Raw genomic sequence first — 57,671 nt, 5'->3', positions numbered from 1 at the left:
CGGCCATGTGGTCAATATATATGGTAGTGAACTTGATTCTCTGGACAGAGTAGCCAGTGATCCTATCGCACAATCCACATTTTCAGAGTACCTTGACCTGATACAATCTGTCCCTACAGAACACAGACTTTTCTTATTTAATCTATTAAAAATAAAACCTGAGCTTAAGAATGATATCATCTACAACGATGTTACGAATGGTAAAATATTAAAATGGCTTCCTTTTATGTTTTTCGGTGGCGAAGGCTCTGTAACGAGAAATCATATTGATATTGACATGTCTCATGTTTTTATCACTCAATTTCAAGGAATCAAAAGAGTATGGCTCTTCCCTTGGGAGCAGTCTGATTTCATGTACAAACTGCCTTACAACTTCCATAGTCTGACTCAAATAAAAAATCCAGATTACAGGAAATATCCGGCGCTACTCTATTTAAATGGTTATGAAGCCATTATTCATCCCGGAGAAACGCTTTATATTCCTTCCGGATGGTGGCATTATATTCAATATGATACGGAAGGATACTCTATATCAGTAAGGGCACTTCCATCGAGTGCTCTTGAAAAATGGCGTGGCTTCAAAAACTTAGTCATTACACGGCATTTTGATAATCTCATGCGGAGAATATTCAAAGAAAAATGGTTTAGCTATAAAGTAAAAATAGCCCGGAAAAGAGGCGCCAGAGCAGCGAGAAAACAAAGAAGCTTTCAAATATAAAACAAAATAAAACGAGCTATATGCCCGTTTTATTTAAGTTATTTTAATAATTATTAAAATTTATTTCTTAATAATTTTTTGTGTGTATTCAGACTTATCTGTTTTTATTCTGACAATATAATTCCCTGAATTCAAATCAGAAATATTTAAATTCCTCCCTGGTTCAGCAATATTTCTTACAAGGCTTCCCTTTGCATCAAAAATTGAAACCAAACTGATCTTTTCATCACTTTCAATATTCAGTTGATCAGCAACTGGGTTGGGTGATATTTTCAACGCTTTTTCTTTAGGCGTTTCATTTACAGCTAAAGTTTCTCCTAACTTTGTAATTTTCATATTATCAATGTAAAAACCTCTGGGGAAAGGAGCATAACTGAAGTTAATTTTATGAACAGTGCCAATAACTGCATTAGCATTGCTTGTTAAAACAAAAGGCGATGAATATTTGAGCTCACCATCAACATAACAATTTAATGAATTTTCAGAGTTTTTTAGAACAAATCTGATGTTGTGCCACATATTAGGCTGAAGAACAGACCCCACTAAAGTTCCGCCAGTATATGGTTTTATCCAATTCATATTTTTGGTATTATTGGTTAATACGAAACCACCAAGTCCTAAGGCACCCGGTGTATTGCTAGAAATATTGAATCTGAAATTATCCGTAGGATAAGATACAAAATCAAATACATAATAAAAATCAAATGAGATTTCACTATCGCTGCTTCCAATCATAGCAGAAATATCTTTTCTAATTTCGACAGAATATCCATTACCTCCCTCTAAAGCCAATGAGCTAATACCATCAGTTGCTTTATCATTAGTTATTTTCAGAGAATTTAAATCCAAGGTTGGATTATTCGCATTCCATAATTCCCACCCATTCTGTCCTACAATTGTTCCCTGATTATACCCTTCAGAAGATTCAAACGAGATTGTCTGAGTCTGGGCATTTAACATTAATCCAACAGGAAATAAAGCTAATAAATAAAGAACTCTCTTTTTCATGGTTTAGTTTATAATATTATAATTTGTAATTTAATATTTTACAAATTTAATATTCTTTTCTTGAATAGTAATAATATAAGCTCCAGGAACCAATTCTGAAATTCCGATTGCTTTACCTGGCAGATAAGTTCCTTTTCCTACCAGTTTACCATCTATAGCATGAATACTATAATCTGCTGCTCTGTTAAGACCTTTAAGGTTAATTTCATTTTTGGCAGGATTTGGATATAAACCAAAACCTTCTTTCTCAACAGAAGAAACACTTAAAGTATTATCCTGAGTTACGGTAGAGTTTTTCTCAAGAATCTGATATTCGTAATTAAACTGAATGCTTGCAATAGGAAACGTTACCGATTGAAGGAAATATTGATTATTTGAAGTATTGTTTAAAACCAAATAAGCAGTCTGGCCTGCAGTTCCGGTTACTTTAATAGGCAAAGGCATTTCAAAGAAACTCACCATAGAGCTGCTCTGTGTTTGAGAAACTTTGAATACAGCCTGATTACCGCTTTGCATCCATTTTATATTGTAAGTAGGATATCCTTCTCCATACACCCAGTCATTAAAAAATTCTGTAAAATCTGTGCCTGTAGATTGAAGCAGAGAAGCATTAAAATCAGCTGTACGCGCATAGCTGTATGCTAAATTCGGTCTTGCATGATAATCTTTAAGTGCCTGATAAAAAACAGTATCACCTAAAGCCCATTTCAACATTCTAAGGATATAACCTCCCTTAGAATAAGAAAGCCTGCTGTCAAATATTCTGCCGATGCTGTTAAGTCCACTGTCCGGTACATAAACGCTCCCTCCTACACTTCCAGTAATATAGTTGGACTGACCTTGTAAGTAATTCAAAAATTCAGTATTGGTCATCAGTAGTTTTTCATTGGCAACATGCTCTCCGAAAGTAGCAAAACCTTCATTCAGCCAGATATCATTCCAGGCACCACAAGTTACCTTATCGCCAAACCACTGGTGGGTAAGTTCATGAGCAATAAGCTGTTTGCTCCACCCTCCCATAGAAGACATAGTCTGATGCTCCATTCCTCCTCCATACATAAATTCCATATGACCATATTTTTCATTACGGAAAGGATAAGAACCAAAATAGGTCTCAAAAGTATCCATTACCTGCTTTGTCCAGTTAATATTCGCTATACTGGTGGCATTTGAATTAGTGGAAGGATAAATATAGTTTACAAAAGGAAAAGGTGGATTTCCAATAGTATCGGTAAGTTTTACAAAATTAGTAATTGAAAGAGCGATCAGATAAGCCGGTGTAGGATACATGGTTCTCCAAAAGGTAAGCTTTGTGGATCCTGTAGGAAAAGTTTCAGACATCAATTTTCCATTGGCAGCCACACTGTAATTGGATGGAGTTGTAATTTTAAAATCAAATCTTTCAATTTTATCATTCAAACTCTGTTTTGTTGGAAACCAGTCCTGTGCACCATAAGGTTCATTCAAAGTAGAAAGCACCGGAGTTCCGCTCTGAAGCGCTGTTTTGAAAGCATCATTACTTGTAGAAGGTGCTCCCGCATAATAAATAGTAAGTGAATCTAATGTATTGGCAGGAATAGAAGCTGGAAAATCAATTTTCAATTCTTTTGAAGGAAGTTGCTGAAAACTTGTAATGTTAGTTCCGTGATATTTCACCTGGGAAACGGTCAAAGAATTAGAAAGATCAAAATAAATACTTCCCATACTTTGGTTAGGTTTGAAATGTGAAGTTACTGAACCTGAGATATTATATACTGCAGGATCCAGACTGACATCCATTCTCTGATACTGCAAGTCATAATTCAGTGTATTGGGATTCGTATTCCCAATGTTCATTTTCTGAGTAAAGGATTGTTTCTCTTTTTCGATCAATCCTTTCATATCTATGTTTTGCTCATGCTTCTGGCCATAGAACTGCTGGGATAATATAAATCCCAACACCAAAAGGTACAATTTTGTCATGTTTAGAAAAATTTAATCAAATATAAAAAAAACCTTTTAATCAATGATTAAAAGGCTGTTATAATATATAAAATAAAAGATTTTTAAAGATCCAGTGCGGGTTCAAGAATTTTCTCCATTCTCTTTTTCACCATATCTACAGATCCGGAATAGTTATTCACCATTAAAGAGAACACCAATGTTTTCCCGGAATTTGTTTTCAGATAACCTGCTAATGTTTTTACTTTATTTAAAGTTCCCGTTTTAGCAAAAACCTGTCCATTACCTCCTCCAATAAACATTCTTTTTAAAGTTCCGGATTGTCCTCCGATGGGAAGAGAGGTTAGATAAGATCTGTAATATTTCTGATCCATCAAAGAGGTAAGAAATTTCGCTTGGGAAATAGGAGTTACATTATTGCTTCTTGAAAGACCACTTCCATCCATATAATTAAGACCATTCATATCAAAACCTGCCTCTCTTAAGTGATTGGTCACCACGACTCTTCCAGATTCTGAAGTCTGGTCACCCATTTTCTGATAACCTACTGTTCTTAATAAAGCTTCTGCTAATGAATTATCACTATGCTGATTAGTATAATAAATAATATCACCTAAAGTTGGAGATTTATAAGCTGAAAGCATTTTTCTGCCTTCCGGAGCTGAATCTGTCATTTTCGGAGTTACTTTTCCGGTAACAGGGATTCCGCTTTTCACCAGTGTAGTTCTGAATGAGTTGGCAAGAAATGCCGGAGCGTCAGGAACTTTGGTTGTTAAAGCTCCGTTTCCTTCATATTTATCAGCATATACCATCTGATGATTGTAAGGAGAAACATAGAAAAACTTCTTATCTGTAGAGAAACTTCCTTTTTTAACAATCAGTTTTTCGTTGGCCGGGTTGATATCGCGGGTACTTCCTGCAGGCAGATAGTAATTATTGTTTTCCAACCATACAACATTTTCCGGAAGCACTGAAATATTGCCTTTGAAAAGCGCTGTCTGAATGATAATATCACCATTTACCTTTTTGATTCCCTCTCTTGAAACTCCGCCTACGAAATCTGAAATGATATCTCTGTAAGATGAAGCACCAGCTTTATTGGTTCCCAAAGACGGGTCACCGCTTCCTATTACATAAAGATTTCCATTTAAGACTCCATTTTCATCTATAGTCCCTGAATACTCAAGCTGCGTCATCCAACGGTAGTTTTCACCCAAAAGGTTTAATGCTGTTTCCGTTGTAAGGAGCTTTGTAGTAGAAGCAGGTACTAAAGGAGTGTTTTCATTGTACGAAGAGATTACCTTCTTCGTTTTCGGATCGTACACTACGAATCCCCAGCTTGCATTTTTCAGCACAGGATCCGCCATCATTGTGTTTACGTTAATATCTACCAGTTCTTTTGCTGACAAAACAGTTTTCTCCACCATCGTGCTAACGGGTGAAGGCAGGTTTAAACTGCTTTTCTGACTGTCATAATTCTGAGAATAAAGAACGGTAGAAACGGTAGACTGAGCCAGGAAAAGACCAGAAGCCAACACCGCCGCACTTGAAAAATATTTTCTGAAATTTACCATCTATCTTCTTTTAGTTCTATAGTTTTGACTCTATAAAAAATGAGAGGTTAAATCATTCAATTAAAAAGCCAAACACTTAATCAACGTCCAAAAGTAGAAATTATTGTTATACAACGAGCTATCAGCGTCTTATAAAAGAGTGTAAAGTTTGTTAAAAATTGTTAAAAATCCACAAAAACATCTTTTTTAATGCTTTGATAAGCAGTAATTTCATCAAATTCTTTCAAACTTATCAAAACCATATTTTTGAATTTCTCATAGTTTTTCCCACGGGGAAGCTTCAGCATAATCTGGAATTGATACAGGTTATTCAGCCTTGCAATCTGAGCTCTTTCAGGGCCTAAAACACAATCTTCCGGAAGATATTTTCTAAGGATGGAGCCCAGAAACTGAGAAGCACGGTCTACTTTATCTTCCTTTCTGTGCTTCATTTCAATCATAATCAGCTTGGTAAAGGGCGGATAATGAAATTTCTGACGCTCTGTAAGAATATATTTATAGATCTTCGCTGGATTATTCATCTTGATCAGCTGAAATACAGAATGCTCTGGATTATAAGTCTGAATCAGGATTCTCCCTTTTCCGGAAACCCTTCCCGCTCTACCTGACACCTGCGTGATCAATTGATAAGCTCTTTCTTCTGCCCGAAAATCCTGTACATATAATAAGGAGTCTGCTTTGGGAATCGTAACCAGCTCGATATGATCAAAATCAAGCCCCTTAGAAATCATCTGTGTTCCTACGATAATGTCTGTTTCTCCATCCTCAATCTTTTCATATAGTTTTTCGTAGGCAAATTTCTTACGCATAGAATCTACGTCCATTCTGTCCACCTCATTTTCAGGGAACAGTTTAGAAACTTCCTCATGAATCTGCTCTACCCCAACTCCTCTTTCATTCAGCTTTTCGGAATTACATTTCGGACAGGTTCTTGGTTTTGAAGCTCTTTGTCCACAATAGTGGCACTTCATTTCATTGGCAGCCTTATGATAGGTCATCACGACATCACAATTGGAACAGTAATTCACATAACCACAGCTCTCACACTCTATGACGTTGGAATAACCACGACGATTGTGCAGAACGATCGCCTGATTTTTTTCATCTACTGTTTTCTTGATCTCTTCAACAAGCTTCAAAGAGAAATTTCCGGAAACCTTTTTAGATTCCTGGGCTTCTTTGAAATTGATCAGTTCATATTCCGGCAGATTGACATTCCCAAATCTTTCATTCAGGAAAACATATCTCATTTTATCTTTTCGGGCCCTGTAGTAGCTTTCCACGGAAGGAGTTGCTGATCCTAAAATCACACCCGCGTTATAAAATCCACCTAAAACCAATGATGCATCTTTAGCATTAAAATAAGGAGAAACTTCTCTTGGCCTGTACGCTGAATCATGCTCCTCATCTATCACAATAAGTCCGAGATTCTGATAAGGTAAAAACAAAGCGTTACGTGTTCCGATCAGGATACGGATATCATTCTGTTTAATTCTTCTCCATACTTCTACCCTTTCAAAATCTGTCAGTTTCTGATGATAAAAACCGAGCTGCCTGCCGTATTTTTTTTCTAATCTTTGGGTGATCTGTTTCGTCAGAGAAATTTCAGGAAGTAAAAACAGAACATTTTTTCCTTCTTTGATACATTCATCAATTTTCTCTAAATAAATATGGGTTTTTCCTGATGAAGTAACCCCGTGAAGCAGCACATTCTTCCCTTCTTCAAAAGCTTCATCAATTTCAGATTTTGCTATTTTCTGCTGTTCGGAAAGTTCTTCAAGCTCCTCAATTTCTCCTTCATAGCTTTCAATTCTGTCTTTCTGCATGTAATATTCCTCTACAAGACCTTTATCTGCCAAAGGTTTGAAGTGAGAACTTCCGAAATAACCATCTTCAAACAGTTCAGATTTTTTAATAGGAATATCAGGGTTTTCTGTCTGTTTTTCTAAAATAAGAAGGAACAGGTCTTTCTGTTTTTGAGCTCTGTTCAGTTTTAAAAGTACATCTGTAAGATTCTGATTGACCAAAACCTCATCATTGATTCTTACATATGCTACTTCTTTCGCTTTATATTTCTCAGCAATTTTTTCATCAATTTCAATATACTGAAGATCAATCAATGAATTGATGGTTTTAATAATATCCTTTTTAGGAATAAAAGCCTCGATATCCGTCAGATTGATCAGCTGTCGTACTTCCAACGCCTGAATCAGGTACATTTCGTTGACATCCAGATTTTCAAAATCAACAACTACACCCAGTTTTAATTTTAAATAGGTTTCACTTTCCAGCTTTAACGAAGAAGGAAATGAAAACCGGTAAATTTCACCAAGGCTGCACAGATAATATTCCGAAAGCCAGTTCCAGAAATTAATCTGTTCCTCAGGCATAATCGGTTGATCATCCAGCATGCTGATCACTTCCTTGGCGATAAAATTTTCCGGTGCATTATCGTGAAGCTCAAAGACAATTCCTGTATAGATTTTCTTTCCGCCAAACGGTACCAGGACACGCATTCCAGGCTGGATTTCAGACATCATTTCTTCGGGAACTTTATAGGTAAAAGATCCTTTTAGGTTTAGGGGTAAAACAATTTGAGCGTATTGCAAGGGAAATATTTAAAGTGTAAAATTAGATTTTTCCTGAGAGAACTGCAACTTTGCAGAAGTTCTTTCGTAATGTTTAACAAAGCCTGGAAACCAAAAACTGTATTGTATTCTCTACTTTTTTTTCTTTTGTCCATTCCGTAGGAATCTAAACAATCAGATATTTTTTAATGTCCAGAATTTTATTGATAAAAACAATGGTATGAGAGGCTGGATTCCTACGGAATGACAAGGCGTGTGAATAAAAGAACAGCACAAATTCGAAAGTATCGAAGAAAGAATTTATGGATAACTAAAAAAAGTATTCTGTCATCTCATACCAGAATGCAGAAGTAAAAAATCCGACAATAATACTGACTCCGATGATCAGGTTGGTCAGTTTTGTATTCAGCCTGAATTGTTCTGCAATGATACTTGAGGTAACGAGTGTAGGCATTGCGGCTTCAAAAACTGTAATTTTTGCCACATCTCCTTTTATTCCGAACAGCAAAGCCATTCCCAGAACAATTGCCGGTGCCAGAATCAATTTATACAACATCGACATGGACATCTGAGGGATCAGTTTTTTCCATCCGTTAAATTTCAACTGTAATCCGACTGAAAATAAAGCTAATGGACTTACTGTGGCAGCTAATTTATCAAAGAACGGTTCTGCAGCAGTGAAATCAATAAACTGCGACAATACTAAAGCCGAAATACACCCAATTAACGGAGGAAATGTAACAAGTCTTTTTAAAATAAATAGTGCACTTACCTTTCCTGACCTGCTTCCACCTTTCACTGCAGCAATAATTCCGAGGGTAGAAAGGAAAAAAAACATAGTCTGGTCACAGATAATCGCAATACTCAGAAGTCCTTCACCATAAAAGGCGCTGATTAAAGGAAATCCAATAAATGAAGTATTACTATAGCCACTTGCCAATTCTAAAGTACTTCTGGATCGCCTTGAATACCCTTTGCTCTTACTGTATAACATCATAAAGAAGAAACAGAACACTGAAATTAAGAACGTAGCCGCAATCGGGAACAGCATTTCAGTTGTCCATTTTACTTTAGGCAGATATTTAAACGAAACTGCCGGAAGAGCAAGATAAAGAATCCAGGTGTTGATACCTTTATGGGCATCGGGGTGGATAGATTTTGTTGCTTTGAATATCATTCCTGCAATGATACACACTGCAATCAGAACAAAATTTACCATAACTATAAAGAAATATAGTGCAAATTTACGGCTGATTTTTGAGTTGGAGGGGTAAAATTTATATTTTTTTGGCAAAATTTCCATTAACCATGTCAAGGTTTTGAACCTTGACATGGTTGACTAATTGGAAAAGTTTTCAAAATAGATCTTACTCCTTCATCACATCCCAGAGACTCATCACTTCAATTTTTTCTATAGGTTTTGAGAACGTAATCCTTTTTGAAGCTCCCGGTAACAGATCAAAGAAATTATCACTGAAGTGAGTATCTCCGATCAGATAAATATCTTTTGCCAAGATATCCGTTGATATTTCAATTTCAGTGGGTGATATTTTTTTGATTGTAATCTCCGGTTTTGAGAGTTTTAAATCTTTAGGTTTATTAAAGAAGAACAGCTTTTCAAATTTTGTTTCTTTTTCAGCACTTATTTTTAAAACTGCTCCGGACAAATCAAATTGAGCCAGTTCTGACTTACTGATATTTCGAATTTTCTTACTTACATCAGCTCTAATATCATCTGATTGATTCGCTTTCCAAAGTGTTTTTCCTTTAAAATCAATTAATTCAAACTTTGTATCTGTTTTAAATTCCTTCAATAAATCACTGATCAGATAAACGTCATAACTTTTATCGGTCTCTGCTACTGATATCAACACAGGTTCAAAGCTTCTTTTTGCCTGATAATGGAAAGCTTTCCAGTTTCCAAGATAATCGATGGACGACCATGATACCACCGGCCAGCAATCGTTGAGCTGCCAGTAGAGTGTTCCCATGTTATAAGGTTTTGCGCGGCGGTGAGCTTCAATGGCAATCTGCATTCCTCTTGCCTGTGACAGCTGTGAAACGTAATTGTATTGTACAAAATCGGTCGGAATTTTATAATCCCGTTTCAGATATTCATTAATGATGTCCCAGCCACGGGCATGCTTTTCGTGAGCTTTAATCGTTGGGTTCTGAAGACTTAATTCCGGAGTTCCAGAGAACATTGATTTTGTGGTTTCAAGAGTGGGTGTGCCCTGAAAGCCATATTCAGACATAAAACGGCCTACTTTTTCGTTGTAAATTTCAAAGGGTTGCTCACCCCACCAGACTCCCCAATAATGAGAATCTCCTTCTGTTAAACTTTCTTTATGCCCCCAGCCAATGGATGGAGAGCTTGGCCAGTATATATTTTTATCAGACTTCAGATTTTCTGCCAATGCATTGGGAATGACATCATGGAAAAGCTTTTTATAATCTTTCCAAACCTGTAATGAGTCGTTTTTTGAATAGTTGAACTGCTTCTGATATCCCCAGTTGACAATGGCTTCATCAATTTCATTATTTCCGCACCACAAAGCAATAGACGGATGATTCTGAAGCCTGTTGACCTGATCTTTTACTTCTTCTTTTACATTGTTCAAAAATGCTTCATCTGCCGGATAAAAACTTCCCGCAAACATAAAATCCTGCCACACGAGAATTCCGTTTTCGTCGCAGGCTTTGTAAAATTCATCATCTTCATAAATACCTCCGCCCCAGATACGGATCATATTCATATTGGCGTCTTTGGTATCTTTGATGAGCTTCCGGTATTTTTCTTTGGTCATTCTGGGCGAAAAGCTATCTCCCGGAATCCAGTTGGTTCCTTTGATATACAATGGCTGTCCATTCACTTTAAAATAGAATGATTTTCCTTTTTCGTCTTTTTCCTGAACCAATTCAACTGTTCTTAACCCTATCCTGATATTTTTACTATCAATCTTTTTCTGATCTTTTGAAAGCTTTACTTCAAAATCATAGAGGTTAGCTTCACCGCGTCCGTTAGGCTGCCAAAGCTTCATCCCGGTTGTTTCATAAGGAATCGATATTATATTTATTCCTTTTTTTAAAGATATTTTTTGGTGGGTTTTATTCAGATCTAAGGTATAATTTCCGGCATTTTGTGCATCAATCTCTACATCAAAATGCAAATCATTAGAACCATCAGCAGCTCTTTTCTGAATATCTTTAACGGTAATAATTTTGGCATTATTCCAGAATTCTAACTGAACGTCTTTCCATATTCCTGCCGTAACCAATCTTGGCCCCCAATCCCATCCAAACTGGTATTGTGCTTTTCTTACAAAACTTCTTGGTGATTCCGGCATAGTGAACGGAACTTTTTTGGCTAATTCCTTTCCTGTATTCACTGCAGATTTGAAGTTAATCTGAATTGTATTCTTTCCTGTTTTCAGATATTGTTTCACCGGAATTTCCCATTTCCGGAACATATTATCGGTTTTCTTTAACAGTTTTCCGTTAAGATAGATTTCTGAAAATGTATCTAATCCGTTAAAAACAAGATCAATATTGTCATTCTTTAATTCCTGAGAAGAAATCGTAAATGCAGTCTGATAGTCCCAATCTTCATTTTCTATCCATTGTACTTTCTTTTCATTTTCATCTTTGTAAGGATCAGGTATAACTTTATTATCCATTAAATCCAGATGCACTGTTCCCGGAACTTTCGCAGGAAGCCAGTTTTGGTCTTTTGAATTTCTGAACTGCCAGTTCTCTGAAGACAGATTCCTTTGTGAAAACTGTGCGGAAAGGATATTCTGTGTGAAAAGGAAAGCAAAAAGGATCGTTCTATTCATCAATAATTTTGTTTACAATTCTGTGGATTCCATATTTAATAAGTTCATTATTAAAATTAATAAGCAATCCCAATTTTATATTAGTCTGTTTCAGATATGTCAATACTTGTGAGTGAAAAATAGGATGCAACTCTAATACAGATTTCACTTCTACAATAACTTTATCTTCTACAATCAAATCAATTCTGAATGCATTTTCTATATATACTTCTTTATACTTTAAAGGTAAAGATAGTTGTTGCTTAATATTTAGTCCCAACATCTTTAATTCATAAGCTAAAGCGGTTTCATATGCATTTTCTAAAAGGCCAACTCCTAAGTTCTTATGCACTTCTATAGCTGCTCCTATTATTTTGTAGGATATTTCGTTTTCTGTCATTCATTTGTGTGCTTTATTTTTATTGTGTAGTTTTTAAACGCAAAGTTTCAAATTTGGCTACATAATATTTTAAGGAAGCAAAGATGGAATCGATTTTCACTCGATTGGATGAAGCAGACTGTTTCTATCCTTACGCTTAATTAGCGACATAGTCGCATCACTTTGCTTACTCAAAATATAATACAGTTTGTTTTTTAAACTTTGCGTTTAAATATTACTCATTCTATTTACTTTTCAACGCAACCACTTCATCAGGGTTGGCAAAAGCCCCACCATCAGTAATCGCTGAAGAATGGAAATAATTAGCATTGGTAACAGCTCTTATTCCTTCAATATTGGATGAACGAAGTCCGCCTCCAACAAGGATTCCGATTCTTCCATTAGAAAGTTCAACCAGTTTTTTCAGATTCTCTTTTCCTTCAGATACATTAGGTTTCTGGCCTGAAGTAAGGATGGTTGTAAAGCCGCATTCAATTACTTTTTCTAAAGAATCTTCCAGACTTGCAGCACGGTCAAAAGCACGGTGAAAAGTACATGGAAGCGGTGCTGCCAGTTCTACTAAAGCTTTATTTTGCTTCATATTAACCTCATCATTTTCATCTAAAATCCCGAATACAAAACCATCTGCCTTTAAAGTTTTTAAATGAACTAAATCATTTTTCATCTGTTCAAATTCTGAATCTGAATAAGAGAAGTCTCCACCTCTGGGACGGATCATCACAAAAATTGGGATGGTAATTTTCTCACGAAGTTTTTTCATTGTTTCAAAGTCCGGAGTGGTACCGCCTTCACTGAGCCCATCACATAATTCTATTCTGTCTGCTCCGTTTTCAAAAGCAATTATCGCTGATTCAGGGTTAAAACAAGCTATTTCTATTTTTGACATTCTATGATCTATTTAATTTTACTTTGGCTCATCCTGCAAAACATCTGCAATCAAAAAGGAACCGTTTTCTTTTATTACTTTTATGACAGAGGGATAGTGAGCTTTATAACCATCATCTCTCAACACAACATTGAAGATATATCCATCTTTTGTAGAGGATTTTAAATCACAGCTTTCTACTTCAATATTGATCCAATCCTGCGCAGGAATGAGAAATCCTATACCAATACCTGCTTTACTGGTATCAAACTTCGACTTCCATTTATTCTGAAATTCTTTTTCTGTAAGGCTTCCGTCTACATCCAGATCAACATTGGTGGCATCCGTTTTATAATCAAAATAGTCTTTAGTAGTGATCTTCTGCAGATTCTTTTCTCCAATTCCGATATCTGCTTTAAAATAGTCGACAATACTTCTTTCCAACCACTTTTTTGCATCTTCTGCTTCATTGGATTGATTATCCTGAAGTGCTTTTTCTGCTGTCTGCTGTGGCTCTGTTACTGTTTTAATCTCCTTCTTTTCTTCCTTACATCCGATAATCAGAAATAAGGAAGCGATGATTGTTCTTTTCATATTGTATGTTTTGGCTAAAGCCAATAGGTGTCATTGATTTGTTTAAATGGGCTAAAGCCCATCTTTATTGAATTTTTAATTTTTGTTGGAATAACGCAAAAGCGCAAAGATTTTATCTTCAATAAAATTTATACGTAGCTCCTTACGATATTATTTCCATCATGCAATTATTTTAAAGCAAATTCCGGTTTTTCAAGGCGGTTTCCTTTTTGGTCATATACGGCGAAGTTGAAGCCGTCCTGAATACAATAAGAACCATATTCTCCTTGTTTGTTGATGGCGATAAAACCTACCTGAATATCTTTTAGATTTTTGTTTCTTCTCTGAGTAATTTTTACGATTCTTTCTACCGCTTCTTTACATGCTTCCTGTGGATTTCTGCCTTGTCTCATCAGTTCCACTACGAGATGCGTTCCCACCGTTCTTATCACTTCTTCACCATGACCTGTTGCTGTAGCCGCTCCTACTTCATTATCTACAAACAGACCTGCTCCGATAATTGGGGAATCTCCTACTCTACCATGCATTTTGAAAGCCATTCCGCTCGTTGTACAGGCACCTGAAAGATTTCCCTGTGCATCCAAAGCAATCATTCCTATGGTATCGTGGTTTTCAATATTAGCGATAGGTTTATACTGGCTGGTCTTTAACCATTCTTTCCATTCTTTTTCTGATTCGGGAGTGAGAAGATTTTCTTTTTTAAATCCCTGTGAAAGGGCAAACTGTAATGCTCCATCTCCTACCAACATAACGTGGGGTGTTTTTTCCATAACAGCTCTGGCAACAGAAATTGGGTTTTTAACGTGTTCCAGACAGGCAACAGAACCAATATTATAATTTTCATCCATGATACAGGCATCCAGCGTTACTCTTCCATCTCTGTCCGGACGGCCTCCGTACCCTACACTTCTTTCTTTTGGATCCAATTCTACGAGACGTACTCCTTTTTCTACGGCATCTAAAGCTTTTCCTCCTTTTCCAAGGATTGTCCATGCTTCTTCGTTGGCTTTTAAACCAAAATTCCAGGTTGAAAGGACAATTGGTTTGTTGACAGTTTTTACAGTAGGTTCAGGTAATTCGGCAGCCATTAAATCCAGCGGGTTTACAGCAAGTGCTGCTGTTGCAATTCCCAGTTTTTTAATAAAACTTCTTCGGTTATTGTTCATGGTATCTCAAATTGTATAATACCCACAAATCTAAAAAAAACTTCCATGAAATCCTCATGACGGCTCAACGAATATCCGTGTATTATTTTTATTTATCTTTACTGCTGTAATGGACTCTTTTAAAACTTTCAGAAATATACCTTTCTTTCAGGAACTCACTGATGAGGAAATTACTATTCTGGTCAATATCAGTACCCCCAGACTGCTTCAAAAAAAAGAAAAACTGGCAGAACCCGGTAAACCTTTCAACCATTTATTCATTCTTTCCAATGGATTATTAAGGTTTTTCTTTGATGATGAAAACGGGGTGGAAAGCAATCTTTTTTTACCTTCCGAAAAGGAATCTGCCATCATGGAAAGCCCGGAATCCTATTCTAATGACAATGAAAGAAAATACACCATAGAAGCGGTAATAGAAAGCCAGATCTTTTTGTTTAATAAAAGTGAATTTGAGGAAATAGCCTTTCAGCACAGAGGTATTTATAATGTATACCTCAAATCTTTAAAGCTCATCATCAACATAGCCAAAACACGTATAGAACAGTTTTGTTCTACTTCTCCACACTCGCGGTATGAAGAGTTTCTGGAAAAAAGACCTTTCACTTCCCAGAATGCCAACAGAAAGTATATTGCTAATTTTCTGGGTATTACTCCCAACTCTCTTTCGAGGATGACAGCCCGTATTCATAAAAAAAGGAACGAAAGAAAAAAATAACTTAGGAATACTTTTTCTCATTTTATTCATTCTATTTTTGCTTACTCAAAACACGATTATATCAAAATTTAAAAAGCAAAATGAGAAAAATATCACCTGAAAAAACAACTTATTATTGAATTGTCTTTAATCTCAATTAAGATTTAATGTAACCTAACGTATAAGTACTGACGGCCGGGTTACCACCTTGTTTACACTTCATTATTACCTTATACAATTATTTTATGCAAAGAATATCATTACTTCTTTGCCTGTTATTATCATGCAATTTTGTTCAGGCATCAACAGGCAGTTTAGAAGATACTACAGCAAATTCTGCTTCCTGGTTCATTTTACTTGTTTTACCTATAGCAGGAATTTATCTTTTCTGGAAAGTTCACATTTATCCGGAAAAGGTAGCTGAGAAAAAGAACCATCCTCAGCTGAAAGCCATAAAAAGTATGTGCCTCCTTTCCCTTGTTTTTGGAGGCCTTTTATGGCCGATTGCCCTGATCTGGGCCAACTATGACTATGGGAATCAAAGTCCTCCCGAAAAAGAAACAGAGAACACAGATTTTACTGAAGAAGAATTTAAAACAATCGAAAATTAAAAAAAATGCTGGAATTACTAGTTGCAATATATGCCGGAATATGCTGGCTTCTTATCAAAAAACTCAAACTCATTCCCTGGACATTTACCACTCAGGTAGTAGTATATTCACTTCCTATTTTTGGGTCTATTGCTTTAATATTAAGCTTAAATTTTTACTGCCCTATTACCTCTGATGTAAAAGTGGGAAACAGAAGTGTGGATATTACCACTCAGGTTCTGGGAAGGGTAAAAAAAGTATATGTGAGCACCAATCAGGAAGTAAAGAAAGGAGATACGCTGTTTGTGCTGGACAGAGAGCCTTATTTACAAGAGATCAAATCTCTGGAAGCTAAGCTCAGCAATATGAAAGCTACTGTAAGCTCTTATAATACGGACATCTCAGCATCCAGAAAAAATATTGCAGGTTTACAGTCACAGCTGGATCTTGCTAATAAAAGAGCTGCACAGTACAAGGAACTGGTGGAAGCCGGAGCAGCCAATAAATTTGATCTGGAACAGGCTATTACCAATGTGCGTGATCTTCAGTCCAGAATCAGTGCGGCACAATCACAGCAACAGTCTTTGGAAACAAAATCCAATGCTTCTTATGATGGAGAAAATTCGTCTGTATCTGAAATTCAAGCTAAGCTGGATCAGGCAAAATGGAATCTTTCACAAACCGTTGTTGTAGCTCCTACAGATGGTGTAATTCCCAACGTCCAGCTGAATGAAGGAGCAATCATGGCACCTTTCAAGTCTGCATTTGTTCTGATTCAAAAGCAGCAGTCGGTGATTGGATTTTTTGCCCAGAATGAGCTTGAAGCCGTAAAAAACGGCGACGAAGTAGAGCTTGCTCTTAAAACAGCACCGGGAAAAGTAGTAAAAGCGAAACTGGAATACGTCATTGATGCTACCAGCCAGGGAATTATGAATAATGCAGGCGGTATGCTTGGAGGAAACGGTTCTACAGCCGGACTTCCCGATACCGCCAGACAATTACCTGAAACGGACGGAAAGCTTATTGCCAAGTTTGTCTTGGAAGACCATCAAAAACAGCTTACCGTAGGGGCAAGAGGAACAGCGGTTATTTATTCTGATCATATCAAACCTCTCCATCTCATCCGAAAAGTAATGGTGCGTATTAACAGTAAAATCAATTATCTGGTTCTTAAACTTCATTAATATGTACAAAAATTTAATTTTACTGGGTATACTTTCCGTAAGTTTAAGCTCATGTATCGGATATAAAGAGCCTACGAAGGAAAATATAAATCAGCTTAAAGAAAAGAGTGAAATTGTTTCTCATATAGAAATTCCGGACGAATGGATCTTTGACAGAAAAGCGAATTCAAGATCAATTTCCTACGATTGGGTAAATGATCTTAAAACGCCTCAACTGGAAACCCTCATTAATGAAGGAATGTTGTACAATGCTGATCTCATCATTGCCAGAGAAAAACTTACTCAGATTGAGCTGGCCATGGAAATTGCAGGAAGTGATCTTTATCCTAGTGTAAATGCGGTTGCCAATACGTCCAATAATCTGGTAAGTAACACCCACATTCAGCGTCTTGCTTTAAAAGCTAATTGGGAAATTGATCTTTGGGGTAAGAATAAATCTTCACAGATGGCAAGTACCAGCAGTTATTTTTCTGCGAAACATCAGAATACATTGCTGCACCAATCTATTGCAGGAATGATTACTAAAGCCTATTTTCTGAATATTGCAGGAAATATTCAGGAAGATAAGATTGAAAGCTATATTCAAAAGTCTAAAGATCTGGAAAAGCTCTATGCTATTCAAAAGAAAGTGGGTACGGCAAATGCCTTAGATATTTCGAATATTTCAGCAGAGATTATTTCTTTGCAGGGGTATCTGGAAAAGGTGAAAAATGCCAATACACAATCCAAACGATCATTGGAACTGCTTTCCGGAAAGTATCCGGAAGGAAAACTGGCTACCCAGAACTTTTTCAATCCTGCAGGCAATCGTATTCCTGAATCTTTTCCTCTTGAACTTCTGGAGAACAGATCAGATATACAGGCCAGTCATTTTCAGATTGAAAAGGCTTTCTACGAAGTACAACAGGCTAATGCGGCAAGGCTTCCTTCATTGAGTATAAGCTCTTCGCTGGGTAGTGCAGGAAGTAATGTGGAATCTATTAATTCTTTATTTTCAAATCCTTTATTAAAAGTGGGTGGCGGATTGGTTTCTCCATTGTTCAACAGTGGAAAGCTTAAAAAGAATGTTGAGATAAAAAACTCTCAGCATAAGCAGATAGTTGAAGAATATTCAAAGGCGGTTCTGAATGCGTTAAACGAAGTGGAATCTTCTTTAGCCAATCTCCATTCCATTGAAAAGCAGATGACTTATACCACTCAAGCTGTCAATGAACTGAAAAACAATATTAATCTTACAGAAAAACAAATAAAGGTAGGTATCAACAACAGTTTTGTACTGATCCGTAAACAAAGGGATCTTCTGAAAAATGAAATGAACCTCATCAATCTGGAACTTCAGTACAGAATAGAGCGTATTAATCTTTATATGGCTTTAGGAGCTGAGAACTTCATTTATTCATAATTTTATACTTAAAAAGACTGCAAATAATATTCTGCAGTCTTTTTTTATAAGTTAATGAGGCAGTTTATCTCTGAAATATCCATATACCCATGTTCCTGCAATAGCGCTCAAAAGTGTGACTGATACTGCTAAGACTCCGGTTCCGATCTGCGCAAACAGAGGTCCGGGACAGGCTCCTGTAATTGCCCATCCAAAACCAAATATCAATCCTCCGTAGATCTGACCTTTATTAAACTTTTTTGGAGTCAGCGTAATAGGTTCACCGTGGATTGTTTTTATATTGAATTTCTTGATCAGCCATACTGAAATCATTCCCACCAATACAGCACTTCCTATAATTCCGTACATATGGAAAGACTGCAGGCGGAACATTTCCTGTATTCTGAACCAGCTGATCACTTCTGCTTTCACAAAAATAATCCCGAATATAACTCCTGCAGCGAGGTATTTCAAATTGTAATACCATGGATGAGTAAGGGTACTTTCGTTCACGCAAAGAGCATCCTGATGGCGGATTTTCTGTTCTTTTTCTTTTATCATGATATAAACTTTTCTTTTAAAATTATAGGGAAAGAATGATTGGTAGAATAATATTCGCCATTAAGAAACCACCGATCATAAAACAAACTGTTGCTACCAAAGAAGGCCATTGCAGATTGGAAAGTCCCATAATCGCGTGTCCGCTGGTGCATCCTCCCGCATATCTCGTTCCGAAACCTACTAAAAATCCGCCTACTACCATTGTGATCAATCCTCTCAGGGTTAAAAGACTTTCAAAATTCATCAGTTGTACAGGAACCAGATTACTGTAATCTGTAATTCCGTAGCCTGCCAGCTCTGCTTTCAGATTGGGGTTGACTGTTATTTCATTGGGGTTCACCAAAAAATGGGAAGCAATCATTCCTCCGAAGAATATTCCCAGTACAAAAAATAGATTCCAGACTTCTTTTTTCCAGTCGTATTTGAAAAAATTCACATTGGCAGGGATACAGGCTGCACAAATATGCCTCAATGAGGAACTGATTCCAAAGGATTTATTTCCCATAATCAATAAAGCAGGAACGGTAAGACCAATCAACGGACCGGCAATATACCATGGCCACGGTTCTTTTATAATTTCCAACATTTTTTATTTTTAATCTAATTTATTTAAAATTTTAGTCTGACACACAAAATCGCTTTTAGGAATACCTGTAGATACAATCGTTTTAAAACCACCTTCAATTTCCGAAAAATTTCTGTACCCTCTTGCCTGAAGGATGCTCGCTGCCATTGTGCTTCTGTAGCCGCTTCCACAGTGCATATAGAAATGTTCCCTCGGATTTATCTGATGAATCCATTCATTGATATAGGCTAAAGGTTTGCTGTAGGCTTCATGAATATGTTCTGCATGGTATTCACTTTCTTTTCTTATATCAATGATTTTTGCTTCTTTTTCTTTGATTTCGATTTCAAACTGCTGTGCAGAGATACGATTGACAAAATCTGTTTCTTTTCCACTCTTTTTCCAGGCTTCAAAACTCCCTTCCAAAAATCCTAAAATATGGTCAAATCCTACTCTGCTCAAACGCGTCACCGCTTCTTCTTCATTTCCATTTTCCGTTACCAATAGAATAGGCTGGTTTACATCTGCAATTAAAACGCCTACCCAAGGAGCAAAATCACCATCCAGACCTATATTGATAGACTGTGGAATAAATCCTCTGACAAATTCACTACTGGTTCTTACATCTAAAATCAAAGCTCCTGAAGCTTCAGCAATTTCTTCAAACTGTTCGGGAGAAAGAGCATGCAATCCTTGGGAAAGGACTTCTTCAAAACTACTATACCCCTTTTTATTCATCATGACATTCATCCCGAAATATGCTGGTGGAGGTAAAAGCCCGTCAGTCACTTCATTGATGAAACTCTTTTTATCCTTTTGATTCAAGGCATAATTGGTTCTCTTCTGATTTCCCAGTGTGTCTGACGTTTCTTTCTGCATATTTTTACCGCAGGCAGAACCAGCTCCGTGCGCTGGATAGACAGTAATATCATCATGTAAAGGCATTATCTTATTATACAAACTATCATATAAGAGTCCGGCAAGTTCTTCCTGTGTCATATTTGCTCCTTTTTGGGCAAGATCCGGGCGGCCTACATCTCCAAGGAATAAAGTATCACCACTGAAAAGTACTTTTTCAATTCCATTTTCATCAATTAACAGGTAACATGAACTTTCAAGGGTGTGTCCTGGTGTATGAAGAACTTTGATTTTAATATTTCCTATTTCGAATATCTGCTCATCTTCTGCAATGATGGCTTCAAATTCAGGATGGGCTGTAGGACCGTAAACAATTGGAGCTCCGGTTTTATGGCTTAAATCAAGGTGACCACTGACGAAATCTGCATGAAAATGGGTTTCAAAAATATATTTTAATTGTACTCCATCTTCTTTCAATCTGTTGATATAAGGTTGTGTTTCTCTTAAAGGATCAATAATTGCAGCTTCTCCGGCAGAGGTGATATAATAAGCGCCCTGTGCAAGACATCCTGTATAAATCTGTTCTATTTTCATTGTATTTTATTTTTGATTCTGTTATCTGATACAAATCTCCTGCTTTCCTTTTTCCTGTACAGTCACTTTTGTTACATAAGGAAATTAAAGGAAGATTTCTTTGGCAATGATATAAATACCCATGATCAGAATAAACCATCCAAATGTGGGTTTCAATTTTTTACCATCAATCTTTTTTGATACTTGTGAGCCTATTATAATTCCTGCAACGGCAATGGCTGTAATAGAAAGTAATAGTTTCCATTCTATTTGCACATGATTTACGGAAGAAAGAAAACCAATCAGAGAATTGATAGAAATGATGACTAATGAAGTTCCTATGGCAACCTTCATTGGAATTTTTAAAAGATTGACTAATGCCGGAATGATCATGAAACCACCTCCTGCTCCCACCAATCCGGTTAAAACACCCACTATTAAGCCCTGTCCTGCGGCCAGAAAAGCACTATTCTGATCTGTCTGATGTTCTAAAGGCTTTTCTGAAATACTTTTTATTATCATTTTATAAGAAGCAAAAATCATTAAGACCGCAAAAATCAGGAGTAAAAAAATATTTTTGGTTATGGTAAAGTTCTGTATTTTTAGTACTTCCTCAGGAATTAAGGGAAGAAGATATAGTCTGGTCAGAAAGATGGAAATAATGGAAGGAATTCCGAATATCATCGCTATCTTAAAATTGATTAATCCTTTTTTAAAATACGATACTGATCCTACCAGACTACTTATCCCTATTACAAAAAGAGAATATTCCGTTGCCATAAAAGCATCCATTCCAAAGAGATAAACGAGTACGGGAACAGTGAGAATACTTCCTCCACCTCCGATTAAGCCCAGAGAAACTCCTATTAAAACGGCTGCTGCATATCCTATAATTTCCATTTTGCTATTCAATAATTATGATGCAAAAATGGGAATGTAAGAAGAAAGCTACAGCTACTTTTGTTACATAAGGAGATTTTTTAACACAAATGAACACGAATAGGTTCACAAAGAACACAAATAAGTTTTTTTGGGAGGCTATATTTTGAGATTGCTTCACCTACGGTTCTCAATGACTTTTACCACCCCGTCAAAAATTTTTTGAATTTTTGCCACCACTCCGAAAGTGGGTAATATGAGTGCCTTTGATTGAAGTGAAGTGGAGTTTACGAGTTCAGGGGTTTCAGTAGAGTGATTTTGTTTCTGCCCAGCTTAAGTTTTCCATCTTCTTCTAACTGTTTCAGAAGTCTTGATACTACTACTCTTGCGGTTCCCAGTTCATTGGCCAGCTGTTCGTGGGTTGTATGAATGGTTTCAGAGCCGGTAAGCTCGGATTTTTTCTGTAGAAGATTTAAAAGCCTTTCATCTACTTTTTTGAAAGCGATAGCATTAATAATATCTAATAACTCTTCAAATCTTTTATGATACAGTCTGAAGATATAATCCAGCCACTCCGGATGTTCTTTGATGAATAAAGACACTTTGTCTACTGGTAGAAAAAGGATTTCTGCATCTTCTTCAATCTCTGCTTTTACGATACTTTTTTCATTATGCATTCCACCCAGAAATGACATGATACAGCTTTCACCAGCTTTGATATAGTATAATAAAATTTCGCGTCCGTCTTCTTCAGTTCTGATGACTTTCAGCATTCCTTTCATCACAATAGGAATGGAACGGATGGAAGCATTTTCATCTAAAATAATATCTCCTTCCTGATAATTTTTTGCTGTACCATAATGATACAGCTTTTCTACCAGCTCCGGGGATGATGAGAATTCGGAAGAAAGTACGGTGTCGTCCTGCATTTTTTATTCTAATTTACGCCAATTTCATCAACAAACAACCACGCTTTTGAATCTGCTCCGGGATTTCCTGCCGGAATAATACCTGCATTTTCGATATTTACTTTCAGGTATTTTGCATTATGCGTTCCTACATTTACTTTCATTTTCCCGTGGGCACCTTGAATTTCTGCAGTTCCGATTTCTTTAATCAGTTTAAAGTCTTTGTTATTATCGGAAACAAAAATCTTTGCAGATTTAGCCAGATGAATCCAGCTTCCTTTATTTTCAAGGGTATTAAAATAAACTTCAGAGAAGACTGTCTTCTGACCCAAATCTATTGTTGCCACCACATCTTTCCCCTGGAAGCCAAGCCATGTTTTACCTAATTGCTTTACATTTCCAATGATACCGTCTACCAAGGTGAAAGCACCTCCAAAAGAGTAATTCTCACTGGGCTGCTGCTCAAGGGTTATCTTTTTCCCTGTTGTTTTTGAAACAGTAAATTCCTGTGTAGATACCGCACTCTTCAACTGACCTTCTTCGAAATAAGCCGATTTAATGGTTAAAGAATTAGGAATCTGAACTGCATTCTGATAGGTTTTAGAATTGATAGAAGGATTGGTTCCGTCCAGCGTATATCTGATACCGTTTGAGTTTTGTGAGGTTGAAAGTTCGTAGGCAATTCCACCATTAGAAGGAATTACTTTTCCGGTGATGTTATAAATACTTTTTGCATAATTAACATTCATTTTATCCAGAACTTTAAACTGATTGATCACTCTGTTTTCAAATTCTTTATATTTTTTAGGGTCCGATGTTCCCCATCCCACTTCAGAAAGCGCCATTAATCTTGGAAAAATCATGTACTGTACCTGTTTAAAATCTAAAATATATTCTGTCCACAGATTCGCCTGAACTCCCATGATGTATTTAGATTGCTCTACATTCAATTCAGAAGGAATAGGATCGTAAGAGTATACTTTTTCTAAAGGTGTAAAACCACCGAAAGCATTAGGTTCAGACTGCGGATCTCCTTGATAATGATCAAAATAACAATATGCACCTGGGGTCATTACAGCAAAATGTTTTGATTTTGCTGCTTCAATACCGCCGTTCACACCTGTCCAGCTCATTACGGCTGCATTCGGGGCTAATCCGCCTTCTAAAATTTCGTCCCAGCCAATAATTTTTCGGCCTTTGCTGTTGACATATTTTTCAATTCTATGAATAAAATAGCTTTGTAAGCCATGTTCATCTTTTAAATTATTTTTCTTAATCAATTCCTGGCAGTGTGCACATTCTTTCCATCTTGTTTTCGGACACTCATCACCGCCAATATGAATGTATTTGGATGGGAATAATTGGATCACTTCATCCAGAACGTTTTCCAGAAAGGTAAATGTTTCATCTTTCGGGCAGAAAACATCATCAAAAACGCCCCATTTTGTAGCAGCTTCAAAAGGTCCTTTTGTACATGCCAGTTCAGGATAAGCTGACAGTGCGGCCAAAGCATGACCCGGCATTTCTATTTCCGGAACGACTGTGATATGCCTTTCCTGAGCATATTTCACCACATTTTTGATGTCTTCCTGAGTATAAAAATAAGGTCCGTAAGGTTTGCCGTCAAAGGTATTGTCAACATAAGCCCCAATCATGGACTCTTTACGTTTTGAGCCGATTTGAGTAAGTTTCGGATACTTTTTTATTTCAATTCTCCATCCCTGATCATCCGTCAAATGCCAATGGAACGTGTTCAGCTTGTACATTGCTAGATAATCTATGTATTGTTTCACCTCATCCACTGTGAAAAAGTGACGACAGACATCCAGATGCATTCCTCTCCATGCAAATTTTGGCTGATCTTCGATCTTCATTAAAGGAATTTTCTTCACCTCTTTATACTGTTCAATAATCTGAATTAAGGTTTGAAGTGCCAGAAAATATCCTTGCTTGGTATAAGACTTAATATGAATCTGTTTTGGAGAAATTTCTATTGAATAATATTCTTTCTTCAGTCCTGCATCTTCTGCCAAAGCCGGAGGGATCATAGAGTTTGACAAATGAATTCCACCACCCTTCTGAGCATATTGAAATTCTAATTGAGAGCCTATTCTTTTTTTGAAATATTCTGTCTCTTCTTTCGGCAGATCACCACTTAATATGAATGTTTCAGGGATTACAAATTCTCCCTGCGAAAATTCAACTTTTTGAGGGTAAGGAATTAGATTCAATGTATTTTGAGCAAAAATCATGTTTGAAATCAATACAAAAAACACTAAAAAAGTACGTATCATTGGAAATGGTTAAGGTTTGAGCTAAGATAATTATTTTTCAAAACTCTTGTAGTCTTTTTAAAAACAAAATTAAAACATCTTAAGTCATTTAAGTTCCTGCGAAATAATTTACAGTTGTCAAATCATATGCTTAGAAATTGTTCTATAACATCCTCTATATTATGGTTTGCTTTTTGATCAATTTAGCTGACTTAAAAAAATTAAAAGGTTTAAATTTGTAAAAAAATAAGATGAAAAAAAGCATTTTTCTTGCAGCTGGATTATTATTCTCAATGTCAGCACAGGCACAATTTTTAGATATCATAAAATCTACTGTTAAGAGCAAAACAGGTGTAGACCTTAATGTTCCCGTAAAAAATAGCGGTACTGCAACAACACCTGCCACTACTACGACGACAACTTCTGGCAAAACCAATAATTCACCTGTCAACCTTGGAAGTCTTACTTCTACTCAGATTTCCTCAGGATTAAAAGAGGCTTTAAGTATGGGTGTAACAGATGGAGTAAAAAAACTTGCTGTAACGGACGGTTTCTTCAAAAATGAAGCCGTAAAGATTTTAATGCCTGAAAAATTAAGAAAAATTGATACCACTTTACGTTCCATCGGAATGGGAAGTCTTGCTGATGAAGGGGTAAAACTATTAAACAGAGCTGCTGAAGATGCCGTAACAGAAGCTGCTCCTATTTTCGCGAATGCTATTACTTCCATGACAATTACAGATGCCAAAAACATCTTATTAGGTAGTAATAATGCTGCAACAAGCTATTTGCAAGGAAAAACCCAGACTCAGCTTTTCAGTGCTTTTCAGCCTAAAGTAAAAGCTTCGTTAGGAAAAGTAGGTGCTGATACACTTTGGAAAAATTTGATTTCAAAATACAATACATTTACAGGGCAAGCTGTAACTACTGATCTTAACGAATATGTTACTACAGAAACCATCAATGGGGTATTCAAAATGGTAGCAGATAAAGAAAGCGGGATCAGAAATACTCCAGCCATGAGAACGACAAGTATTTTGCAGAAGGTATTTGGGGCTCAGGATGGGAAATAAAATAAGAAGCTAGATATTAGAGGTTAGATTGACATACTAATCGTTTAGATATAAAAGCTGTTTCATGATGAAACAGCTTTTTTTGGTTTTAATTTCTTTTGTCTTGAAATCGAAGATTCGACGTAGTCAAACAAAAGAAACAAAAGTTCAAGACCGGGAGCTCTCCGCTAAAAATAATTCCTGTTCTCTAAAAATTCTAAACTTGCGCGATTTCTATATTGCTTCATCGGTTCTGAATTCGTCTCGCGCTTCGGACAGGAGAATTTTCTTAATGTTCACAGGAGTTATTTTTTTGACGCTGCGAGCTCCTATATCGCTTTATTTCTGACTTCTTATAAAAAGTTTCGGCCTCACTTTGTGAGGCCGAAACTTGTATATTTTTTATCAGATTAGAACTGCATTTCAGGAATTTCTCCTTCAATAATCAGATCTGCTTCTGTAGCTTTGATAATATCTTCTACTGAAACGCCCGGAGCTCTTTCTACAAGCTTGAATCCTTCCGGAGTAACGTCCAGAACAGCTAGTTCAGTAACCACTTTTTTCACACAGTTTACACCTGTTAAAGGAAGTGTACATTTTTTTAGGATTTTACTTTCTCCTGCTTTGTTTACGTGCATCATAGCTACGATAATATTTTCAGCAGAAGCCACAAGATCCATCGCTCCTCCCATTCCTTTCACCATTTTTCCGGGAATTTTCCAGTTGGCAATATCTCCATTTTCGGAAACTTCCATGGCTCCAAGAATCGTAAGGTCTACTTTCTGACCACGAATCATCCCGAAACTAAAGGCAGAATCAAAGAATGAACCTCCTTCCAGAATAGTAATAGTCTGTTTTCCGGCATTGATGATATCAGCATCTTCTTCTCCTTCGAAAGGGAAAGGTCCCATCCCCAAAACTCCGTTCTCACTCTGGAATTCTACGGAAATACCTTCCGGAACATAGTTGGCAACCAAAGTAGGAATTCCAATTCCCAGGTTTACATAATAACGATCTTTCAGTTCTTTTGAAATTCTTTTGGCAATTTGTTCTTTTGTAAGCATAATAAAAACTTAGACTGCAATTTAATTATTTTCACTTGAATACAAAAGGGCTTTGTTGTATTCAATAATTAACACTGTTAGTTAAAATAATATCTGTAATTTTGCCCCATTATTTTAACAGAATGAAAATACTTTTTAAATATCTTAAACCTTATCAGTGGCTGATTCTCATTTCTTTATTTTTGGCTACTATCAATCAGGTTTTTTCTTTATTTGCCCCGGCTATCACAGGAAATATCCTTGATCAGCTGGTTACTCACCCTAATTTTTTTGATAAAGAAAAGTTATTGCCCAGAAACCTGAATGAATATTTATACGGAAGTTCGGTATATCACGGTGCTTTTTATTTTCTGGGGTTGCTTATCGGAACTGCAATGGTGAGCAGAATTGCCAAAGCTTTTCAGGATTATGTGGTAAGTGTAATTACCCAAAAGTTTGGAGCCAAAATATTTACAGACGGCTTAAAGCACTCTATGGCCTTGCCTTATCAGGAGTTTGAAGACCAGAGAAGCGGTGAAACCCTTTCTATTTTAACGAAAGTAAGAGAAGATACAGTAAAATTCATCACTAATTTCATCAATATTTTCTTCGGGATTCTGGTGAGTATTATTTTCGTTTCGGTCTATGCTATTCGTCTACACTGGTCTATTATGCCTGTTTATATCTGTGGAATTTTCTTTATTGCTATTGTTACCAATTTATTGAGCAAGAGAATCAAAGTGATTCAGAAAAATATTGTGACTGAAACAACTGCTTTAGCCGGAAGTACTACAGAAAGTCTTCGAAATATAGAGATTGTTAAAAGTTTAGGGTTAACCAATCAGGAAGTGATCCGTCTAAATAATAATACCTATAAGATTCTTGGTCTTGAATTGAGAAAGGTAAAAAGCATCCGTTCTTTGAGTTTTATTCAGGGAACTATGGTTAATTTTCTTCAGCAGCTAATTACACTGACTTTATTGTATTTAATTTTTAAAAACATTGTTACTCCAGGTCAGTATCTGTCTCTGATGTTTTATGGTTTCTTTATTTTTGGGCCAATGCAGGAAATAGGGAATATTATCATTTCTTATCGTGAAGCAGAAGCTTCTCTTCAAAACTTTGACCGTTTGATGAAGAAAGAAGTAGAAGAAAAACCTCTTCATCCAAAGAAAATCGGTGCGATTGAAGAACTGGAATTTAAACACGTTTCTTTCAAACATCAGTCCGCTCAGTATAAAGCTTTAAATAATATCTCTTTTGATCTTAAAAATGGTGAGACCATTGCTTTTGTAGGACCGAGTGGTTCAGGAAAAAGTACATTGGTAAAGCTGTTGGTGGGATTGTACAGACCTCAGGAAGGTAATATTTTCTATAATGGAATTAATGGAAAAGAATTTGATTTTGATGAACTGAGAAATCAGATTGGTTTCGTAACACAAGATACCCAGTTATTTGCAGGAACTATTAAAGAAAACCTTCTTTTCGTTAATCCTTCCGCTACTGAAGAAGAGCTGGCAGTTGCTTTACAAAAATCAAGCTGTACGGCATTGCTGGAAAGAGCGGAAAAAGGAATAGAAACAGTTATTGGAGAAGGCGGTCTGAAGCTGAGTGGTGGTGAAAAGCAAAGAATTGCCATTGCAAGAGCTCTTCTTAGAAAACCTCATCTGTTGATTTTTGACGAAGCAACTTCTGCATTGGACAGTATTACCGAAGAAGAAATTACTACTACCATCAAAGACATTTCGAAGGAAAGAGAACAGATTACCGTGCTTATTGCACACCGTTTAAGTACCATTATGCATGCTGATAAAATCTATGTTCTTGAACGCGGGCAGGTGGTAGAAACAGGTTCCCATGCCAACCTTATTGACGAAAAAGGACTTTACTACGCTATGTGGAGACAACAGATCGGAGAAAGAAAAACACTTACTCCTCAATGATAAAAAAAGCGCTGAATGTATGTTCAGCGCTTTTTATTTTATCGTTTGAGCTTATTCTTTAGTTCTCACTGTTCTCTGCTCAATTCTTTTTTCAAATTTTTCTCCCTGGAAAATTCTCTGAATCATGATTCCCGGAATATGAATTTCATTTGGATCCAATTGTCCCGGTTCTACCAGCTCTTCTACTTCAGCAATGGTAATTTTTGCTGCACCCGCCATCGGATGGTTGAAATTTCTTGCAGATCCTTTGAAAATAAGATTTCCTGCATGATCACCTTTCCATGCTTTTACGATAGAATAATCTGCATCGTAAGCATGCTCCAGGATGTGAGGCTTCCCTTTGAAATCTTTCACTTCTTTTCCTTCTGCAACTTCAGTTCCGTAGCCTGCAGGAGTATAAAAAGCGGGAATTCCCGCCTGAGCGGCTCTGCACTTTTCTGCTAAAGTTCCTTGTGGAGTAAGCTCTACATCCAGTTCACCTGAAAGCATCTGTCTTTCAAATTCAGCATTTTCTCCTACATAAGAAGAGATCATCTTCTTAATCTGTCTTTTGTGAAGCAATAATCCTAACCCGAAATCATCTACTCCTGCATTGTTTGAAATACAAGTCAGATCTTTCACATCGCTTTCTACCAAAGCATTAATTGAGTTTTCCGGGATTCCGCAAAGTCCGAATCCGCCAAGCATCAGGGTCATTCCATCTTTAATTCCTTCGATGGCCTCCTTCGCATTTTTTACTCTTTTATCTATCATGAAATATTAGATTTTTCTGTTGGCTAAATTTAATAAATTTTCCGGTATATCTGATGAACGGAAACAGTACTGAATCTCATACTTTTTAAAAATAACATTTAAGAATATCATAATCAGAACATTACACCTAAAACCGAACAAGTCTGTTCATTTTTTATTTTATTTCTCGTCAAATTGATTTATATTTGAACCCTCAAAGCCGAAAATACAGTATATTTTATTGTTATCGGATGTAATTTAAACACAATTTTAATGTAAAAATTATTCTTTAGTAAATTATTACTACCTCTTTTCGCATAATTTAATCTTCTACAGATACACCATCACCATAATTATATACAAAATCAAACCTTAAATAAAAACATGAAAAAATTATTTACCTCAGCATTACTTGCCCTGGTATTGAGCATTAATGTATATGCTCAGGAAAAAACGTATTTCGATGAAAACTGGGAGAAAACCACTCAGGATAAAATGGAATATTACCGTGAAATGACTCCTAAAGGAAAACTGACCCTTATTAAAGATTTCTACAAGGATGGAAAACTTCAAATGGAAGGACTGGCTTCTGACACTACCCCTAACAGTGAGGTTTTCGACGGAAAAGTAACCTGGTATACTCCGGAAGGAAAAGTAATGACTGTAACCACATTTTCCAAGGGCAAGCAGCTGGGAGCCTCTCAATCTTATGATGAAAAAGGAAGACTTACGGAAGATGTCAATTATAAATCCGATGGCACTTTCGATGGAAAGACATTCCTTTATAAAGATATAGAAAGTGAATATTTTTATAACAGCATAACCACTTATGAGAATTCTATCCCTGCAAAGACCATCGTTTATGATGAAGATATAAAAGGAGTTAGATACGAAAACTATGCTACAAAAGACGGCGGTACTGAAACCAAATATTATGACGAAAAAGGAAAGCTTATTGGTACTGCACCTTCAGGCTCCGGAGAAACTTTACTGGTAGATTATTATCCAAATCCGATGAGAGTTTCTAAAATTGAAAAATATAAAAGCGATGGCAGTGTGAAGGAAGGTGTTATCTATGGCAAAAATGGGAAACTGCTGCAAGAGCAAAAAAACAGTAAAAAAGATGGCTATAAAACCACTTACGATGAATCCGGAAAGAAAATAGGACATCTTGTTTATCAGTTTGACAAAGAAAATGATACCTTCAAACCTATGGATGGTGAAGATTACCAGTTTAATTATGATTCTACCCAGATTTCGGCTATTGATTTTTATAAAAACGGATCTATCGTATTAAGTAAATCTTTTGATGAAGCCGGAAAATTATCCTCAGAGAAAACATTTAAAGATGGTGAGACACAGGAGATCAAATATTACAGCCCGGAAGGAAGTCTGAAATCTACACTGACTTATAAAGATGAGATGCCTTATAACGGTACATCCTATGAAGGACTTACCGAAACACAATATAAGGAAGGCGTTATAGTGAATATCAAAATGTATAATGAAGAGAAAAAGCTAAAATCTGAGAAAAAATTAAATTCTAAGCAAACAGCTTATGACGCCAATATCTATGATAATAAAGGTACTCTTTTATACACTTACAACCAGCCTTTAAATGAAGACGAAGATAATTACTTTTTTACGGCACAAATTATACAGTATGTAAAAGGAAAACCTGCCAACAAAGCTTCTGTAAAAAAAGGTATCCTTCAAACCGGAAAAATAAAATTAGCCACCTTAAACGGGTCTAAAGAACTTGAACGCAGTGGAAAGTGGGTACTGTTAAAACTATATGGTACGGATGGAAAACTTATTCAAGAAACTAAAACATTGGCCGATATCCCTGAAGAGTATGCTTCTACTGAAAATCCGGCAGCAATGAGCGAGGATGATCTGTACTATTTTGACTAATCACCACCTATATATTTAAGGCAGTTTCAATTTTTTGGAACTGCTTTTTATTTGCCCACAGATGACACAGATTTTCACAAATGATTATGCTTATTTTTGACTCTGGTAGAATTCCTTATATAATGCAGATTTTGCTGACTCAACTGATATTTGTATGAACTTCATATATGATATTGTCCACAGATTGCGCAGATCTTCACGGATGATTATGGGTATACTTTGTGAAAAATTAAATAAAAAAGAGGCTGCCATTGCTGGCAGCCTCTAAAATTATCATTGTATTTAGCTTATTTTACTGAATAATCAGCTTTAAAGTAAATAGTTTTCTTCCGTGTACTTTTACAAAATAAACACCAGCCGGAAGGTTTTCATTCACCAAAGAGAAACGCTGGTTATTGATATTTTTCGATACATAAAGTAGTTCTCCTGAAGCTGAAACTAATTCAATTTTTTCAATTGGATAATCACTTTTAATAAAAGTAGGTTGTCCCGGTTTCGTTGGATTTGGATACAACACTACATTTTTCTCTGTGCTTCTTGTTTCTTCTGTTCCTAAAGTAGGAGAAGCCACCTGAAACTGTACTCTGTTGGAAACTTCCGTATAAGAGTCATTGGTAAACATGACCATATAATAATTTCCTGGAGTGGCAGGTACCGCTGTTCCCTGAATTGTCTTTGTTCCCTGAGTTACACCGTCAAAATACGTATAAGAAACAAAGTTATCATCCGGTGTCTGAATACTTTGAGGATAAATTCCCAGCCAGTCTTTGATGATTCCAGGAGAATCCGTCCATGAAGCCGTAATATTTTCTCCTAAAGTATAGACCGGTTTGTTGATCCACAGGTCAGTGACAATGTCTCCCACTTTAAAGAATACCTTCTCCCCGATTCCGTTGTATCCGTCTTCCAATAAGTACTGAGCGTAATAATATCCTTTTGGAAGTCCTGTGAAATTAAGGGTTCCAGAAGCAGCTGTCACATAGCTCCATTTGATAGAAGCAGTAGTTCCCGGAGTCTGTCCCATTTTATAAATTCCGATCCAGTCTTTCTGCAGGCTTGGTCCGTCTGTAAAATTGATGACAACCGTTCCTCCTACCGGATACGTGTCTGCTGTAGCCTGAAGCTGCACTTTCGGTCCTACATAGAAATTTTTTCTTGCCGTAATTTCCGTATAACCGCCATTCGCAAAAAATCCTGCAAAATACTGACCTTTAGCAGCCAAACCATTCGGGAAAGTAGCTGTTCCGGCAGTCTGTCCGTTCGTATAAACAAACCCTTGTGAAGTGGTTGAAGCCGGAGTTTGTCCTTTCTTATAAATTCCTACCCAATCTTGCTGATTTCCTGGACCTCCTGTATAAGTAGCCGTGATCGCTTCGTTTTGAGCATATTCTGTTTTATTTAAAGTAAATGTAGGATTTGACACTACACTTCCTGTAATTTCGAACTGCTTTACATCACTCCATTCACTCCATTCAAGGTTTCTGTCTCTGTAACGTGTTTTCACATAATAGATACCATTTGGAATAGAATTCGAAGCCAGCGTTACTTTTGTAATATCTACTCCATCATTCAGGTTTTTGGTTTTATCCGGAGTTCCGTTTCCATCTTTTCCGAACCAGTTTTCAAAATCTCTGTAGAATTCTTTTTCAATGACAGAAAAATTAGAAGTTTTACTCAACAGGAATTGTGTTGTATTTAAAAGCTCTCCGTTTGAAGAGGAAAATGCACTTCCATTCAATGTCAGTGGCAAAGTAATAGTACCTGTGAAATTGTTTGTGATGGATGGTTTTGCCGGTTTAGGCTGGTTTTTATATCTGTGGAAAGAATCTACCAGGACATTATTTTTCTTGTTGTACACTCCACCAATCGAATAACATTCGATATCTACTTTTCCTGTCGGAATATCTACTTCCACAATCTGATACGTCCAGTCTGTCAATGTTTTCTGAACATCATCAAAATCCTGCTCATTAGACATTCCCCAGTATTGATCCCAGGCTGTTCCTCCTGAAATGATCTGATAATTCGGTGTATTTTTAAGCTGGCCTCTGTGATACAGGTGATGGTGGGCTCCTACGTGCATCAGATATTTATCTGAAGTTACCAGAAGCGGTACTGCATTTTCTCTTACCCATGTAGAAATATCTCCTACATACTGCTCTGCCTGGTAAGGTCTGTGGCTTAAAGAAATAATCCAGTCTACGGTAGCATCATTGTTGGCTGCTGTTAAGACTTGCTGAAGCCATGTCTGCTGTGCAGATCCTGTATGTTCTGAACTTAAACTTACGAATAATACATTACCAGCCTGTTGAGCATAATAATTTTCATTTCCTGAGCTTATTCCTTTATAACTAATTTCATCAATATAAAAGTGAGCATAGTAAGAATTCATTCCCATCGTTCCATAGGTCTCATGGTTTCCTACCGTTGTCTGAATAGGCAGATAAGGCGATAATTTAATATTCTTTTTAAAGTGAACATTTTCATAGTGATCCAGAGTTCCAACGTCTACCTGATCACCCACCATAAAAGTAAGCGCAATATTATCAGAAGGATCGGTAGTTGCCCCGAACTTTTCTTTTAATTTTTTATAAGCATTCAAAGTAAGCGTATCATATCTTGGTTCTGCTTTGATCTGGTTGTCTCCCATGATAAGGAATCGGATTTTTCCATTAGCCGTTACAGGCTGTCCAGGTAAAGGAAGCGTTCTGAAATTATAAATAGCAGACTCACTTGTTCCTGTTTTGATCTTATAATAGTATTTTGTATTCGGCTGCAGATTGTTAACCTTTGCCGTGTGATAATAATAGTTGTTGTTGTATCCTGTATCTGAGAAGATATTGGTGGTTCCCGTTACCGTTACATTCAGGTTGGTTGGAGAATCTCCATAGATCACTGTTGTTTCATTATTGGAAGCTGTTTTCCAATTGACGATCATAGAATTGGGAGTCGGGTTTTGTAAATAAGGATACAAAGCCTGCCCGAAAGCCATCTGGACCGCGAAACAAAAAAAGAAGAAATAATGTTTCATAATCGTTTTCGTTTTAAAATAACATATAGAATTTCGAATTGTAAATCAGTCAATTAAAAAATCATTGCTGTGATTTTTTATTTCGGGCAAAAGTAGAATTCCCATATAAACTCAGTCTGATGGTACTTTGAAGAAACTGTTAATTTTTCAGCAAAATCGGAACGAAAAAATTATAGTTTTTAGCACATTAATTATTTGGCGTATTCAAAAACTATTTTGTACATTTGCAACCTGTTATTCAACCTCTGACGAAGAACGTGTAAGTTGCTTAGCTTTAACATTTTATTTTATTAATAATGGATTTATTAAAGTACGTACAAGACAAGTACATTGCGAAAAAAGAATTCCCTGAATTCAAAGCAGGTGATACAATTACTGTGTATTACGAAATTAAAGAAGGACAAAAGACTAGAACTCAGTTCTTCAAAGGAACAGTTATCCAACTAAGAGGTACTGGATCTACAAAAACTTTTACCATCAGAAAAATGAGTGGTGATGTAGGTGTAGAAAGAGTATTCCCTATTAACTTACCTGCACTTCAAAAAATTGAGGTTGATAGAAGAGGTAGAGTTAGAAGAGCTAGAATTTACTACTTCAGAGACCTTAGAGGTAAAAAAGCAAGAATCAAAGACGCTGCTTACAAGAAGAAATAATTCAGACAACAATACATACAAAAAGAGGCTGTTTACATGTAAACAGTCTCTTTTTTTGTTAAAACATTTTTTATCTTATTTCTTATACGGAGTTCCGTTGCCGGTTTCCAGAAAGAGTTTCAAACTTCCGACAAACTGATTCCAGCCACCAGAACAAATAGTATAGCATTCCACAGCCGGATTCAACCCTGTATGGGTAAGCTGCAGCAAGCTGCTGTTTTCCTTTTGTTCCATTTCCCAGACGATAGTTGTCCCAATCCATTCAGTCTGATTTTTTAATTCAGGAATGGCAATCAAAGAATCTTCAACCAACCAGATTATTCTCAAATTGGGTATTGATTCTTTTATTCGTATTGTCTTATGAATATTGTCTCCAAATCTTACTGTAAAAACATCGCCTTCCTGTGCTGATGCTCCGGTAAATAGCTCAGACCACCAAAGAGGAATCTGATGAGCAAGTGCTTCATAGGTCTTCTCTGCCGCTGCCTTGAGTTCAATTGTAGTAGTATAATTGTCCATATTCTTTATTTTTTGTAAAGCTATTCTGTTGACTCATACAATTTTAAGCAAATTACTTTTCAATAGACTTTGCATAGGGCAAGAAATGTTTACCAGTTTTAAACCATTAAGAGTTTTTAAGGAGGTAAGATAAGTTAAGAAAAATCAGAGATTTTTGTAGTAGAATTCATTTTGATTTTTTTTACAAGCAGATCATTAACCATGTCAAGGTTTAAAACCTTGACATGGTTAACAACCTAAAAAAAAAATTTAATCTTTCTTTTGATTAAAGACCCTATTTTCTCAATCTCTTTTTACTTGATGACTATTCGTTTTTCATCAGATATTGTAAAGGAGTAGATCCTGTATGCTTTTTAAAAAACTCAATAAAAGCACTGTCCGAAGAAAAATCAAGAATATGAGACACCTCTCCTATTGAATTGCCTTCTACCAAAAGTTCAATGGAGCGTTGCAGCCTCCATTGCTGTCTCCAGTCCTGATAAGACAATTCTGTTTCTTTTTTAAAAATACGGCTGATTGTCTTTTCCACAACCCCTACTTCTTCTGCAAGATTTTTCAACATGGGAGGTGTAGAGTTACGCTGAGTCCAGTCTTCTACAATTTTCTTAAACCGCCGGTCCCGTGGCATTTTAAGTTCCAGTTTTTCTTCCGGTGCGCTTTGCATTTCATCCCAGAATACTTTTAAAAGATGGGTCTGATCATTTTTGAGAGCAGACCATTCCCAAAAACAGATCCTTTCTATAATTTCTTTTAGCAAAGGATTTACATGCAAAACTTTAAGACCCGAACCTATATATTTTCCTGCATAATTTTCATCAAAATAAATCGATCTATAGGCTACAATATTTCTAAAATTGACACGGTGAACTTCATTTGCTGGAATCCAGAGCATTCTAAACGGAGGCAAAACTAATTGCCTGTCAGAAGTAGTAACCGTCATACAGCCTGATGGTGCATACAACAACTGAGATTTCGTTTTATGAAAATGAAAACCGGAATCATGCAATACCATATCTGAGGCTATTCCAACTACCATTTCCGGAATAGAATCGGCATTAAATTCTTCATTCTGTTTTAATACAGCCATGTCCTATTTTTGATGTTTTTTGTTTTTATCTCATTATAAATATACATTCATTTTTTGGAAACTTTGCAGAAAAAAAAAAATGAAAAAGACAAATCCTATATGGCTGCTGACTTTGCTGGTAATGCTTCCGCAGTTTATAGAAACCATCTATAGCCCTGTTTTACCCATGGTTCAGGAAAAGTTCGGGGTGAAAGAAGAATCTGTAACTTTGACGATCAGTTTATATTTTATAGCATTTGCTCTGGGAGTGGCATTTTGGGGCGTTCAATGTGACAGAATCGGAAGAAAAAAATCATTAGAATATGGTCTCATTACCTATGGAATCGGAGCTTTAACAGCTGTTTTCGCACCCAATTTTATCATTTTTCTTGCAGCCAGAATTATTTCAGCATTTGGAATTTCTGTAGGTTCTATTGTTACACAAACCATTTTAAGAGACAGCTATGACAAAGATCATCTCAGCAAAGTTTTTTCCTGGATCGGAATTGGCTTATCTGTAAGTCCTGTAGTGGGAATGATTACTGGTTCAGTATTGGCCTCTTCCGTTGGACATCAGGGAATATTTGTCACATTGTGTTTGCTGGCTGTATTATTCTTCACTATTTCGAGGCAAAAAATTTCTGAAACACATCATTCGGTAAAAGAAATCAACATAAGTACTTTGGTAAAATTGTTCAAGCGAATGATTCAGGATGGGGAAATTATCAGATGCTGTTTATTAATCATGAGCTTTAATGTCCTCCTGTTTTCGTATTACTCTCTAGCCCCGTTTATCTTTAAAGAATACCATTATTCCTCATATACATTTGGATATAGCAGTATCATATTGGCAGCTGGAACATTTGCAGGGGCAAAGCTTAACAGATTTCTGTTATTGAGAAACATACAACCTAAATATTTAGTTAAAGCAAGTACATTTACAGCATTTGCAGCCTCTATTTTTGTGTGGATTCTGGCAAGTAAAGGAATTTACTTCTTAATTCCCTATTTTTTTATTGTAATGGCATTCAGTACGGCTATCCCTAATATTCTGAGTACAGCACTTATTAATTATAAAAATGAAACAGGAAGTGCCGGGGCTTTACTGGGATTGATTTATTATATACTGATAGGTTCAGGACTAATAGGTATTGGTTTAATACAAAATCTGGGAATTTCGTGCGTGTTGTTTTCTGGAATTGGAGTTGGTACTTTACTGCTATTTGAAGGCAAAAAGAATTGATTTTGAAACATTATGTTTAATGAAGGTGATAAGATGAGTTAAGCTTCATCAAAGATGAAAAATTAAGCAGAATGTTTATAGTGCTTACTATTTTTAATCCCTTGCAAAAACTTAATGTTTCAAATATTTTATGGCTAAAGATTGATTTATTGTATAAAATTATACACTGCTTCAATGAATTTTGGATAGACTTCAATATGGGGAAGATGTCCTACGTTTTCAATCTCCACAAGCTTTGAACCGGCAATTTCACGTTGAGTTTTCTTTCCAAGTTCCTGATACTGCCCCATTTTCGGCTGAAGTTCTTTAGGTGCTCTGTCCTTTCCTATTGCCGTTCTATCTCTTGTACCAATGATAAGCAATGTAGGAACTTTAATATTCTTAAATTCATAACAAACGGGTTGATTGTAGATCATATCCGTGGTAAGTGCTGCATCCCAGGCTACCTGAGGATAATCTTTATGAAGCGTCCACCCAGCAATTAAATCAAGCCAGGGCTGATATTCTTCTTTCCATTTGTTGTCGTAATAGAATTTCAGCTGATAATTTTTATACGTTTCGGCTGTATTCTTAAGTTCAGACTGATAGGCCTGATCAATGGTCTGATATGCTGCGAAAGTCTTATAATCTTCCAGACCGATTGGATTCTCAAGTATCAGTTTCTGTACTTTCTCAGGATATAATAATGTAAATCGGGTCGCTACCATTCCTCCCATCGAATGTCCCAGAATTATAGCTTTATCAATCTTTAGCTCATCCAGAACTGCTTTTGTATTTTCTGCCAGCTGTGAAAAAGAAAACTGGTAAGCATGAGGTTTTGAAGACTTGCCAAATCCTATCTGATCCGGAATCACTACCCTGAATCCTTTAACAGAAAGATCTTTAGCAGTTCTCTCCCAATAAGCACCATTAAAGTTCTTCCCGTGGAGAAGCATAATTGTTTTTCCATTGGGCTTTTGTGGCTGCACATCCATATAGGCCATCTTCAAATCTTCACCCTGAGACTTTAAATTAAGAAAATGAACCTCATAAGGATATTGATAATCAGACAGCATTGCATCCAGAGGCTTTACCTGTGAAAACATAAAACCGGAGAACGTGATTGTAAAAGCAGCCAATATATTTCTGAAATGTTTCATGAAACTTTTATTTTAAAGATTAAAATTAAAAAAACCGCTCCAAAAGGAACGGTTTCAAGTGTTATTTTTAATTAAATATTTTTAAGATAATTCTGCCATCGCAACTTCTTTTTCTTTCTTTGAAGGCAAGTTCATCAGAACAATAGCGAAAAGAATAAGCGCAATTCCTATCCATTGGATGAAAAATACTTTCTCTCCCAGTAAAACAAAAGCCATTGTTACGGAAACCGGAAGCTCCAGTGAGGAAACAATACTTCCCAGTCCCAATCCTGCATTTGGAAATCCAACATTGAATAAAATCGGAGGGATAATGGTTCCAAACAGTGCTAAAACAAATCCATAGGTCAAAAATATTGAATAGTTAAATGAGTGAATGTGTTCTGTATTATCTGTGAAATTTAAGTATAATGATTTTAAGCCATCAAAATACATTGGTCCTATCTGAGCAAAGAATAAAAAAGCAAAAACTACTACTGAACCACCTGCCAGCATAATAATACTCTTTCTGAAAACCGGAAGATGGGTAGCAAGTGTATTGGAAGTAAACATCGTCAAGGTATATGAAGCAGCCGCCATCAGACCCCAGAATACCCCGTGCCAATCCAGCTCTATTTCCATATTAATAAGATTAGTTGCCAGAACTGTTCCCAGCAATACGATAACCACAGAAACTACTTTTCTTGCATTAGGCAGCTTCTTAGTAATAATACTTTCCACTACTACACTGAACCAAACTGACTGCATCAGCAAAACAATAGCAATAGAAACATTGATGTACTGTACTGCAATATAATAGAATAAACTTGTTCCCCCCAGGGAGGTTCCTGCAAGCAGCAACATTCTGACTTCTTTAGAGCTTGGCCGCGATAATTTTTGTTTTGAGGTTAAAGTCTGAATAAGATTAAGGATCAAAAGTCCCGTCAGACCTAAAACGAATTGAGAGGTAGTTACTTCCGAAGTTGTAAAACCATCATGATAAGCCATTTTCACAAAAGTGGCCAACATACCGTATATACTAGCTCCAATCCCTACAAATAAAACACCTTTTAGTATATTTTTCTTCTTCATAATTTTTTTAACAGCCTGCAAAGGTACGATATATAAATTAAACCTATCCGGAGTGTTAGGTTAATAGATAAATAAAATCGCCACAAGCAAGCTTGTGGCGATTTTATAATTGAGGATAAGTAAATTATTTCTTAACCATTACTTTTGAAGAAGCTTCAAAACCAAGTCCTTTAATTTTAACCATATAAGTTCCGTTTACCAAATTGCTTGTAGAAATTGCTTTCTTAGCATCCGGTGAAACTTTATCTTCAGAAGAAACCAGTTTTCCAGACATATCAAAAAGTTCTACGCTCACTTTTCCTAGAGTATTGCTCGGGAATTTGATATAAAACTCATCCTTTGCCGGGTTTGGATAGATAGAAACATCTTTATTTTTATCACTGTTTACTTCATTAGTACCCAATAATGCACATTCTTCCGGTACGCTGAAGTCCTGAATCTGGTCATTAATGTTATTTTTAACTCCTGCAGAAGCATTCACTCCTAAACCTCTTCTTGCAAAAACGCCCCAGATCATACATTTATCCTGTCCCTGTGTAGTTGCCAGCTCTGCGGCCAATATTGCGTTTCTTCCGTCAATAAAGCTTGGGTTACATCCCTGAAGTTTCAGAGCGTCTGTTACCAGTTGTAATACTTTTGTGCTGCCATTAGGAGTTGTAGATAATACATCTGAAGAATATCCGTATTTTTCAACATACTTCCAGTGAAGATCCCATAACATTGTAGCCCACACAAAACCGATTGAATGTACATCCGGAACTACTGCTGTTCCGTTATTGTACTCCATTCCGTTCGTGTTTCCGTAGGTATATCCATTAACAGAAAGGTTTGTTGAATATTTTGCAGGTCTGATACCAGCTCCTGTTATAGCCTGACCTAATGCATAAGTACCTGTACCTCTTGCTACAGTAGCATTATCTCCAGCTTTGTTAGTCAACATTAAAGCAAAGAAATCAGACCATCCCTCTCCCATTTGCTCTTTACTCACGTTTGCATTCAAACATCCAGATCCTGAACCTGTCATTCTGTTTGATATTCCGTGGCCATATTCGTGGATTACAATTCCGTTATCAAAACTTCCATCTGGCGTCATGTTTCCTTTAAGGGTAACATTTACGTTGGTGTTTGCAGCAAGCTGAGTTTTTATGTATTCTCCTTCAGAATTAATAATAAGCACTGAAGGAATAGTGATTGTAGCATCTGTTCCCGCCATATTTCCCAAAGTAGAACCATTGACTGCATTATTATAGACAATAGCTGCCTTAGCCCCTGCATCCTGAAGATTTTTTACTTTAACAGTAAAAGCACACGTTCCTCTTTCAACCAAACCAATCTTATCAGTCAGTGAACCCACTGGTAAAGCAGTACATCCATCTAAAACCGGAGACAGCATTACATCTCCTGTAATCCCATTCATCGGTACCGGAATACCGAACTGAGCTGTTCCTGCTCCTGGTGTGCGGGAAACAGCAGTAGTTGGCGCATTATAATAAAATATTCTACCAATAGATGACCAAAGATACATCTGCATTCTGGGAGTATATCCATCTGATGGTGAAGAGAAATTAGCGTTGTTTAATCCACTTCCATCCTGAGCTTCTGCATATACAGAGTCGTCATCTCCTCCTACAGGCCCATTTCCAAAATTGTTCTGCTGAAAGTTCTTTGCAGATTCTGTAAATCCGAACTTATAGAAAATATCATGCATCTTATTGTTAATATAAAACAAGTTGGTAATCGCTGCATTTCTATTATTTACAGGAGCTTCATTGATATTAAAAGCAAAATTAAAGTTTCTTGTGGCTCCTCCTTCTGCCGGAGTACCTGTAAGGTAATCAGGAGCTGTTAAAGCTGTTCCCGCCACATCTTCGTAAGCAAAAACGTTATTCCCTCTTGTAACTGTATAATGGTTTACCCCATCAGAATGCCATCCTTCAGGAGAAGCACTTAGCAGCCATGGATTAGTCAGAATTGATCTTGAACCGAAAGTAGGTGCTTCAATTGGCAATGGAAATACATTGTAGGATGCATTATCTGGTACAAGCAAAGGAATATTATTTTGTACCATGCTGTTTTGAGGTCCTATTAATGTATTCTCAAAATGATCCGCATGATTATAATTAGTATCTGAATCATAAGCATCATGATGGAAATTACAAGATAGTGTCAGATTATTTTTCAACAGAATGTTTCCATTATTGGCATCTACTAAAATATTCCAGTAATTTGGAGATTTTGGCTCCATTAAAGTATATTCATATGCCAGACGAAGATTTCCATTCTCATCATTGGTATACACCAGTCTTTGATTAGCTGATGTAGCTTTTTTCTGAGTCTTTTCAAGATATTCAAGAACTGTAAAATTAGCAATATCAGGATTCTTTAAATCTTCAGCAATCTTTTGAAGCGCCGTATTTTTATTAATAACAGCTGTACCTGAAGTAGATGCAGTATAATCTTTTACAAAATTGTCTGTATAATAAACAATTTTATTATCCTTAATCAATGCTGTTCCCACAGAACTGTATATGGGTAACCCATTATAAGTCTGTAAAAATTTCACAACATTACCATTCAGTGATTTTGACGGATCTACATTATCAATAATAATATTGTTAAGATCAGATTTTTTACATTCTCTTATTTTGTTTTGAGAAATATAATCTTTAATCAGCTTTTCATTATCTTGTCCAAACAATATTGTTGGAAATACAGAAAACACCGCAAATAAAAGAGGTAGAGCTTTATTTTTCATATCCATTATTAAAGCCGCTAATCTACAAATAATTCACAAATCTTTATTATTTTTCTTACTTAAAATTTAAAAATAAATCAATACAAATAAATTAATTAAATAAAAATAATTTTACATATTTCTCAATAGAGAGAACCTTATCATAGATTTACAGCTACAGCATTATATTTACAAAGCTTTTAGATATTTTTAATGTAATTATTTCACTAAATTAAATCATTAATGAATGAATATTTTCAATAGTAAATAGTCATCAATTTTTATTGTTTTTTTTCATTTTTGATATCCAAAAAAATGATATCATTTTCACTTTTTACCCGATTTATTTCTCGTCCTTATTCGCATAAAAAAAAGCCGCTCAAATGAGCGGCTCCTTATTTATCAATGGTTCAAAGATTATTTACCTTCTTCCATTTTTCTTTTCAACTCTGCTAATGCATCGATGTCTCCAAGAGTAGATCTTTCTTCGTTGTTAGAAGAAGAAGATACGTTTCTAGAAGAAGATTCTTTAACGTTTTTCTTTTCTTCGTCTCTGAAGATACCTGTGTGAGATACTACTACTCTCTTGAATTCTTTGTTGAATTCGATTACTTTGAATTGAGCATCTTCACCTTTTTTGATTTTAGATCCATCTTCTTTCTCTAATAATCTTGAAGGGCAGAATGCTTCTACTTCAGCATCTTCGAATTGAACAGAAGCTCCTTTATCGTGAACCTCTACAGCTTTACCAGCGTGGATAGTTCCTTCAGCATATTTAGTTTCGAATTTATCCCATGGGTTTTCAGTCAATTGCTTGTGACCTAGAGATAATCTTCTAGCTTGGATATCTAATTCAAGAACTACAACGTTTAGTTTATCACCTACTGCACAGAATTCAGATGGGTGCTTGATTTTCTTAGTCCAAGAAAGATCAGAGATGTAGATTAATCCGTCGATACCTTCTTCTAACTCTACGAATACACCAAAGTTAGTGAAGTTTCTTACAGTTCCTACATGCTGAGATCCTACCGGATACTTAGCTTCGATGTTTTCCCATGGATCTTTAGACAATTGCTTGATACCAAGAGAAATTTTTCTTTCTTCTCTATCTAAAGTTAATACTTCAGCTTCTACTTCATCACCTACTTTTACGAAATCTCCAGCAGATCTTAAGTGAGTAGACCAAGACATTTCAGAAACGTGGATTAATCCTTCTACACCTGGAGCAATTTCTACGAATGCACCATAGTCAGCAAGAACTACTACTTTTCCTTTTACTTTGTCACCTACTTTCAAGTCAGCAGAAAGAGCATCCCAAGGATGAGCTTCTAATTGCTTCATACCTAATTGGATTCTTGTTTTCTCATCATCGAAATCAAGGATTACAACTTTTACAGTTTGTCCGTCCTCTAGGATTTCAGATGGGTGGTTCACTCTAGACCAAGAAAGGTCTGTAATGTGGATCAATCCATCAACACCTCCTAAGTCAATGAATACACCGTAAGAAGTAATGTTCTTAACAGTTCCTTCAAGAACCTGACCTTTTTCAAGCTGAGCGATGATTTCTTTTTTCTGACCTTCGATATCTGCTTCGATCAATGCTTTGTGAGATACCACTACGTTTTTGAACTCAGGGTTGATTTTCACAACTTTGAATTCCATAGTTTTTCCTACGAACTGATCGTAATCTTTAATTGGCTTAACGTCAATTTGAGAACCAGGTAAGAATGCTTCGATTCCGTGAACGTCAACGATCATACCACCTTTAGTTCTAGATTTAACAAAACCGTTAACGATTTCTCCAGTTTCGTGAAGTTCGTTTACTTTATCCCAAGCTTTAAGCGTTCTAGCTTTTCTGTGAGATAATTGTAATTGACCAGTTTTGTCTTCTCTCTTGTCAACCATTACTTCTACCTCATCACCTACTTTCAGGCCTTGGTTGTAACGGAATTCGTTTAGAGAGATAACACCTTCAGATTTGAAGTTGATGTCTACGATAGCTTCTTTGTCAGTTAATCTTACAACTCTACCAACTAAAACGTCGTTATCGTCTAGGTTGTTTAAAGATCCGTTGTAGATTTCTTCTAAATCGCTTTTTTCTTTTCTCGCATCTGCATCAAGACCTGATTCGAATGAATCCCAATCAAATTGTTCTGGTGCTACGTTTTGGTTTAATAAAACCTCTGCTGAATTTGTCTCTTTTGACATTTTCTAATAAAAATTTGTATTCCTTCTTTTTTAACGGTTTGAATAAATGCGGATTAAAAAATACGGAAGTAATTAATTGTAAGTAATTTACTGTTCAAACCTTTTCGCCACAAAAGTGGGTGCAAAGATATGAATTTTATTTAAGATAAGCAATACATTTCAGCACGCTAATATTTAACTTATATATTTAAAAATCAATACTTTGATTAAAAAATGCTTCGACTAAGCTCAGCATGACATTCTAATACTAACTGTTTTAAATTTAGAATGAAGCAATATCCGCTGTCATGCTGAACATAAACTGAAAGTTTACAAACGCAGTTCACAAAGCATTAATAAGTAGAGGACAATATGAGATTCTTCATTTCGCTGAGCTTTATTCAGAATGACACTAACACAGAATTAAAGAAGAACAATACTGGCCTATCCCTCTCAGGCTCTCAAACTCTCAAACTCTATCACTCCAGAACCCTCAAACGCTCTCACCCATCCCCACTTAAAATCACTACCTTTGCACCATGGAATTACAACCGATCTATCAAAAGCTGCAGATTCAGGATATGAATCAGATGCAGAAATCTGCTTATAAAGCGTCTGAAAACAATACAGACATCGTTTTGCTCTCTCCTACAGGATCAGGAAAGACTCTTGCCTTTTTATTTCCGGTGCTGAGAAATCTGAAAAAAAATGTTCAGGGAGTTCAGGTTTTGATATTGGTTCCTGCCAGAGAGCTGGCCTTACAGATTGAACAGGTTTTTAAAGCCATGGGAACAGATTTTAAAGTATCTGTATGCTATGGCGGGCATGATAAAAAAATCGAGGTTAATAATTTAATTGAAGCTCCCGCTGTACTCATAGGAACTCCAGGAAGGATTGTTTATCATTTAAGAAATAACAATTTTGATCCAAAGACAATTAAGACCTTAGTTCTTGATGAATTCGATAAAGCTCTGGAACTAGGTTTTCAGGATGATATGGAATTTATTTCCAATTCTTTAAAAGGACTTTCTCAAAGAATCTTAACTTCTGCAACAGCAATGGATGAAATTCCTGCTTTTACAGGCTTAAAAGATGAAAAAGTAATCAGTTTCCTTAAAGAAAATGATATAAAACCGGATCTTCAGTTGAGAAAAGTAATGACTATTCCCGAAGAAAAACTGGATACCCTTTTCAATCTGGTTTGTAAAATCGGAAACAAAAGAACATTAATTTTCTGTAACCACCGTGAGGCTGTAGACCGTATCTCTGAGCTTCTTAATCAAATGGGAATCGACAGAGAAACCTTCCACGGAGGTATGGAACAGGACGAAAGAGAACGTGCCCTGCTTAAGTTCAGAAATGATTCTGCAAGAATTCTTATTACAACCGATCTGGCTGCCCGCGGACTTGATATTCCTGAAGTGGAATCTATTGTTCATTATCAGCTTCCTCCCAAAGAAGATGCCTTCATCCACAGAAACGGACGTACAGCAAGAATGAATGCCAAAGGTTTTGTATATCTGATCATGACTGAGGAAGAAAATTTCCCGTTCATTAAAAACAATACACCTGAAGAAAGTGTTGCCGGGTTTACTAAAGTTCCGCAAAAAACACCTTTCCAGACGGTTTATATCAGTGCCGGGAAAAAGGATAAAGTAAATAAAGTAGATATTGTAGGATATCTTTTAAAGAAAGGAGAACTGCAAAAAGAGGATGTAGGAATTATTGAAGTGAAAGATACTACCTCTTATGTTGCCGTTTCCAGAAATAAAGTAAACGCTCTTTTAAGAAAACTTCAGAACGAAAAACTGAAAGGAAAGAAGGTGAAAATGGAGGTTGCTTATTAGACCTTCCACTCAATTGTCATTGCGAACAAAGTGAAGCAATCTCATATGTAATGAAAAGAGATTGCTTCGTCGCCATGCTCCTCGCAATGACACAAAAATTATTTAATACCTCTTACCCTTGTAGGGAAAGTATATACAGATTTTGAGGCAGTAATGAAGAGAATATCATTGTCTTTTCCACCAAAAGTGACGTTAGATGTCCACTTTTCCGGGATAGAAATATGGTAAATTTTCTTTCCCAAACGGTTAAAAACATGCACTCCATTCCCTGTTAAATAAAGGTTTCCATGTTTATCCAGCTCCATTCCGTCTGAACCCATTTCGCAGAACAATTTTTTCTCAGACAGCTTTCCATCCCCCAATATATCATATACATAGGTTTTCCCGGCATCGATATCAGAAATATATAATTTCTTTAATTTTTCACTTCCTACAATTCCATTAGGCTGTGTAAATGTATCTAGTTTGATTACTTTTCCGGTTTTATCTCTGTAATAAAGGCTTTTGTGCTGAATTTCCTGTTTAAAGCCAACCCAGTAATCTCTTTCATACAGAGGATCAGTAAAGTACATTCCTCCAACTTCATCATTCCAGACATCGTTTGGCCCGTTCAGTCTTTTTCCTTCAAAACCTTTCAACAAAACTTCTACTTTTTTATCTTTTGAGATTTTCCAGATCTCTCCCTGATCATCAGAGCAGGTAATTAAATATCCGTCTTTGTCGAAGTGTGTTCCGTTGGCCCTTCCAGTCTTATCTAAAAACTCTATCACCTTATTGCTTTTCCAGTCCCAGTAATAGATCTTATCATTAGGCTGATCCGTAAAGTAAACATTTCCCTCTTGATCAGCAGATGGTCCTTCTGTGAAACTGAACTTGTCGGAAACCATTTCCGGTTGTACTCCTTCATAAAACATTTTACTATAATTTACTGATTGACAGTTTATCAATGCGAAAACCAAACCAATCATGCTTATTTTAAATATATTCTTCATGCTTCATTTTTAAAAGTGCAATTTACAATATGAAACATAGGTTTCAAAATATTTTCTCATTTTGATACAATAAAAATCATCAACACAAAATGTCCCAATTGTACTATTTTGGAAGTAGATCATATTAGTACTAAAAGGATATAATCCGGAGCTTTGCAGTACAGGATCAACATACTTTTTTCATGAAAAAAAATCTTAAAAAGAGAATGAATCCTGATGAAAATTGTACCAAAATACTTTTATAGCATACAACAATGAGCGCAGAATCCAACAATATCAAGTCTTTGGAAATTGAAAATGAAGATTTCAGAAATTCAGTGGGAACGATGGATGAAACTGGAAAAAGGAAGTGGATTTTCCCAAGAAAACCTAAAGGAAAATATACCAATTACAGAAATTACACCAGCTATCTTCTCCTTGCTTTATTTTTCGGATTGCCATTTGTAACAATCAATAATAATCCTTTTCTCCTCATTAATGTCATTGATGGAAGATTCTTTATCGTTGGACAGCCATTTTACTTACAAGACTTTTTCATTCTTGCCTTAGGAGCAGTAACATCTGTTATTTTTGTGATGCTGTTTACCGTAGTTTTCGGAAGGATATTCTGCGGCTGGCTGTGTCCTCAGACTCTTTTTATGGAAATGGTTTTCCGAAAAATAGAATACTGGATCGAAGGTGACAGAAACAAACAAATGAAACTCGACAGACAGGAATGGGATGCAGAGAAAATCCGAAAAAGACTGATAAAATGGTCTGTTTTCCTTTTAATTTCACTGACTATTTCCCACTTCATGTTCATGTATATCGTAGGCTATAAAGAGGTTTTCCGTATTATGGCTGAAGGTCCTGAAGGAAACTCACTGAAGTTTACCGGTATGATATTCTTTACCATGACCTTTTATTTTGTTTTTGCCTGGCTTCGTGAGCAGGTTTGTACGCTGGTCTGCCCATACGGAAGACTTCAGGGGGTATTGATTGACAAACAAACCATCAATGTATATTATGATTTTAAAAGAGGTGAAGGCCGTGCAAAATGGAGAAACAATGAAGACAGAAAAGCAGCAGGAAAAGGAGATTGTATCGACTGTAACCAGTGTGTGGTAGTATGTCCTACAGGAATTGATATCAGAAACGGGCAGCAGCTGGAATGTGTAAACTGTACGGCATGTATTGACGCCTGTGATGAAGTGATGGAAAAAGTAGGTTTACCTAAAGGGCTCGTACGTTATGCCACGGAAGCCGAAATTGAAAATCAGGATAAATTCCGGTTTACTCCAAGAATGAAAGCTACAACTGCTATCCTGGCACTACTTATCGGATTCCTTGGATTCTTAATGTACGACCGAGGCTCTATGGAAGCGAAATTCATCAAACCGGCAGGATCTACATTTTTCGTTAAAGACGGTAAAATCACCAATACTTTTATTTATACCCTTCTGAATAAATCGAATGAAAAGAAAACCCTTACTATCAGAGTAATCTCTCCTACCCATGCTGAAATTACTTATTTCGGTTCTGAAAAAATCATATTGAAAGGAGACCAGATCCTGAAAGGAAACATCAATATTTCTTTCCCTGAAGAAGAGATTAAATTCTCAAAACAAAATATGGTCATTGGAGTTTTTGATGAAAAAGGAACACTGGTAGACTCATTTGAAACCACTTTTGAAGGACCGTTTAAGTTAGCTTTGTAGGAGGCAGATGATAGGTGACAGGTTGCAGGTAATAGGTTTTAGCGATTAGGGATTGGGGATTGGGGATTGGGGATTAAGAAAATACTTTGAAAATATTGAAAGAGCGTATTTGTGATCCAATAAGCAATACCCATCAACAAAATCAACTAATAACCAGAAACAAAAAACAACCCGCAACTTTAAACTCAAAACATTAAACTTTAAACTCATTAAGCCTTATATTTCCTCATAAACTGAGTAGGAGTCATTCCGGAGCTTTTCCGGAATACTCTTACAAAGTAGGAATACTCTTCATATCCTAAACGGAAAGCAATTTCCACAAGGCTTTCATCAAGGTACATCAACATTCTTTTGGCTTCCAGTACTACTCTTTCAGTAATGATGTCAGTAGCGGTTTTCTGAACAACCGTCTGCACGATTCTGTTTAAATGTTTGGATGAAATACCCATTAAAGAAGAATAATAGGTAATTGATTTCTGTTCTGCAAAATGCTGTTCAATCAAATTTTCAAAATCCTGATAATGTTTAAAATAAGAAAGTCCGGCAGTGGAATCCATGGTATCAAAGTCTCTTGAAAATAATCGGGCAGCATTGATGAAGATCTGAGACATTAATGATAAGATCAGCCCTTCTTTCATAATATTTTTAGCCTGATGCTCTTCCCCCAATTCCTGAAATAAAGTGATATTTTTCTTCAGTTCTAAAGTGTCCAGTTGAAGTTTTCTGGGAAATGATACGGATCCGAAAAAGGGAAAATTTCTCAGTTTCTGATTCACATAATGCATTTCATAAAATTCCTGGGAGCAAAAGAAAATATACCCTTCTATGTCTTCTGAAAGTTCCCAACTGTGAATCTGACCCGGTGACAAAAAGAAAAAGCTTCCTTCAGAAACATCATATTTCTGAAAATCAATCTCGTGTACTCCTGTTCCTTTGGTAAAAAGAACCGCAGCATAGAAATCATGCCTGTGAGGTTTTTCAATATGACGGTGTCCTACTACCAAATGGTTTTTCATGGTATTAAAATAAAAATCTGAAGTATTTTTACCCGCCTGGAAAAGATTGATATGAAGAACTGAGATCGGATTCATCACTTATATTTATATGGATCGTAAGGATTCACAAATTTAAACAAAAAAAGGACCGGTATAGACCGATCCTCTTTATCTGTTACAACGAACTGTTGTTATTTAATGACAAGTTTGCTGTTGTAAACTCCTTTTGAAGAGTTGATGCTGATCACATATACTCCTTTAGGAACATTTACATTAAACTCTTTGGTATTATTGCCTTCACTCTTATATGCTGAAGAATAAACCAGTCTTCCACTAGCATCAAACATATTTACTTTTACATCTCCTTTTATATTTTGAGATTTAATAAAGAAGTTACCATCACTTGGATTAGGGTAAATCTTAATATCATCTGCCAATGGAGAATTTGGTTCTTTAATTCCTAGTGACTGCGTCTGGCGGGTACATACCTGAAGTGTCCATCCATTGATGGTTCCTGTATCTCCTGTATAATTATCTGAAGCAAACAATTTCCATTGCCCTTGTGCAGGATGTCCTACGAAAATACCCAATGATTCATTAGATTTAGCTTCCCCTTGAATAGGTGTAGCACAAACAACCGCATTTCCTGTATCACTGAATGTAGCGGCTATATTATCCTGAGAACCACACTGTCTGTGCCAGATAAGGGCAGATGTTCCCAAAGGACCTTCTATTCCCAGTGAAACATCACTTACATAAGTATGAGTAACAGAAGGTGTTACTTTAATTTTTGTAATGATTCCAGGGTTGTTAACTGTCATTGGTGCTGAAACCATAGGTGAAGCAATCGCAGCATTTCCTCCAGGACCATCCGTAATAGGAACAGCAGGACCTCCGTAAGTATAGGTAGTACAGTTTTCTCCTTCTACACTATAATCAATCACGAAACTAGGGCTTACCGCATAATAGATATTTCCTACAGCTTCTACCAAAATATAGGCATTCGTGGCAGTAGATCCTGCCGGAATTGCAACCTGCTCACTTCCATCGTTAGGAGTATTGGCTGCAATAGTAGTAAATGTCTGCCCTCCGTCTGTAGATAATTTAATATTCACATTCGCTGTACTTACAGGCGCTTGTGTGGTATTTGCTACATCCCATGTCACATTAACTGTTGATCCAGAGCTTGCAGACTGACCAAATGCAGGAGCAGTCACTTTAAATGGCCCCGAAGCATTATTTACAGTGATCATCATGGCATCCTTACTGGTTTGAGGAGCAGCAACGCTGTTATTTCTTACAGTCAGCGCGAAATTAAGGTTTCTTCCTACACCAGAAACTGTTTCCCACTTGGTAGTAAGAACTCCGGCTAATACTTTATTGAAGTCCGGGAAGTATCTTACCGGAGTGGTTACCGGACTTATGGATCTGAATGTTGGACCAGTTGGTTTGTTCAGATAAGGAATAGAATTATTTCCTGTTTGAGCCGAACCAGAATCCATCTGTTCCCACGTATAGGTATAAGGTGCTGTATTGGCATCTGTAGAAGTTCCTTTAAGGACAAATGCGGTAGATTTTGGAATGACATAATCTGCACCTGCATTGATGGATGGTGCCGGATCTGCAAAAGGAGTATTGGCACCACAGGCAACACTGTTTATGTTTGTTTTAATTTCCTGTACGCTAAATCCATGAAAATAATCATTGGAATTAAACTGTACGTCATAGTTACTTGTAATTCCGGTATAAGCCATAATGGTAGAACCACTACCCGGCTCCACTAATGACGCCAGATTACCAGATGCTGTACTGTAGCTGAATGTGTGATTTGCTCCTAACTGATGTCCCATTTCGTGAGCCACATAGTCGATATCAAAATTATCTCCTTCCGGATAATTGCTGGCTGTCCATCCCATTGCTTTAGTGGCATCATCGCAGATATCACCTGGTGCATATCCGTTTCCGTCTTCACGGTCAAAAATATGTCCCATATCATAGTTGGCAGCACCAATGAGGTTGGTAATTGTTGTCTGCCCTGCCTGATTTTGCTCGTCTGATGCAGTATAAGGATAGCCCGGTGAAGTTGTATTGATAAAAATGACAGCATCATTATTGGCTACCAGGTTAAAATGAAGGGAAAGATCTTTTTCAAAAACACCGTTCAGACGGGTCAGTGTAGTGTTCATTGCTGCTAAAACAACCGCTTTCTTTTGTGCGTCTGTTGCTCCCGAAGGTGTTCCCGCTGCGGTAAGGTGATATTGTGCATATTCAGCTGTACAGGTTATGGCCAGTCTGAAGACATTAAATCCTGCCGTTTTTTTATTGGCAGCATTGTTTTTTTTTTCGGAATTTTTGACTTCAGATTTATTGGGTGTAGCACACTCAAAAGGTTGTTTGTCCTGCCCTCTTCTTGCATTGGAATCAAAAACAGCGTATACAGATCTGTCTTCTGTGTAGGGTTCGATAAATTCGGAGATTCCTGATCTTGTTGTCATGGATGAAAAACCGACTGGTGAAAGACTGAATCTTACATATACAGAAGGGTCTTCCAATCCTGTTCCTACATACGATCTGATATCCGGAAATTTTGCCTGCAATTCTGGAGCCATATTGGAATATTCCCATACCTGAAACTTTTCAAGCTTTCCATTAGCAGAAGGAAGAGAAATAACCACTCCTTTTTCACTTGAAAAACGCACCGGAGCATTTTTCAATGATTCTTTAAGCTGGTCAGCATTTAATGCATACAGCCCGGAAAATTCTAATTTTTCCTGCGATTTTTTAACTTTCTGAGCCCTGACCTCAGTTCTTGTCCACTGTGAAAACCCTAAAAAAGGGATGATCAGTGAGAAAATAAAGAAATAATGTTTCATATCATAATAGTTTGGGTTGAATTTGACTAAGATATTAAAAAATCAGATTCATTTTTATTTTTTTCTCACTTATTCATGAATAAAATACATCTTCTTTGAAATAAAAGTCATACAGCACTTTTTACAATATATTTGGCTACAACTTTAAAAAATTTTTATCTTTGAGGTTTAGGAGTTGTAAAATGAAAATAAATTTACCTGATAAACTGTATTATTCTATAGGAGAAGTAGCCAAAGCATTCGATGTAAACACTTCATTAATACGCTACTGGGAACAGGAATTCCCTATTATCAAACCTAAAAAGAACAGAAAAGGTAACCGATATTTCACTCCTGAGGATATCAAAAACCTTCAGATGATCTACCATCTGGTGAAGGAAAAAGGATATACTCTGGACGGAGCCCGTATCGCTTTGACCACCAACAGTAAAATTTCCGAAACCATTACCCTTATCGACCGTCTGGAATTTGTAAAAGCTGAACTCATTAAGCTAAAAGAGTCTTTAGGAGAAAGGGATGATGAATAGTTTCTTTGAAAATATAAAAACCTCCGCTGCAATGAATTGCAGCGGAGGTTTTGTTTAAAGTCTATCAGAAAACACGATCAATAGCTACTTTCATAACATATTATACCCCCTTCACCAACCCCCTCTACCCCATGAGTAAGAGGGTATAGCCTGTTATATAAGGGACTGTAGGTACTTCTGAACCGGCTATAGACACTTGATAAAGTGGTTGGAGAGGTTTGTCATAGTGCTTAGAGGGACTTTCTAAGTGTCTGGAAACAGTTTACGAAATGGTTATAGCAAATTAATGAGCGGCTGCAGAGACTTACCGGAGTGACCGAAAGCACTTCCGAACCTGTTGAAGACACTTTATAAAATGGTTCCCGACACTTTAATAAGTATAACAGGAATATTTTACCAGACATTTTTTAACTTTTACTTTACAGAATGTATTATCTTTGAATCTTCACAAATTGATTAAGAATGGACTATAAAATACATCAGGGAAGAAATGTAAAACGTTTTAGAGAAATGCTTGGAATAAAGCAGGAAGCATTGGCTCTTGATTTAGGCGAAGACTGGAACCAAAAGAAGATTTCTTTACTTGAACAAAAAGAAACCATCGAAAACCAACTGCTGGAAAAAATATCCGAAGTACTGAAAATTCCTGTAGAAGCTTTTCAAAATTTTGATGAGGAACAGGCTGTGAATATTATAGCAAATACTTTTCAAGATGATGCTGTTGCCTATGCTGAGCAATACAAATGTAACATCAACCCAATGGACAAAATTATCCAACTTCACGAAGAAAAGATTGCTCTTTATGAAAGAATGCTGAAAGAAAAGGATGAAATGATGGGCAGACTGGAAAAGTTGCTTGAAAAATAAAAGATAAAAACCACTGCTGGAGCAGTGGTTTTTATCTTTTATTTGTGGACACGAGCGAGACGCTCGTGCCAGCAGGGGGATAGTGAAACAATAAAAGGTCAACTATTAAAATTGGTTTTATTTACTTAAATCTTTACACCTACATGGTGGTGGAGCACCTTTAAAATTAATACTATCAAAATGTAAATAACTTTTCTTATTATTTCTTTCAATTAATAATGTTAAACTGCCTTTTTTTTTAGAAACATAATCTCCTAACTCAATTTTGTCTTTCCATTGATCAAGCGTAGGTAAACAAATTTTACCAAAATTCATATAAGCATTCATATGATTTAAGGAATCAGCAACTTCTCCTAAATATTTTTGTTTTTGCATTTCAATAGGAGAAAATTCAGAGACAAAAGAATCTGTTTCTGATTTAAAAAGATCAGATAATCCTTTTTCATTATTAAAATAAATAAAATTAAGAATCCAATCAAAGAAATGAAAAATAAAGATTTATTATTTTTTAACATTTATATTAATTTTTAGATGGGTTAGTTCCAAATAACTTTGTTGTACCATATTGGTATGATAGTCCCCGCTACCGCACGAATCCTTTCGTGTGGTCGAAAAACTATAAACAAATATATAAAATTGAATTCCTAAAACCCTTATCTTACATTTTTAACAATAACTCTTTATATATTTAGCCCGCGCACAAGATAATCTGTATAAGTATCACACGATACAATCGTGCGGGAGCGGGGGGTGCTACAGATGTTCTTTTGGAAAAAAGTATTGTTTCTAAAATTTTGGATATCCAAAAACTAAAAGAGAACGATAGACAACATGTCTTCGCTCTCCTTGATGCATTCCTCAAACAAACTAAATTACAATCTATAATGTAAAACAAACCCCACCGCAATGCGCTGGGGTTTTTGTTATAATTGTATAGAGTATTAATGTGTAAGCGTCGAGCAATCAGCAGAAGGATTAGAAAATGTAATATCTTCGTATGTATCAGAGAATTTTAATTTTCTATTCATTAAAATTGACTTCATACACCCCGAAATCGGAACTGGTGATAAAAAAGTTATTTCATCTTTTTTATTTAAAACAATATGCCAGTTTTTGAAGTCGTGAGTAATTATTGTCTTCTTTTGATTGAAATTTTCATACTTTACCTTTTTAAACATTTTTTCAATAGCCTTACATTCGTTATTTGGTAATATAAGCTTATATCCTTCAAACATATAAACATTTTTATACTGAGTTCTTTCCATAAATTCAGGTTCAAAAAAAGCAACATCAACCGAATATTGCTGTTCTCCATCTTTTATTTGATTATGAACAACTACGGCTAATATTTCTTTATTATTGTCAACTTTCCTTTTTTTAGAAACATATTCTATGTATCCATTTATAATATTATGTAAATCTTGTTTTCTAATAGTACTTTTATTCAATGTAAAAAAGAAAATTAGAATGATTAAAATTATTTTTTTCATATATATTCAATTAAAATTATTTTTTCTTTCCTGTATATACTGCTTGGTTGTAGTCATATTTTACATATCCACCATTTGCTGCGTTATTTTTTAACCATGTATTATACACATATTTAGAGAGTGCATTATTATTTTTTGAACGTCCTTTATCACCATCATCTGGATAAGCTATCTTAAATGTTGGATTTCCTTTATTCCATTTATCATCAGTAAAACCAGAAGGGTTATATTCAAATCCTGGGTGGGAGTGGCTAGCTTCAGAATACACACCATCTTTTGTTATATGCATGGTACCAGACCCAAAACTCAGATTATGATTCGCTAATACATCAGCAGCACTTGCGTGTTTAGTTTCATTGTAATTTGTGCTTATTACATTTGTAGAAAACCCGTCAGAAAAATCAAATTTATCCTGCCCAAATTCTACAGAAGTATTATCTGCTATAAATTCGAAAACTTGTGTAGCTGTATTATAATCATTTATTTGGAAATAACCGAAATCAGGTCCAACTCCTGCAATTGAAACCTTTTCATTCTTCAACTCGCCTATTTGCGAGTCTCCAGTAGGATTTGTTTCAGAAACATTGGTACGAGCGATTTGTATAGATTTAGATTCATCTTCATTGGTAACAGTGTCATAAGAATTAGTGTCTGCTGTTCTTTCTATTTTACCATCATTAAAAATCTTGATCTTATCTAGAGCTTGCATCCCATCGGGATCTATAAATCTGATTGGATTATTGTAAGCGTAATTATATGTTGACCAACGACGAGAAGTTTCCGCCAGCGGATCAATTACGCCCCATCTACCAATATCCGGCATATACATTCTGGCTCCATAGTCATACACTCCGTAGTCTACTTCATTTTTTAGGATTTGCCTGCTTCATTTTTCTTCACGCGACTGTTTACTTTTTGATCACT

Annotated in this window: 45 protein-coding genes (1 of these 45 running past the window's edge); 14 read left to right on the top strand and 31 right to left on the bottom strand. The window is 36.2% G+C overall.

From position 1 onward, the window contains the following. Positions 1-718: the 3' portion of a cupin-like domain-containing protein gene (locus CQ046_RS15310; RefSeq protein WP_105703113.1), read on the top strand. The gene continues 161 nt to the left of window position 1, outside the view; the window shows 718 of its 879 coding nt (coding positions 162-879); its start codon lies off the left edge, out of view; the stop codon is at positions 716-718. A gap of 60 nt (positions 719-778) precedes the next feature. On the opposite strand, the gene CQ046_RS15305 is transcribed toward CQ046_RS15310, so the two are convergent. The 10 genes from CQ046_RS15305 to CQ046_RS15260 form a co-directional block, all read right to left on the bottom strand. Next, positions 779-1,726, bottom strand: coding sequence for a T9SS type A sorting domain-containing protein (locus tag CQ046_RS15305; protein ID WP_105703112.1), 948 nt, complete (start codon positions 1,724-1,726; stop codon positions 779-781). A gap of 30 nt (positions 1,727-1,756) precedes the next feature. Beyond that, positions 1,757-3,688 carry a M1 family aminopeptidase gene (locus tag CQ046_RS15300; RefSeq protein WP_105703111.1) on the bottom strand — a complete coding sequence of 644 codons (1,932 nt, stop codon included), beginning with the start codon at positions 3,686-3,688 and terminating at the stop codon, positions 1,757-1,759. A gap of 83 nt (positions 3,689-3,771) precedes the next feature. Continuing rightward, on the bottom strand, positions 3,772-5,241 hold the full coding sequence (dacB, locus tag CQ046_RS15295) for a D-alanyl-D-alanine carboxypeptidase/D-alanyl-D-alanine-endopeptidase (RefSeq protein ID WP_105703110.1): 1,470 nt from the start codon (positions 5,239-5,241) through the stop codon (positions 3,772-3,774). Positions 5,242-5,402: 161 nt separating this feature from the next. Continuing rightward, positions 5,403-7,850 (bottom strand): primosomal protein N', encoded by a 2,448-nt coding sequence (gene priA / locus CQ046_RS15290; protein WP_105703109.1) that lies wholly within the window; start codon positions 7,848-7,850, stop codon positions 5,403-5,405. Positions 7,851-8,139: 289 nt separating this feature from the next. Further along, complete coding sequence (locus CQ046_RS15285) at positions 8,140-9,048, bottom strand: AEC family transporter (RefSeq protein WP_105703163.1); 909 nt, start codon at positions 9,046-9,048, stop codon at positions 8,140-8,142. 148 nt (positions 9,049-9,196) lie between these two features. Continuing rightward, complete coding sequence (locus CQ046_RS15280) at positions 9,197-11,665, bottom strand: beta-mannosidase (RefSeq protein ID WP_105703108.1); 2,469 nt, start codon at positions 11,663-11,665, stop codon at positions 9,197-9,199. After that, entirely contained in the window at positions 11,658-12,044 is a 387-nt protein-coding gene (locus CQ046_RS15275; RefSeq protein WP_105703107.1) for a GxxExxY protein, read from the bottom strand. Before CQ046_RS15275 ends, CQ046_RS15280 begins: the two co-directional genes overlap by 8 nt. A 223-nt stretch (positions 12,045-12,267) precedes the next feature. Then, positions 12,268-12,930 carry a copper homeostasis protein CutC gene (locus CQ046_RS15270; RefSeq protein WP_105703106.1) on the bottom strand — a complete coding sequence of 221 codons (663 nt, stop codon included), beginning with the start codon at positions 12,928-12,930 and terminating at the stop codon, positions 12,268-12,270. Positions 12,931-12,948: 18 nt separating this feature from the next. Further along, complete coding sequence (locus CQ046_RS15265; RefSeq protein WP_105703162.1) at positions 12,949-13,503, bottom strand: hypothetical protein; 555 nt, start codon at positions 13,501-13,503, stop codon at positions 12,949-12,951. 167 nt (positions 13,504-13,670) lie between these two features. Continuing rightward, a complete protein-coding gene (locus tag CQ046_RS15260; RefSeq protein ID WP_105703105.1) occupies positions 13,671-14,669 on the bottom strand; it encodes an isoaspartyl peptidase/L-asparaginase family protein in 999 nt (332 codons plus the stop codon). Positions 14,670-14,778: 109 nt separating this feature from the next. On the opposite strand from CQ046_RS15260, the gene CQ046_RS15255 reads away from it, so the two are divergent. From CQ046_RS15255 to CQ046_RS15240, 4 genes are all read left to right on the top strand, one after another. Then, on the top strand, positions 14,779-15,384 hold the full coding sequence (locus CQ046_RS15255) for a Crp/Fnr family transcriptional regulator (RefSeq protein WP_105703104.1): 606 nt from the start codon (positions 14,779-14,781) through the stop codon (positions 15,382-15,384). Positions 15,385-15,608: 224 nt separating this feature from the next. Next, on the top strand, positions 15,609-15,974 hold the full coding sequence (locus tag CQ046_RS15250) for a DUF3302 domain-containing protein (protein WP_105703103.1): 366 nt from the start codon (positions 15,609-15,611) through the stop codon (positions 15,972-15,974). Between the two features lie 5 nt (positions 15,975-15,979). Then, positions 15,980-17,137 (top strand): HlyD family secretion protein, encoded by a 1,158-nt coding sequence (locus CQ046_RS15245; protein WP_105703102.1) that lies wholly within the window; start codon positions 15,980-15,982, stop codon positions 17,135-17,137. A gap of 1 nt (position 17,138) precedes the next feature. Beyond that, positions 17,139-18,539, top strand: coding sequence for a TolC family protein (locus tag CQ046_RS15240; RefSeq protein ID WP_105703101.1), 1,401 nt, complete (start codon positions 17,139-17,141; stop codon positions 18,537-18,539). A gap of 51 nt (positions 18,540-18,590) precedes the next feature. Here CQ046_RS15240 and CQ046_RS15235 read toward each other — a convergent pair whose 3' ends face one another. From CQ046_RS15235 to CQ046_RS15210, 6 genes are all read right to left on the bottom strand, one after another. Next, complete coding sequence (locus CQ046_RS15235; protein WP_105703100.1) at positions 18,591-19,079, bottom strand: DUF6691 family protein; 489 nt, start codon at positions 19,077-19,079, stop codon at positions 18,591-18,593. A 22-nt stretch (positions 19,080-19,101) separates the two neighbouring features. Beyond that, positions 19,102-19,665: a YeeE/YedE family protein gene (locus tag CQ046_RS15230; protein WP_105703099.1), complete on the bottom strand. Its 564-nt coding sequence runs from the start codon at positions 19,663-19,665 to the stop codon at positions 19,102-19,104. A gap of 9 nt (positions 19,666-19,674) precedes the next feature. After that, positions 19,675-21,096, bottom strand: coding sequence for an MBL fold metallo-hydrolase (locus tag CQ046_RS15225; protein ID WP_105703098.1), 1,422 nt, complete (start codon positions 21,094-21,096; stop codon positions 19,675-19,677). 84 nt (positions 21,097-21,180) lie between these two features. Next, entirely contained in the window at positions 21,181-21,975 is a 795-nt protein-coding gene (locus CQ046_RS15220) for a sulfite exporter TauE/SafE family protein (RefSeq protein WP_105703097.1), read from the bottom strand. Between the two features lie 266 nt (positions 21,976-22,241). Next, positions 22,242-22,883 carry a Crp/Fnr family transcriptional regulator gene (locus CQ046_RS15215; RefSeq protein WP_105703096.1) on the bottom strand — a complete coding sequence of 214 codons (642 nt, stop codon included), beginning with the start codon at positions 22,881-22,883 and terminating at the stop codon, positions 22,242-22,244. Between the two features lie 8 nt (positions 22,884-22,891). Beyond that, the gene (locus tag CQ046_RS15210; RefSeq protein WP_228406972.1) at positions 22,892-25,114 is read right to left on the bottom strand and encodes a beta-N-acetylhexosaminidase; all 2,223 of its coding nucleotides are present in this window, start codon (positions 25,112-25,114) and stop codon (positions 22,892-22,894) included. 272 nt (positions 25,115-25,386) lie between these two features. On the opposite strand from CQ046_RS15210, the gene CQ046_RS15205 reads away from it, so the two are divergent. After that, positions 25,387-26,208, top strand: coding sequence for a DUF4197 domain-containing protein (locus CQ046_RS15205; RefSeq protein ID WP_105703094.1), 822 nt, complete (start codon positions 25,387-25,389; stop codon positions 26,206-26,208). A gap of 389 nt (positions 26,209-26,597) precedes the next feature. On the opposite strand, the gene CQ046_RS15200 is transcribed toward CQ046_RS15205, so the two are convergent. Beyond that, positions 26,598-27,251 (bottom strand): CoA transferase subunit B, encoded by a 654-nt coding sequence (locus CQ046_RS15200; RefSeq protein WP_105703093.1) that lies wholly within the window; start codon positions 27,249-27,251, stop codon positions 26,598-26,600. Between the two features lie 122 nt (positions 27,252-27,373). On the opposite strand from CQ046_RS15200, the gene CQ046_RS15195 reads away from it, so the two are divergent. Next, a complete protein-coding gene (locus tag CQ046_RS15195) occupies positions 27,374-29,173 on the top strand; it encodes an ABC transporter ATP-binding protein (protein ID WP_105703092.1) in 1,800 nt (599 codons plus the stop codon). A 51-nt stretch (positions 29,174-29,224) separates the two neighbouring features. Here the strand turns inward: CQ046_RS15195 and CQ046_RS15190 are convergent, their stop codons facing one another. Continuing rightward, a complete protein-coding gene (locus tag CQ046_RS15190) occupies positions 29,225-29,926 on the bottom strand; it encodes a CoA transferase subunit A (protein ID WP_105703091.1) in 702 nt (233 codons plus the stop codon). A gap of 363 nt (positions 29,927-30,289) precedes the next feature. Between CQ046_RS15190 and CQ046_RS15185 the strand changes: the two genes are divergently transcribed. Next, positions 30,290-31,819, top strand: coding sequence for a hypothetical protein (locus CQ046_RS15185; RefSeq protein WP_105703090.1), 1,530 nt, complete (start codon positions 30,290-30,292; stop codon positions 31,817-31,819). A 292-nt stretch (positions 31,820-32,111) separates the two neighbouring features. Here CQ046_RS15185 and CQ046_RS15180 read toward each other — a convergent pair whose 3' ends face one another. Continuing rightward, the gene (locus CQ046_RS15180) at positions 32,112-34,850 is read right to left on the bottom strand and encodes a fibronectin type III domain-containing protein (RefSeq protein WP_105703089.1); all 2,739 of its coding nucleotides are present in this window, start codon (positions 34,848-34,850) and stop codon (positions 32,112-32,114) included. A gap of 296 nt (positions 34,851-35,146) precedes the next feature. Between CQ046_RS15180 and rplS the strand changes: the two genes are divergently transcribed. Then, positions 35,147-35,503, top strand: a complete 357-nt coding sequence (gene rplS / locus CQ046_RS15175; protein ID WP_068942389.1) for a 50S ribosomal protein L19 — start codon at positions 35,147-35,149, stop codon at positions 35,501-35,503. A gap of 75 nt (positions 35,504-35,578) precedes the next feature. Here the strand turns inward: rplS and CQ046_RS15170 are convergent, their stop codons facing one another. Together CQ046_RS15170 and CQ046_RS15165 are read right to left on the bottom strand one after the other, a co-directional pair. Then, positions 35,579-36,022, bottom strand: coding sequence for an SRPBCC family protein (locus CQ046_RS15170; RefSeq protein WP_105703088.1), 444 nt, complete (start codon positions 36,020-36,022; stop codon positions 35,579-35,581). A gap of 304 nt (positions 36,023-36,326) precedes the next feature. Further along, positions 36,327-37,109, bottom strand: a complete 783-nt coding sequence (locus tag CQ046_RS15165; protein WP_105703087.1) for an AraC family transcriptional regulator — start codon at positions 37,107-37,109, stop codon at positions 36,327-36,329. A gap of 79 nt (positions 37,110-37,188) precedes the next feature. Here CQ046_RS15165 and CQ046_RS15160 point away from each other — a divergent pair, with 79 nt between their 5' ends. Beyond that, positions 37,189-38,331, top strand: a complete 1,143-nt coding sequence (locus tag CQ046_RS15160) for an MFS transporter (RefSeq protein ID WP_105703086.1) — start codon at positions 37,189-37,191, stop codon at positions 38,329-38,331. A 146-nt stretch (positions 38,332-38,477) separates the two neighbouring features. Here CQ046_RS15160 and CQ046_RS15155 read toward each other — a convergent pair whose 3' ends face one another. The 4 genes from CQ046_RS15155 to rpsA form a co-directional block, all read right to left on the bottom strand. Further along, the gene (locus CQ046_RS15155; RefSeq protein ID WP_105703085.1) at positions 38,478-39,470 is read right to left on the bottom strand and encodes an alpha/beta fold hydrolase; all 993 of its coding nucleotides are present in this window, start codon (positions 39,468-39,470) and stop codon (positions 38,478-38,480) included. An 81-nt stretch (positions 39,471-39,551) separates the two neighbouring features. Beyond that, positions 39,552-40,538 carry an EamA family transporter gene (locus CQ046_RS15150; RefSeq protein ID WP_105703084.1) on the bottom strand — a complete coding sequence of 329 codons (987 nt, stop codon included), beginning with the start codon at positions 40,536-40,538 and terminating at the stop codon, positions 39,552-39,554. 124 nt (positions 40,539-40,662) lie between these two features. Then, on the bottom strand, positions 40,663-43,293 hold the full coding sequence (locus CQ046_RS15145) for a T9SS-dependent M36 family metallopeptidase (RefSeq protein WP_228406971.1): 2,631 nt from the start codon (positions 43,291-43,293) through the stop codon (positions 40,663-40,665). Positions 43,294-43,689: 396 nt separating this feature from the next. After that, positions 43,690-45,480 (bottom strand): 30S ribosomal protein S1, encoded by a 1,791-nt coding sequence (gene rpsA / locus CQ046_RS15140; RefSeq protein ID WP_105703082.1) that lies wholly within the window; start codon positions 45,478-45,480, stop codon positions 43,690-43,692. Between the two features lie 518 nt (positions 45,481-45,998). Between rpsA and CQ046_RS15135 the strand changes: the two genes are divergently transcribed. Then, positions 45,999-47,306, top strand: coding sequence for a DEAD/DEAH box helicase (locus tag CQ046_RS15135; RefSeq protein WP_105703081.1), 1,308 nt, complete (start codon positions 45,999-46,001; stop codon positions 47,304-47,306). Between the two features lie 98 nt (positions 47,307-47,404). Here CQ046_RS15135 and CQ046_RS15130 read toward each other — a convergent pair whose 3' ends face one another. Continuing rightward, complete coding sequence (locus tag CQ046_RS15130; RefSeq protein ID WP_105703080.1) at positions 47,405-48,298, bottom strand: SMP-30/gluconolactonase/LRE family protein; 894 nt, start codon at positions 48,296-48,298, stop codon at positions 47,405-47,407. 254 nt (positions 48,299-48,552) lie between these two features. On the opposite strand from CQ046_RS15130, the gene ccoG reads away from it, so the two are divergent. After that, a complete protein-coding gene (gene ccoG, locus CQ046_RS15125) occupies positions 48,553-49,995 on the top strand; it encodes a cytochrome c oxidase accessory protein CcoG (RefSeq protein WP_105703079.1) in 1,443 nt (480 codons plus the stop codon). Between the two features lie 209 nt (positions 49,996-50,204). Here ccoG and CQ046_RS15120 read toward each other — a convergent pair whose 3' ends face one another. Together CQ046_RS15120 and CQ046_RS15115 are read right to left on the bottom strand one after the other, a co-directional pair. Continuing rightward, positions 50,205-51,086, bottom strand: a complete 882-nt coding sequence (locus tag CQ046_RS15120) for an AraC family transcriptional regulator (RefSeq protein ID WP_105703078.1) — start codon at positions 51,084-51,086, stop codon at positions 50,205-50,207. A 95-nt stretch (positions 51,087-51,181) separates the two neighbouring features. Continuing rightward, positions 51,182-53,863: a reprolysin-like metallopeptidase gene (locus CQ046_RS15115; RefSeq protein ID WP_105703077.1), complete on the bottom strand. Its 2,682-nt coding sequence runs from the start codon at positions 53,861-53,863 to the stop codon at positions 51,182-51,184. A gap of 182 nt (positions 53,864-54,045) precedes the next feature. Here CQ046_RS15115 and CQ046_RS15110 point away from each other — a divergent pair, with 182 nt between their 5' ends. Both CQ046_RS15110 and CQ046_RS15105 read left to right on the top strand, forming a co-directional pair. Further along, entirely contained in the window at positions 54,046-54,390 is a 345-nt protein-coding gene (locus CQ046_RS15110) for a MerR family transcriptional regulator (protein WP_105703076.1), read from the top strand. 462 nt (positions 54,391-54,852) lie between these two features. Continuing rightward, a complete protein-coding gene (locus CQ046_RS15105; protein WP_105703075.1) occupies positions 54,853-55,257 on the top strand; it encodes a helix-turn-helix domain-containing protein in 405 nt (134 codons plus the stop codon). 117 nt (positions 55,258-55,374) lie between these two features. Here CQ046_RS15105 and CQ046_RS15100 read toward each other — a convergent pair whose 3' ends face one another. The 3 genes from CQ046_RS15100 to CQ046_RS23915 all read right to left on the bottom strand — a co-directional run bounded on the left by CQ046_RS15100 (position 55,375) and on the right by CQ046_RS23915 (position 57,570). Beyond that, the gene (locus CQ046_RS15100; protein WP_105703074.1) at positions 55,375-55,632 is read right to left on the bottom strand and encodes a hypothetical protein; all 258 of its coding nucleotides are present in this window, start codon (positions 55,630-55,632) and stop codon (positions 55,375-55,377) included. A 566-nt stretch (positions 55,633-56,198) separates the two neighbouring features. Further along, positions 56,199-56,747, bottom strand: a complete 549-nt coding sequence (locus CQ046_RS15095) for a hypothetical protein (RefSeq protein ID WP_105703073.1) — start codon at positions 56,745-56,747, stop codon at positions 56,199-56,201. Positions 56,748-56,763: 16 nt separating this feature from the next. Continuing rightward, the gene (locus CQ046_RS23915; RefSeq protein ID WP_410493687.1) at positions 56,764-57,570 is read right to left on the bottom strand and encodes a JAB-like toxin 1 domain-containing protein; all 807 of its coding nucleotides are present in this window, start codon (positions 57,568-57,570) and stop codon (positions 56,764-56,766) included. Positions 57,571-57,671 lie beyond the last annotated feature (101 nt).

Source organism: Chryseobacterium sp. MYb7, assembly GCF_002979455.1.
Taxonomy (GTDB): Bacteria; Bacteroidota; Bacteroidia; order Flavobacteriales; family Weeksellaceae; genus Chryseobacterium.
Note: the sequence above shows the minus strand (reverse complement) of the source record. Positions and strands in the feature narration are given on the sequence as shown.

Bases quoted from the DNA above. Each gene is read 5' to 3' on its own strand.
- CQ046_RS15305 (WP_105703112.1), bottom strand. From the start codon at position 1,726: ATGAAAAAGAGAGTTCTTTATTTATTAGCTTTATTTCCTGTTGGATTA.
- CQ046_RS15300 (WP_105703111.1), bottom strand. From the start codon at position 3,688: ATGACAAAATTGTACCTTTTGGTGTTGGGATTTATATTATCCCAGCAG.
- dacB (WP_105703110.1), bottom strand. From the start codon at position 5,241: ATGGTAAATTTCAGAAAATATTTTTCAAGTGCGGCGGTGTTGGCTTCT.
- CQ046_RS15285 (WP_105703163.1), bottom strand. From the start codon at position 9,048: ATGGTAAATTTTGTTCTGATTGCAGTGTGTATCATTGCAGGAATGATA.
- CQ046_RS15280 (WP_105703108.1), bottom strand. From the start codon at position 11,665: ATGAATAGAACGATCCTTTTTGCTTTCCTTTTCACACAGAATATCCTT.
- CQ046_RS15275 (WP_105703107.1), bottom strand. From the start codon at position 12,044: ATGACAGAAAACGAAATATCCTACAAAATAATAGGAGCAGCTATAGAA.
- CQ046_RS15270 (WP_105703106.1), bottom strand. From the start codon at position 12,930: ATGTCAAAAATAGAAATAGCTTGTTTTAACCCTGAATCAGCGATAATT.
- CQ046_RS15265 (WP_105703162.1), bottom strand. From the start codon at position 13,503: ATGAAAAGAACAATCATCGCTTCCTTATTTCTGATTATCGGATGTAAG.
- CQ046_RS15260 (WP_105703105.1), bottom strand. From the start codon at position 14,669: ATGAACAATAACCGAAGAAGTTTTATTAAAAAACTGGGAATTGCAACA.
- CQ046_RS15255 (WP_105703104.1), top strand. From the start codon at position 14,779: ATGGACTCTTTTAAAACTTTCAGAAATATACCTTTCTTTCAGGAACTC.
- CQ046_RS15250 (WP_105703103.1), top strand. From the start codon at position 15,609: ATGCAAAGAATATCATTACTTCTTTGCCTGTTATTATCATGCAATTTT.
- CQ046_RS15245 (WP_105703102.1), top strand. From the start codon at position 15,980: ATGCTGGAATTACTAGTTGCAATATATGCCGGAATATGCTGGCTTCTT.
- CQ046_RS15240 (WP_105703101.1), top strand. From the start codon at position 17,139: ATGTACAAAAATTTAATTTTACTGGGTATACTTTCCGTAAGTTTAAGC.
- CQ046_RS15235 (WP_105703100.1), bottom strand. From the start codon at position 19,079: ATGATAAAAGAAAAAGAACAGAAAATCCGCCATCAGGATGCTCTTTGC.
- CQ046_RS15230 (WP_105703099.1), bottom strand. From the start codon at position 19,665: ATGTTGGAAATTATAAAAGAACCGTGGCCATGGTATATTGCCGGTCCG.
- CQ046_RS15225 (WP_105703098.1), bottom strand. From the start codon at position 21,096: ATGAAAATAGAACAGATTTATACAGGATGTCTTGCACAGGGCGCTTAT.
- CQ046_RS15220 (WP_105703097.1), bottom strand. From the start codon at position 21,975: ATGGAAATTATAGGATATGCAGCAGCCGTTTTAATAGGAGTTTCTCTG.
- CQ046_RS15215 (WP_105703096.1), bottom strand. From the start codon at position 22,883: ATGCAGGACGACACCGTACTTTCTTCCGAATTCTCATCATCCCCGGAG.
- CQ046_RS15210 (WP_228406972.1), bottom strand. From the start codon at position 25,114: ATGATTTTTGCTCAAAATACATTGAATCTAATTCCTTACCCTCAAAAA.
- CQ046_RS15205 (WP_105703094.1), top strand. From the start codon at position 25,387: ATGAAAAAAAGCATTTTTCTTGCAGCTGGATTATTATTCTCAATGTCA.
- CQ046_RS15200 (WP_105703093.1), bottom strand. From the start codon at position 27,251: ATGCTTACAAAAGAACAAATTGCCAAAAGAATTTCAAAAGAACTGAAA.
- CQ046_RS15195 (WP_105703092.1), top strand. From the start codon at position 27,374: ATGAAAATACTTTTTAAATATCTTAAACCTTATCAGTGGCTGATTCTC.
- CQ046_RS15190 (WP_105703091.1), bottom strand. From the start codon at position 29,926: ATGATAGATAAAAGAGTAAAAAATGCGAAGGAGGCCATCGAAGGAATT.
- CQ046_RS15185 (WP_105703090.1), top strand. From the start codon at position 30,290: ATGAAAAAATTATTTACCTCAGCATTACTTGCCCTGGTATTGAGCATT.
- CQ046_RS15180 (WP_105703089.1), bottom strand. From the start codon at position 34,850: ATGAAACATTATTTCTTCTTTTTTTGTTTCGCGGTCCAGATGGCTTTC.
- rplS (WP_068942389.1), top strand. From the start codon at position 35,147: ATGGATTTATTAAAGTACGTACAAGACAAGTACATTGCGAAAAAAGAA.
- CQ046_RS15170 (WP_105703088.1), bottom strand. From the start codon at position 36,022: ATGGACAATTATACTACTACAATTGAACTCAAGGCAGCGGCAGAGAAG.
- CQ046_RS15165 (WP_105703087.1), bottom strand. From the start codon at position 37,109: ATGGCTGTATTAAAACAGAATGAAGAATTTAATGCCGATTCTATTCCG.
- CQ046_RS15160 (WP_105703086.1), top strand. From the start codon at position 37,189: ATGAAAAAGACAAATCCTATATGGCTGCTGACTTTGCTGGTAATGCTT.
- CQ046_RS15155 (WP_105703085.1), bottom strand. From the start codon at position 39,470: ATGAAACATTTCAGAAATATATTGGCTGCTTTTACAATCACGTTCTCC.
- CQ046_RS15150 (WP_105703084.1), bottom strand. From the start codon at position 40,538: ATGAAGAAGAAAAATATACTAAAAGGTGTTTTATTTGTAGGGATTGGA.
- CQ046_RS15145 (WP_228406971.1), bottom strand. From the start codon at position 43,293: ATGAAAAATAAAGCTCTACCTCTTTTATTTGCGGTGTTTTCTGTATTT.
- rpsA (WP_105703082.1), bottom strand. From the start codon at position 45,480: ATGTCAAAAGAGACAAATTCAGCAGAGGTTTTATTAAACCAAAACGTA.
- CQ046_RS15135 (WP_105703081.1), top strand. From the start codon at position 45,999: ATGGAATTACAACCGATCTATCAAAAGCTGCAGATTCAGGATATGAAT.
- CQ046_RS15130 (WP_105703080.1), bottom strand. From the start codon at position 48,298: ATGAAGAATATATTTAAAATAAGCATGATTGGTTTGGTTTTCGCATTG.
- ccoG (WP_105703079.1), top strand. From the start codon at position 48,553: ATGAGCGCAGAATCCAACAATATCAAGTCTTTGGAAATTGAAAATGAA.
- CQ046_RS15120 (WP_105703078.1), bottom strand. From the start codon at position 51,086: ATGAATCCGATCTCAGTTCTTCATATCAATCTTTTCCAGGCGGGTAAA.
- CQ046_RS15115 (WP_105703077.1), bottom strand. From the start codon at position 53,863: ATGAAACATTATTTCTTTATTTTCTCACTGATCATCCCTTTTTTAGGG.
- CQ046_RS15110 (WP_105703076.1), top strand. From the start codon at position 54,046: ATGAAAATAAATTTACCTGATAAACTGTATTATTCTATAGGAGAAGTA.
- CQ046_RS15105 (WP_105703075.1), top strand. From the start codon at position 54,853: ATGGACTATAAAATACATCAGGGAAGAAATGTAAAACGTTTTAGAGAA.
- CQ046_RS15100 (WP_105703074.1), bottom strand. From the start codon at position 55,632: ATGCAAAAACAAAAATATTTAGGAGAAGTTGCTGATTCCTTAAATCAT.
- CQ046_RS15095 (WP_105703073.1), bottom strand. From the start codon at position 56,747: ATGAAAAAAATAATTTTAATCATTCTAATTTTCTTTTTTACATTGAAT.
- CQ046_RS23915 (WP_410493687.1), bottom strand. From the start codon at position 57,570: ATGCCGGATATTGGTAGATGGGGCGTAATTGATCCGCTGGCGGAAACT.